We start from the raw sequence: 54,462 nt of genomic DNA, 5'->3' as shown, positions 1-54,462 counted from the left end.
ACCGGCTGTCGGGCGGCCAGACGCAGCGCGTGCGGTTCGCCGTGGCGCTCGCCGGTAACCCCTCGGTGATCGTCCTGGACGAGCCGAGCGCCGCCCTGGACGTGGAGGCACGGCTCGCCTTCTGGGCGTCGATGCGGTCCTACGCCCGCCTCGGCCACACCGTGCTGTTCTCCACCCACCATCTGGAGGAGGCGGACGCGCATGCCGACCGCATCCTCGTCATCGACCGGGGCCGGATCGTCGCGGACGGCACCGGCGAGCAGCTCAAACGGGCGGTGGGCGGCAGCCTGGTCGCCTTCGACCTCGCGGGGCGGGGCACGGAGGGTCTGGAACTGCTTCCGGGGGTGCGGTCGGTGGAGGTGCGCGGAGAGCGGGCACGGTTGCGCACCGACGACCCGGACGCGACGGTGGTCGCACTGGCGGAACTGGGCGCGATACGCCGCCTGGAGGTGGCGCCCGCCTCGCTCGACGACGCGTTCCTGGCTCTGACCGCACGGGTGACGGAGGCGGCGTGATGCTGGACTATCTGCGGCTCGAAGTGCGCCGGACCCTGCGGGACGCGGGTTTTGTCATCGGTGGGATCGCGATGCCGGTGCTGATGTATCTGCTGTTCACCAACCTCGGTACGGCCGACGGGAGTTGGAAGACCGGCGCGATGGTCGGCATGGCGGGCTACGGCGCCGTCGGCTGCGCCCTCAACACCGGCGGCGGGGTCGCCGAGGACCGGGCGATCGGCTGGCTGCGGCAGTTGCGGGTGACCCCGATGACTCCGCGCCAGGTCGTCGTCGGCCGGACGCTGACCGGCTCGGTGACGGTGCTGCCCGCCATCCTCGCGGTGCTCGCCGCGGGCGGCCTGCTCAACGGCGTACGGATGGCGGCCTGGCAGTGGGCGGCGGTCGCGGCGCTGCTGTGGCTGGGCTCGCTGCCCTTCACCCTGCTGGGCCTCGGCAACGGCTACCGGCTGACCGGGCAGACCACCGGCGTGACCAACATGGCCTGCAACCTGGGTCTCGCGGTCCTCGGCGGCCTGTGGTTCCCGGTCACCCTCTTCCCGGACTGGCTGCGCACGCTGTCGGCGTACACCCCCACCTACCGCTTCGCCCAGCTCGGCACCTCTGCGGCGGAGGGCCGCGCCCCGGCCCTCGGCGCGGTCGCGGTGCTGACCCTCTGGCTGCTGGCCTTCGGTTCGTACGCTGTGCTGTCGTACCGGCGGTCCGGACGGACCGCCTGAACGGGGGAGCGAAGACATGTCCTGGACACGAGGGGTCGCCTGTCAGCTGCGTGAGTGGCGGGCCGTGCGGGCGCGATGGCAGGCGGACATGCAGGCCTTCAACGTCGCTCAGAGACAGGCGCGCCGCACCGGCGCCGAGGCCCCCGAGGACCCCGGGCCACCGCCGACCGCCTTCTCTCTGCTGCCCTGGCTGCTGATGGGAATGGGAGCGTTCTCCAACCTCTTCCAGGGCAAGACCCCCAACCCGTGGATCGGCGGCCTGGGACTGCTCGCCTTCAACTCCCTGTACATCTACGTGGCGACCCGCTCGTTCGTGAAGGAGAAGCGGAAGGCGACCTCCACACGGGTGGCTCTGGCCCTGTTGGCCGCGATCACCTGCGGCCTCGCCGGCGGCTACGGCGGCAGCTGGCTGCTGTTCTTCCCCCTGCTGGGCCTGGCGACGGGCGCGGCGCTGCGGGGCGAGCACCTGCGCTGGGCCGGTTTGGGCGTCACGGCGCTCGCCGCCGCGGTCTCCGCCGTCCACGAGGGCTGGAACGGCCTGAACATCGCGTACGCCGCCTGGATCTCGACGATGGTGACGGCGGCCATCCTGTCCCTGTCCGAGGCGGTACGGGAACTGCGCGCCGCCCGCGAGAAGCTGGCCCACCAGGCGGTCGAGAAGGAGCGCCTGCGCTTCTCCCGTGACCTGCACGACCTGCTCGGGCACACCCTCTCGGTGATCGTGGTGAAGTCGGAGGCCGCCCGGCGGCTGGCCCCGCACAACCTGGACGCCGCGCTCACCCAGATCGGCGACATCGAGTCCGTCGGCCGCCAGGCGCTCACCGAGATCCGCGAGGCCGTGACCGGCTACCGCGAGGGCAGCCTCGCCACCGAACTGGACCGGGCCCGCTCGGCCCTGTCCGCGGCGGCCGTCGAGCCGGTGGTCCTGCGCTCGGGCGCGCCCCTCGCCCCGCAGACCGAGGCGCTGCTGGGCTGGGTGGTGCGGGAGGCGGTCACGAACGTCGTGCGGCACGCAGGCGCCACACGCTGCGAGATCACAGTGAAGAGCAACCCCGAGCGTGTGAGCCTCACGGTCGCGGACAACGGGGAGGGTGTGCCGTCCACGCCCTCCTCCCCGCCCTTGCCGGGCATCGGCGGCACCGGCCTGAAAGGGCTGACGGAGCGCCTCGCGGCGGCCGGCGGCTCCTTGCGGGCCGGCCCTTCGCCGCGAGGCGGTTTCACCGTCACCGCCGAACTCCCGGTGGAGGCCGACGACGTGTCCGTGCCGGTGGCGGCTACGGGGCCCAGGGCGAGCTGACGACCCAGCTCACGTCGTCCGCCCAGGAGGTGGAGCTGTCCTGACGAGCCTTTCATCGGGCCGCGGTCCCGTCCGCTCCCTACTCTTGGACCGTGAACGAGATGCCCCGGGATCACCGGCCGTCGAAGAACGTGCGGGTCCTGCTCGCCGAGGACCAGGGAATGATGCGGGGCGCGCTCGCCCTGCTGCTCGGTCTGGAGGCCGACCTGGAGGTCGTCGCCCAGGTCGCCGCGGGCGACGCGATCGTGGACGCCGCACTCACCCACCGGCCCGATGTGGCCCTGCTGGACATCGAACTGCCGGGCATGAGCGGCCTGGACGCGGCGGCCGAGCTGCGCGAGCAGGTCCCGGACTGCCGGGTGCTGATCCTCACCACCTTCGGGCGGCCCGGCTATCTGCGCCGCGCGATGGAGGCCGGGGCGGCCGGCTTCCTCGTGAAGGACGGTCCCGTCGAGGAGTTGGCCGCCTCGATCCGCCGGGTGCTGACCGGCGAGACCGTCATCGACCCGGCGCTCGCCGCCGCCGCGCTCAGCGCCGGGCCCAGCCCCCTCACCGCCCGTGAGTGCGACGTCCTCAAGGCGTCCGTGGACGGTGCGACCGTCGCCGACATCGCGGCGAAGCTGCATCTGTCGGAGTCGACGGTCCGCAACTACCTCTCGTCCGCCATCGGCAAGACGGGCACCCGCAACCGCATGGAGGCGATGCGGGAGGCCCGGCAGCAGGGGTGGCTGTGACCTCCCGGCGGGTCGGCCGACGCGGTCACTTCGTCACCTTCACCTCCTTGAAGGTCTTGCCCTCCGGGGACACGCACACGAACCAGTTGGCCCACGGGTAGCCGGCGGCGGGCCGGATCGCCGACACGGGGCTGCCCGGCGTGTGACCGGTCGCGGGCCGGGCGACGGTCGAGGTGCCGTCCTTCCACTGGCAGGTGACCTCCCGCGCGGTCGTGGCCACCTCCCCGACCACCAGTTGACCGGAGCTCGCCGAGTCGGGCGCGAAGCGGGTCGCCATGGACTGGAGGTCCGTGCCGCTCATCCGGTCCGGTACGGCGACCGAGTCGTACATCAGCTGCTGCGGGCGGCCACCGCCGTTGGCCCGGGTCGCGAAGTGGGAGGTTCTTCCCACTAGTTCCGCAGGCTTGTCGACGGCGGGCTTCATGCCGAGCGCGGCCATGGCGTGCCACTGCCGGACCGCCTCCGCATCGGTCCGCGGCGCTCCCCAGACCTGCACCGAGACATGCCACTCGGTGCCCTTGTAGACACCTCGCGACAATTCGGTGATCTGCGGCTCGTACACATGCCGCGCCTCGGGAGACGTCGGCTTTGCCACCTCCTGCGCCCTGTGCTCCCCGGGCAGCCCCGCGAACGCCAGCGTCGCTCCCGCCGACCCGCCCAGCACCACCACTGCCGCGGCAGCCGCCACCGCCCAGCGCCGGGCCCTGCGCCGCCGTCCACCGCGGATCACCGCCTGGGTGGGGGCTATACCGATCTCGACCCGGTCCGCGGCCTCGGCCAGCAGGAGGGCGATGTCGGAGTTCGTCATGTCGTGGTTCGTCTCCCGGTCCGCACTCATCACTTGCGCCCTCCCCCACTGATCACCATGTCCGCCAGTCCCGGTATGGCGCGGAGTTTCGCGATCCCCTTGGCCGCGTTGCTCTTCACAGAGCCGACGGAACACCCCATCGCCTCCGCCGCCTGTGTCTCGGTGAGGTCCTCCCAGTACCGCAGGACCACCGCCTCCCGCTGCCGCACGGGCAGTTGGCCGAGCGCCTTCAGCAGGACGCCCCGGTCGTCGGCCTGCGCGATGCGGTCACCCGTGTCGGCGATCTCGCGCACCAGCCCCGAGTCGTCCTTCGGCGCCAGGAACTCCCGCAGTTTTCTGCGGTGTTTGCGCGCATGCGCGTTGATCATCACGCGCCGTACATACGCCTCCGGGTCGTCCGCCGAGCCGACCCGGCGCCAGGCCACGTAGACCTGCTCGAGCGTCGACTGGACCAGGTCCTCCGCGGCGTGCTGTTCCCCCGTGAGGAGAAAAGCCGTGCGCAGCAGCCGCGGCCAGCGGCCGGTGACAAAGCTCTGGAACTCCTTGTCCCGAGCTTCCTTGCGATCCCCCATGGGCACCTCCTAGATGTGTAAAGGAGTCCATGGGCGGCCCGAACCGTTGCCTCGCTCCCCCGACTACTTCGCCGGCTTCGCGGAAATTCTGCGCGGCAGCCACACCAGCATCAGCACCGCCCCCGCGAGCAGCACCCCGGTGCCCGTCCGGAACACCAGCGCGTACCCCTCCGTGAGCGCGCGGGGAGTACCGCTGCCCGCCGTGCGCGTGGCCGCGATCGTCGACATCACCGCGAGCCCCAGCGAACCGCCCATCGTGCGCGAGGTGTTGACCAGCCCCGACACCAGCCCGGCCTCCCCCGGAGCCGCCCCGGACGTGGCGAGTGCGGCGAGTGGGGTCGCCGTGAGACCCGCACCCAGCATCATCAGGATCCCCGGGAACATGATCTCCGTCAGATAGTTGCCCTCGGGCGTCATCATCGACTGCCAGGCGAAGCCCGCCGCCGCGAGGAGCGTCCCGAGCACGGCCACGTTCCGCGCTCCGAACACCGGCAGGAACCGGGGCGCCGACTTGGAGCCGAGCAGCACCGCCAGGGAACTCGGCACCAGCGCCAGCCCGGCTTCGAGGGGCGTGTAGCCGAGCACGTTCTGCGCGTACAACGTCATGAAGAACCACATGCAGAACATCGCGGACCCGTTCACGAACATCGCCGCGTTCGCCGAGGACACGGCCCGCACCCGGAACAGCCCGAGCGGCATCAGCGGCGCCGTCGTACGGGCCTCGACGACCACGAACAGCGCGATCAGCGCGAGCCCGGCGGCCAGCGGCACGAGGGTGGCCGCCGCCGTCCACCCCTCGGCCTCGGTCTGCGAGATCCCGTACGCCAGTGTCCCCAGCCCCGCCGTCACCAGCAGCGCGCCCGGCAGATCGAGCCGCCGCCCCTCCCCGTTGCGGCTCTCCGCCAGCCACCGCATCGAGCCGGCCAGCACCAGCGCGCCGATCGGCACGTTGATCAGCAGCACCCACCGCCACGACAGCCCGTCCACCAGCGCCCCGCCGACCAGCCCGCCGGCGGCTCCACCGCCGGCGCCCACCGCGGTCCAGGTCGCTATCGCCCGGGCCCGCGCGGCCCCCTCCGGAACGGCCGAGGTGAGAATGGTCAGCGTCGAGGGCGCGAGCACCGCGGCCCCCAGCCCCTGCACGGCCCGCGCGACCAGCAGCTGACCGCCCTCCTGCGCGAGCCCGCCGCCCAGCGAGGCGGCGGTGAACAGGGCAAGCCCGACCAGGAACATCCGCTTGCGCCCGTACAGGTCCCCGGCGCGTCCGCCGAGCAGCATGAACCCGGCGAAGGCGATCGCGTAGGCGTTCACCACCCACTGCAGCCCCTGCGGGCTCAGCCCCAGGTCGGCCCGCATCGACGGCAGCGCCACATTGACGACCGACACATCGAGCACCACCAGGAACTGCCCGGCGCAGGCGAGCGCCACGACCAGCCAGGTGGGAGGGGCGGAACGGCGGGACGAACTCCGGGTGACGTCAGCGGCTTCCAGCATGCCTGTCATGCTCTCAACCGGGTTACGGTCCTTGCATCGGGATTTCGCCCCACGGGATCCTCCTCCGCAGGACCTACACCGCCCGTACGAGCGTCACCACCGCCGCCCCGCCCAGGCCGATGTTGTGCGCGAGCCCGACCTGCGCCCCCGGCACCTGCCGCTCCCCCGCCTCGCCCCGCAGCTGCCACACCAGCTCGGCCACCTGGGCGATCCCGGTCGCCCCCAGCGGATGCCCCTTGGAGATCAGCCCGCCGGACGGGTTCACCACCCACCGTCCGCCGTACGTCGTCGCCCCGGACTCGACCAGCTTCCCGGACTCCCCCTCCCCGCACATCCCGAGCGCCTCGTACGTCAGCAGCTCGTTGACGGAGAAGCAGTCGTGCAGCTCCACGACGTCCACGTCGCCGATCCCGAGCCCGGCCCGCTCGAACACCTGCCGGGCCGCCTCCCGGGACATCGGCCGGCCCACGACGTCGATGCACGACCCGGACGCGAAGGACTCCTCCGTGTCGGTCGTCATCGCCTGCGCGACGATCTCGACCGCCTTTCCGCCCAGCTCCCGCCGCTCCACGAACCGTTCGGAGACGACGAGTGCGGCCGCCGCGCCGTCCGAGGTCGGCGAGCACTGGAGCTTGGTCAGCGGCCGGTGGACCGTGCGCGCGGCCAGGATGTCGTCCACCTCGTACACGTCCCGGAACTGCGCATACGGATTGTGCGCCGAGTGCCGGTGGTTCTTGGCGGCCACGGCGGCGAGCTGCGCCTCGGTCGTGCCGTACCGCTCCATGTGCTCACGGGCCGCGTCGCCGAAGATCTGGGCGGTGGGCGGGGTCATCTCGAAGCCGTGACGGGCGGCCATGATGCCGTAGTGCCGCGCGACCGGAGATGTGGAGAAGTCCCCTCCGTCGGCGCCCCCACCCAGCGCCCCCTTCTTCATCTTCTCGAAGCCCAGCGCCAGTACGCAGTCGGCGGCCCCGCCCTCGACGAGCTGCCGGGCCAGCATCAGGGCGGTCGAGCCGGTCGCGCAGTTGTTGTTGACGTTGTAGACGGGCACGCCGGTGAGACCCAGCTCATACGCGGCACGCTGTCCGGCGGTCGAGGGCTGGAAGCAGTAGCCGACGGGAACCTGTTCCACATCGCCGTACGAGATCCCCGCGTCGGCCAGGGCGGCACCACCGGCCTCCCGCACCATGTCCCAGTACTGCCAGTCACGGGTCTCGGGCTTCTCGAACCGGGTCATCCCGACCCCGACGACGTAGGCCTTCATGGCGCGGTTCGCCTTGCGCGGTATGCCTTCATGGCGCGCGAGACTAGAACACGTTCCACCAAGCCGCCAGACCTGACGAATGATCAGATTCCCATGACCGGGTCAAGAATTCATTAGAGGCCCGAAGCAACGGAATAGTTGCCTGTGCATACGAGGTTTACCCAGCACTTATCTCGCACAGCTCTTCATCTCGTACGGCCTGGAGGCCTCAGCCCATGACGCACACGACGACCGAACAGCCCGCCCGGCGGGCGAGCGGGGCCGTGGTCCCGGTACTCGCCTTCGCGGGCATCGTTGTCGCGGTGATGCAGACCCTGCTCGTCCCGGTCATCAAGGACCTGCCGCAACTGCTGGACACCGCACCCAGCAACGCCACCTGGGTCCTGACCTCGACACTCCTGTCGGGAGCCGTCGCCACGCCGATCATGGGCCGCCTCGGCGACCTCTACGGCAAGCGGCGCATGCTGATCCTCAGCCTCGCCGTGATGGTGGTCGGCGCCCTGATCAGCGCCCTCACCAGCGAACTGCTCACGATGATCGCCGGCCGTACGCTCCAGGGCTTCGCGATGGGCGCCATCCCGCTCGGCATCGGCCTGATGCGCGACATGCTGCCCCGCGAGAAGCTCGGCTCGGCGATGGCCCTGATGAGCTCCTCCATCGGCGTCGGCGGCGGCCTCGCCCTGCCGCTCGCGGCCCTGATCGCCCAGCACGCCGACTGGCACGCCCTCTTCTACGGCGCCGCGGGCCTCGGCGCCCTCTCGATCCTGCTCACCCTCCTGGTCGTACCCGAGTCCCCGATGCGCGCCGAGGGCTCCTTCGACCTGCTCGGCGCACTCGGCCTCTCCACCGGCCTGGTCCTCTTCCTCCTGCCGATCACCAAGGGCAGCGACTGGGGCTGGACCTCCGGCACGACGCTCGGCCTGTTCGCCGCGTCGGCCGTCGTACTCGTCCTGTGGGGCGTTCTCGAACTCCGCATAAAGGCCCCGCTGGTGGACCTGCGGACGACGGCCCGCCCTGCCGTCCTCTTCACCAACCTCGCGTCGATCATGGTCGGTGTCTCCTTCTACGTCGTCTCCCTCGTCCTTCCCCAGCTGCTCCAGCTCCCGAAGGCGACCGGCTACGGCCTCGGTCAGTCGATGGTCGTCGCGGGCCTGCTGGTGGCCCCGCTGGGCCTGACGATGATGTTCACGGCGCCGGTCTACGCCCGCCTCTCCGCGAAGTACGGCCCCAAGGTCACCCTGATCATCGGGCTGCTGATCATCGCGATCGGCTACGGCGCCGGGCTCGGCTTGATGAGCGCGGCCTGGCAGAGCCTGGTCATCGCGGTGGTGCTCGGTGCGGGCATCGGCCTCGCGTACTCGTCCCTCCCCGCGCTGATCGTGGGCGCGGTCCCGGCCTCCGAGACGGGCGCGGCGAACGGTCTCAACACCCTGATGCGCTCCATCGGAACGTCCGTGTCCAGCGCCGTCATCGGCATGGTGCTGGCGAACACCGCGAACAACGTCGGCGGCGTCGAGATCCCGACCATGCACGGCTTCCGCGTCTCCTTCCTGATCGCGACCGGCGCGGTCGCCGTGGGCCTGCTGATGGCCCTGTTCCTGCCCAGGCCGAACCGGGCGCCTCAGCTGCTCGCGAGCAGCGAGGAGGACGACGCCGTCGTGGAGCTTGCGGAGGAAGTGCTGCGCGGGTTCCGTGGCCGGGTGCTCGGTGCGGACGGCTCTCCGGTGGCCCGGGCCAAGGTCACGCTGATCGACCGGCGGGGCCGGCAGGCGGGCGCGACGCTGTCCGAGGAGGACGGCAGCTACGCACTTGCCGTGCCGGCCGAGGGGGCGTATGTGCTGGCCGCACGGGCTGTGGGGCACGGGCCGCTGGCTTCGTCTGCGACGCACGGGGGTGAGGAGGGGACGGTCGAGTTGGATCTGCCGTTGCCGGGGGAGACTGTCAGCGCATAGCGCCTAGTGAGGTGCCTCGACAGGTCGTCTGGCGTGGTGCGGCTTCATCGTGGCTTGTCGCGCCCAAGCGGCGGAGCCGCAAATCGACACAGCCCCGCGCCCCTTTTGTCTGCACCCCCCGGTCACCTAAGTGGCCGGGGGTGCGGCAACATTGGCGGCCGAACCCACGTACGACCGAAAGGAACCCCATGACCGCGGCCCCCAAGCCCGAGATCCTGGCCGCGTTCGAGGCGGCGAAGGGGTTCATGCCCGTCGATGAGGGGCTGGCGCTCTACGCGGCCGCTGTCGAGGCGGGCGGCCTCGGGCTGCCCCTGCTGGAGGTCGGTACGTACTGCGGGCGCTCCGCGATCCTGCTCGCCGATGCCGCCCGCGAGACCGGAGTCACCGCGCTGACCCTCGACCACCACCGTGGCAGCGAGGAGCAGCAGCCGGGGTGGGACTACCACGACCCCGAGACGGTCGACCCGGAGATCGGGCTGATGGACACGCTGCCGACGTTCCGGCGGACGCTGTACCGGGCCGGTCTGGAGGAGCACGTGGTGGCGCTGGTCGGCCGCTCGCCGCAGATCGCGAAGTTCTGGCGGACCCCCCTCGGCCTGGTCTTCATCGACGGCGGCCACACCGACGAACACGCCACCGCCGACTACGAGGGCTGGGCCCCCCATGTGGCCGAAGGCGGCCTGCTCCTCATCCACGACGTCTTCCCGGACCCGAAGGACGAGTTCACCGGCCAGGCGCCGTACCGGGTCTACCTGCGGGCGCTGGAGTCCGGCGCGTTCACGGAGGTCTCGGTGACCGGCTCCCTGCGCGTGTTGCGGCGAACCGGTGCGCGTACGTGACAGGCCGCCGGCCTCAGCTGTAGTGATAGCGGGCTTTGAGGATCTTGACTTCTTTGTCGTCTGCTCGGTACACGAGACGGTGTTCGTCGTCGATCCGTCGAGACCAGTAGCCGGACAGCTCGCCTTTCAGCGGCTCCGGCTTGCCGATCCCCTCGAAGGGCGTGCGTTGGATCTCGCCGATCAACCGCGTGATCCTCCGGGCCGTCCTGCGGTCGGCGGCAAGCCAGTACAGGAAGTCCTCCCACCCGTCCGGGTCGAAGGAAACACCCCTCACGCCTCGCCCCCAGCCAGGTCGCGGAGCTCATCCATCGACTTCGCGATGCCCGCCTCACCTGCCTTGTCGCGCGCGACGGCCTCCATGAGGCGTCGAGCGTTGGCAGGGGAACGCAGGAGATAGACCGTCTCCTGCCAGGCGTCGTAGTCATCGGCAGACATCAGCACGACATCGCCGCTCTTCGAGCTGATCCTCACGGGGGTGTGATCGGTGTTGACGCGCTCGATGAGCGGAAACAGGGTCCTCCTGGCCTCGCTGGCGCTTATCGACATGAGCCACACTCCCCTCCCGTGGGTAAAGCCGTACCCAAAAATGGTACTGCACTGGTACAGGTTTCGAGTACCACGCAAGGTCGGCACACGAACTCAGGAAGCCTGCGGATCGGCCTGACGCCCCGTAGGGTGGCAGCCGTGTCGTACGTAGGCCCGGACTTCGATCCTCCCCAGCCCCGCCGCCCCCGGCGCAGCCCCCTGACCGTGGCGGTCGCCGCGCTCGTGCCGGGTGCGTTGCTCGGGTGGCTCGTGTACGAGACCGTGGGCGGGAGCGGGGGCGGCGCCGGGACGGCCCAGGCGACCGTACGGACGTCCACGACGGCGACGTCCGGCGCGCCCGTCCCCTCCCCCTCCGGCGACGACAAGAACCCGAACAGCCCGCCGCCCACCCTCGCGGCCCCCACCTCGTCGGCACCCGTCGCCTCCGGCCCCCTCAAGGGCAAGGTCGTCGTCATCGACCCCGGCCACAACCCCGGCAACTTCCGGCACGCCACCGAGATCGCCCGCAAGGTGGACATCGGCACGAACAAGAAGGAGTGCGACACGACGGGCACGTCCACCAACTCGGGCTATACGGAAGCCCAGTTCACCCTGGACGTGTCCCATCGCCTCAAGGCCTTGCTGCAGAAACTGGGCGCCACGGTGAAGCTGACCCACGACGCCAACTACCCCGCCTGGGGCCCCTGCGTGGACCAGCGGGCGCAGATCGGCAACCGGGCCCATGCCGACGCCGCGATCTCCCTCCACGCGGACGGCTCCGCGGCCGGCAACCGCGGCTTCCACGTCATCCTTCCCGGCTCCGTCCACGCGGGCGCCGCCGACACCCGCCCCATCGTCGCCTCCTCCGCCGACCTCGGCGAGCGCATCGCGGGCAACTTCCTCCGCGTCACGGGTGAACCGCCCTCCAACTACATCGGCGACGGCACCGGCCTCGTCACGCGTAAGGACCTGGGCGGTCTCAATCTGTCAACGGTTCCGAAGGTGTTCATCGAATGCGGGAACATGCGCGATAGCAAGGACGCGGCACGGCTCACCAGCGGTGCCTGGCGTCAGAAGGCCGCGCAAGGAATTTCTGATGGAATCGTGAGTTTCCTGCACGGTTCGTGATCAGCGGGCTGATCCCGGCGGACGCCTTGCTCGGACGGACGATAGTGTCTACCGACGACGAGACGACTTACGAAGGACCTGAAGTGAATATCCGCTCCCTCACACGAGGCGACGGCGTGGTGATCGGAGCAGCGGTGTTGCTCTTCATCGCGTCGTTCCTCAGCATCTACTCGATCGACGGCGCAAACAGCAGCGACATCCCGAGCCTCTGGGGGAGCGGGCCGGTCGTGCTCAGTGTCGTGCTGGCGGGAATCATCGGCGCCGCGCTCGTCGTCGTCAGCCGGGCCCTGCCGCAGCCGCGCAAGGTCGCGGGGCTGGACCTCGGTCAGTTCGGCATCGCCTTCACGGTCTTCGCCGCATGGAGCGCCCTCGGTAACGTCTTCGACCCGATCGGCGCCGTGGACAACATCCGCAATGCGGGCAGCGGTCCCGACGCCGGCACCGGCCTGATCCTCGCCCTGGTCGCCACCCTGGTCATGGCCGGCGGCGCCATCGCCACCCCCCTCGTCCCCGCCCTCCAGGCCGCCCTGATCCCCGCCCCCAAGCCCGCCGCCCCCCAGCCCTACGGCGCCCAGCCGTCCGGCGGTTACGGCTACCCGGGCGCCCAGCAGCAGCCCTACGGCGGACAGCCGCAGCCCGGGCAGCCCTACGGGGCCCAGCAGCCGCAGGCACAGCAGGGGCAGCCGCCGGCCGGGGACTTCTCGCCGTTCTGGTTCGCCGTTCCGGTGCCGCGGCCGCTGTTCGCGGAGGACGGTTCGCCCACGCCGATCGCCGAACTGGCGCCCGGCACCTGGTATCTGGCCGTCGAGCAGCGCGGTCCGGCCCTGGTCGCCCAGACCCAGGACGGCCGCCGCGGCGTGCTGCAGGACACCTCCGGGATCCAGCGCGGCTGACGCCCGCCGAAGGAGCAACCAGCGGCCCCTCGCCCTTCCGGGCGGGGGGCCGTTGTCGTACAGTCGCAGCTCCCAGCCCGTAACTGACTGACCGTCAGATATCTGATGGAGGCGTCATGCGACTCGGTCTCGCCCTCGGCTACTGGGGTCGCGGCCCCTCCCCCGACCATGTGCCGCTCGCGCGGGAGGCCGAGCGGCTCGGGTACGACTCCGTGTGGACCGCGGAGTCGTGGGGGTCCGACGCCTTCACCCCGCTGACCTGGATCGCCGCCCAGACGTCGACCATCAAGCTGGGGACGGCCGTTGCCCAGATGGCCGCCCGCTCCCCGACCACCACCGCCATGCACGCCCTCACCCTCGATCACCTCTCCGGCGGCCGCGTGCTGCTCGGCCTCGGGCTGTCGGGGCCGCAGGTGGTGGAGGGGTGGTACGGGCGGCCGTTCCCGAAGTCGCCGCTGACCGCGACCAGGGAGTACGTGGACGTCGTACGGCAGGTGCTCAGGCGTGAGGGGCCGGTGGTGCTCGACGGGCGGTTCCACTCCCATCCCTACAGCGGCGCGGACGGCACCGGTATCGGCAAGGCCCTCAAGTCCATCACGCACCCCTTGCGTCCCGGCCTTCCCGTCCTCCTCGGCGCGGAAGGGCCGAAGAACGTCGCGCAGACCACCCGTATCGCCGACGGCTGGCTCCCCCTCTACTGGTCGCCGACCCGCCCCGAGGTCTATGAGGCCTCGCTCGCCGATGCCCCCGAAGGCTTCCTCGTCGCCCCCATGGCACAGGTCCGGGTCTGCGACGACGTGAGCGAAGGCCTGCTGCCCGTGAAGACCATGCTCGGGTTCTACATCGGCGGGATGGGGCACGCGGCGCGCAACTTCCACGCCGATCTGATGGCGAGGATGGGATACGAGGAGGAGGCCCGCCGGATCCAGGAGCTGTTCCTGTCCGGGCGCCGCGAGGAGGCCGTCCTCGCCGTACCGGACGCCTTCGCCGACGAGATCTCCCTCGTGGGGCCGCGGGAACGGATCGCCGAACGGCTGGAGTTGTGGCGCAAGGGGCCGGTGACGGACCTGCTGGCCCTCTCCCCGGACCGGGAGTCCCTACGGGTGCTGGCCGAGCTGAACTCCTGAGAGAACCCGTTCGGGTTTCATAAAGCGTCCGGCGGCAATCCGCAGAGTATGTCTCGATACAGCAGCGGTAATCGAGCCGGCGCGGTCATAGCGATCGTCGCCGACATCATGGCCCTCATCCTGGGCCTGTGGATCCTGATGTACCTGTTGGACGCCAACCGTGCCAACGACCTGGTGCAGTTCGTCCACAACGTGGCCAACTGGCTGGCCGGGTGGTCGCGTGACCTGTTCACCTTCGACAAGGCCTGGGCCCGCGTGGTCGCGGGTTACGGCCTGGCAGCGGTGGTCTACCTGTTCGTCGGCCACGCGATCGCCGGACGGATGACACGGCACTGACCACCCACCCGGTCGCGCCCGGAGATCAGGCGCAGCAGTCCGGATCCAGCCCCCTCGGCAGCTGCTCGCCGCCGAACACCGTGCAGGTCGCCTCGTGGCCGCCGAGGGCGGCGACGGCGAGCAGCAGTGAGCCCGCCGTCCAGGTGGTCAGCTCGCGTGGCCAGATCGCCTGGTCCTCGAAGACGTAGCCCGTCCAGTACAGGCCGGTCTCCGGGTCCCGCAGGTGCTGGATCGACTGGAGGATGTCCAGCGCGCGGTCGGACTCGCCCATCGCCCAGAGGGTGAGGGCGAGTTCGGCCGATTCCCCGCCGGTGACCCACGGGTTGGGGACCACGCAGCGCACGCCGAGGCCGGGGACGACGAAGCGGTCCCAGTCCTCCTCGATACGGGACTTGGCCTCCGCACCCGTCAGCGCGCCGCCCAGCACCGGGTAGTACCAGTCCATGGAGTAACGGTCCTTGTTGAGGAACCGCTCCGGGTGGCGGCGGATCGCATGACGCAGGGCGCCGACGGCCAACTCCCAGTCCGGCTGCGGCTCCTCGCGCTGTTCGGCGACGGCGAGCGCGCAGCGCAGGGCGTGGTGGACGGAGGACGAGCCGGTCAGCAGGGCGTCGGGGGTGAAGCTGCCGTCCTCCTCGCCCTTCCAGCCGATCTGGCCGCCGGGCTGCTGGAGCCGCAGCACGTACTCGACGGCCGCGTAGACGGACGGCCACATGCGGTCCAGGAACGTGTCGTCGCCCGTCGACAGGTAGTGGTGCCACACGCCCACCGCGATGTACGCGACGAAGTTCGTCTCGCGTCCGCGGTCGGTGACGTCCTCGGCGTCCCCGTCGGCGTAGGCCGCGTACCAGGAGCCGTCTGTGTTCTGGTGGCGTGCGAGCCACTCGTACGCCCGCTCGGCGGCCTCGTGCTCGCCCGCCGCGTCCAGGGCCATCGCGGCCTCGGTGTGGTCCCAGGGGTCCAGGTGGTGCCCCCGGAACCACGGGATCGCGCCGTCCTCCCGCTGTACGGCGAGGATGCCGCGCACGGTCGCGGCAGCCTGCTCGGCGGTGAGGACCCCGGGCAGGACCAGGTGTTCTGTCCGGGGAGTGGTCACCGGGCGTCCACCGAGGGCAGGTGGGGCTTGGTCGCGTAGGCCACGAAGCTCTTGCCGATCAGGGGGTTGAGGGCCTGTTCGGCGACCCTGGTGGCCAGGGGCTTCTTCATGATGTCCCAGACCAGGAGCTTGTGGTACGCCTTCACCGGCAGCGCCTTGTCGTTGTCGACGCCGAACGCGCACTTCAGCCACCAGTACGGGGAGTGGAGCGCGTGCGCGTGGTGGGTGCCGTAGGGCTTCAGGCCCGCCTCGCGGATCTTGGCCAGCAGTTCGTCCGCCTTGTAGATGCGGATGTGGCCGCCCTCGACCTCGTGGTAGGCGTCGGACAGGGCCCAGCAGACCTTCTCGGGGCCGTAGCGCGGGACGGTGATGGCGATGCGGCCGCCGGGCTTGAGCACGCGGACCATCTCGGCGAGCACGCCCTTGTCGTCCGGGATGTGCTCCATCACCTCGGAGATGATGACGACGTCGAAGGACTCGTCGGGGAAGGGCAGCGCCAGGGCGTCGCCCTCCATCGCCGTGGCGGTGGCGCCGGCCGGGGCCTCACCCGCCTCCTTCATCGCGGCGAACCACTTCGCGACCTCGCGGATCTCCTCGCCGTTCTGGTCGAGCGCCACGACCTGGGCGCCGCGCCGGTAGCACTCGAACGCGTGCCGGCCGGCCCCGCAGCCGAGGTCCAGGACGCGGTCGCCCGGGGCGAGCGGGAACCGGGAGAAGTCGACGGTCAGCACGTGGCCCTGCTTTCGGGATGGGTGGCGGCTAGTTCTTCTACGGCTTCTACGGCTTCCACGAGGGCCTTCGGCGGTTCGGCCGCGGCGGGTTGCGGCGCCGGGGTGCCGGAGATGGCCTCGCGGTATCGGGCGACCGTTCCCTCGGCGGCGCGGGCCCAGGTGAAGTGCCGCAGCACCCGCTCCCGGCCGGCGCGGCCGAGCCGCACGCGCAGCTCCGGATCGCCCAGCAGGCGGCTGAGGCCCGCGGCCAGGGCGCCGGGGTCACCCGGCGGCACCGCCAGGCACGTCTCGCCGTCGCGTCCGGCGACCTCGGGGATCGCACCGCCGGTCGTCGCGACCAGGGGCGTGCCGGTGGCCATCGCCTCGGCCGCCGGGAGGGAGAAGCCCTCGTACAGGGACGGCACGCAGGCGACCTCGGCCGAGCGGACGAGGTCGACCAGTTCGGCGTCCGAGATGCCCTTGACGAACTCGACGGCGCCTTCGAGGCCGTAACGCTCCATGGCCTGGGCGACGGGTCCCTCGGTGGGCCGCTTGCCGACGACGACGAGGTGGGCGTCCGGGTGCTCGGTGCGGACCTTGGCGAGCGCCTCGACGAGGAAGACCAGGCCCTTGAGCGGGACGTCCGCGCTGGACGTCGTCACGATCCGGCCGGGTACCACGGGGACGGCCGGGTCCGGCGAGAAGAGGTCGGTGTCGGCGCCGATGTGCACCACGTGGATACGGTCGTCCCGCACCCCGAGGTGGTCGATGATCTCGGCGCGCGAGGTGCCGGAGACGGTGAGGACCGAGGGCAGGCGGCGGGCGACGCGCTTCTGCATGCGGGTGAAGGCGTACCAGCGCCGTTTGCCCCAGCGCTGCTGCCAGTTCTCGGCGGCGTCCAGCTCCAATTGGCGGTCGACGGTGATGGGGTGGTGGATGGTGGTCACCAGGGGGGCGCCCACATCGCCCAACAGGCCGTATCCGAGGGTCTGGTTGTCGTGCACGACGTCGAACTCGCCGCGGCGGGCGCGGAGGTGGCGGCGGGCGCGCAGGGAGAACGTCAGCGGCTCCGGGAAGCCGCCGGTCCACATGGTCGCGACCTCCAGCGCGTCGATCCAGTCGCGGTACTCGTCGCGCTTCGGGGTGCGGAAGGGGTCCGGCGAGCGGTAGAGGTCGAGGCTCGGCAGCTCCGTCAGGCTCAGCCGGCCGGCGTAGTCCTCGCCCTCGTCGAGGACGGGGTAGGGCTGGGAGCCGATGACCTCGACGCGGTGGCCGAGGCGGGCCAGCTCGCGGGAGAGGTGGCGGACGTAGACGCCCTGTCCGCCGCAGAACGGGTTCCCTTTATAGGTGAGGAGCGCGATGTGGAGCGGTCGCTCGCCGTCGGCGGCGAGGTCCTCCTGGGGACCCGCCTGACTGGCCTCAGCGGTCACTCTGGGCCCCCTTCTGCGTGCACTGTCCCGCGAGATTACGCCGGGACGCTAATCTAGAACAAGTTTCAGACTTGATCGTCCAGGAGGCTCTGAATCTACCGGCAGGTAGGGGCGCGGTGAGCAGTGGATCAGGTGATTCGCGCCACGGCTGAGGCCCTGCCAAACTCGGTGCGATCACCAGCCCTCACCGACTGTCACGGAACGGGATCCATGCCTGCGCAAGCGAAGGTGGCCAAGGTGGAAACACGTACCTCGCAGCCGGCCTCCCCGCCCCTCACGGAGCGGCAGGAGGCGCGTCGTCGGCGCATCCTGCACGCGAGCGCGCAGCTGGCCAGCCGGGGTGGTTTCGACGCGGTGCAGATGCGTGAGGTCGCCGAGTCCTCGCAGGTGGCGCTGGGCACCCTCTACCGCTACTTCCCGTCCAAGATCCATCTGCTGGTCGCCACGATGCAGGACCAGCTGGAGCACATGCACGGCACGCTGCGGAAGAAGCCGCCGCAGGGCGAGACGGCGGCCGAGCGGGTCGCCGAGACCCTGATGCGGGCCTTCCGCGCACTGCAACGCGAGCCGCATCTGGCCGACGCGATGGTGCGTGCGCTGACCTTCGCCGACCGGAGCGTCTCGCCCGAGGTGGACCAGGTCTCCCGCCAGACCACCGTGATCATCCTGGACGCGATGGGCCTGGAGAACCCGACCCCCGAGCAGCTCTCGGCCGTCCGTGTCATCGAGCACACCTGGCACTCGGCCCTGATCACCTGGCTCTCGGGCCGCGCCTCCATCGCCCAGGTCAAGATCGACATCGAGACGGTGTGCCGCCTGATCGACCTGACGGATCCGACGGCGCCCGGGAAACCGTCCTAGCCGCACCCCCCGGCTCTCTCAGCCGACCGCGGCCGGCCCGCTCCAGCTCCGTCCGATCGCCGCGCCGTCCGCCCACTGCGTCAGCAGCCTTCGGGCGTCCTCCTCGGGGGCCGCGAGGGACACCGTCCGGGTGCCCGCCGGCAGGCCGCGGTCCTGCTGATGGGTGCCCTCGCCGCAGCAGGCGCAGAGCAGGCGGACGCTGCTCGCCGGTTCGGCGCCGTAGTCGTGCTCGCCGAACAGGTCGAGCAGGGCCCGCAGGTCGTCCGCCTCGCCGGCGGCCACGGTCACCTCCAGGGTGGGCAGGTCGGAGGCCTCGAAGAGGAGCAGCTCGTCGAAGACGGGGAAGGTCACGCCGTCGACCGCCCCCCCCTTCGGCTCGCCGTCGTGCACGACGATCTCGCCGTACCGGCGGCCTCCGGTCACGGGTGCGTTGACCACCCGCCCGCGCGTCGGGCACAGCCGCTCGATCCACACGACCTCGCGCTTGCCGCCCGTGTCGAGCCGCACGCACGCGTTGCCGAAGCGGCCGGCGATCTCACCCTCGCCGTCCGGGAGGTCGATGCCGAAGCCGGCCCAGGCGTCGCGGGCCGTCGCCCAGTCGCGCTGGACGGTCGCCGCGATGCCCAGGTTCCAGAACGCCGGGTCGCCCTCACCTCGCGGGCTGCGCGCGGCGGCCTCGCGTCCGAGCTCGTACGCCTTGGCCCAGTTGCGCAGGAACTTGTGGGCGAGCGCGGCGTCGTACCACCACACCGGGCTCGCCTCCTCGTCCGGGAAATGGGCGAGCACGCTTGATCAGCTTTCCGGCCTCGGCCTTGCGCACGCTTTCCCGCCCTCATCGCTCCTACGGCAACCGCAGGAGCGTAGTGCCGGCACGCGAAGGACCTACGAGACGGGTTCCCTTCGCCGGCATTACCCGGGTCAGGTGGTGGAGGTCGCCTTCCAGCCGTAGACCTTGTGGTCCACGACCTTCCGGCCTCTCAGCCCGGACCGTCGACGTCGGTCCCGGCGGACTGACTGCTTCACGCCAGAATCGGCTACTCCGGTTCGGACTCCCTCACTCGTCCCGTAGGCCAATTCCCAGAATAGAACTTCCGAGCGGGAATGAAACCCCCTAAAAGGCACTTTTCGTGCACTACTCCTCGGGCGGAAACACCGGCTCCCCACTCCCCAGCAGCGTGATCACGATCGCCTCCACCGGGCAGTTCTCGGCCGCCTCCAGGATGCGTTCGCTGGCGTCGGGCTCCGGCTCGACGGGGTGTGACTGCATGGCGGAGTCGAGGCGGAAGGCCCCGGTCGCCCGGTGGACGCACTGGGCCGAGCCGATGCACACGGAGCGGTCGACCTCGACGTGCCAGCGGTCGCCCGCCCCCACGCTCGAATACGCTCGCGCGGGAGGTACCCCCATCCGCTCAGCCCTCCCAGCCGGCCGGGAGATGGATCATCTTGTGTTCGAGGTACTCGCCATACCCCTCGGGGCCGAACTCCCGCCCCAGCCCGGAGTTCTTGTAGCCGCCGAAGGGGCCGAGCATGTCGAGGCTGAAGGTGTTCACCGAGTACGTGCCGGTGCGGACCCGGCGGGCGACCTCGATGCCGTGCGCCACGTCCGCCGTCCACACGCTGCCGCTGAGCCCGTAGTCGGAGTCGTTCGCGATCTTCAGGGCTTCGGACTCGTCGCCGTACGGGAGCAGGCAGATCACCGGGCCGAAGATCTCCTCCCTCGCTATCCGCATCGAGTTGTCGACGTCACCGAAGAGGGTCGGCTCGACGTACCAGCCGCGGTCCAGGCCGGGCGGGCGGCCGCCGCCGGTGAGGATCTTGGCGCCCTCCTCCTGGCCGATGCGGATGTAGTCGAGGTTGCGCTGCTGCTGGCGCCTGGCCACGAGGGGGCCGACCTGGGTCGCCGCGTCCAGCGGGTCGCCGACGACCAGGGCGCTCGCCGCCGCCGCGAAGGCCTCGGCGAACTCGTCGTAGCGCGAGCGCGGCAGGAGGATGCGGGTCTGGGCCACGCACGCCTGGCCGTTGTTCATCCAGGCCGCCGGCACCACGCCCGCGACGGTGGTGGCCACGTCCGCGTCCGGCAGGACGACCGCCGCCGACTTGCCGCCCAACTCCAGTGTCACGCGGGTGAGGTTGCGGGACGCCACCTCCATCACGCGCCTGCCCGCCGCCACCGAACCGGTGAAGGCGACCTTGTCGATCCCGGGGTGGCCGACCAGGTACTCGCTGACCTCGCGGTCGGCCGGAAGGATCGACAGCACGCCCTCGGGCAGCCCGGCCTCGCGGGTGATGTCGGCCAGGATGTACGCGTCCAGCGGCGACTCCGGCGACGGCTTGAGCACCACCGTGCAGCCGGTGAGCAGCGCGGGCGCCAGCTTGGCGGCGGCCACGAACTGCGGGACGTTCCAGGGGACCACGGCCGCCACGACCCCGACCGGCTCCCGCCGCACCAGGATCTTCCCGAGCACGCCGTCGCGCCGCTCCTCGTACGTGAAGTCGCGGGCGACGGTGATCGCCGCGTCCCACACCATCATCGCGCCGAGCGCCTGCGCGAGGACGCTCCAGGAGTAAGGGGACCCGTTCTCGGAGGAGATGACGCGGGCGATCTCCTCGTGCCGTACGGCGATCGCGTCCTTGATGCGGGTGACGACCTCGATCCGTTCGTCGAGGGTCATCCGCGGCCAGGGCCCCTCGTCGAAGGCGCGGCGCGCGACGGCGACGGCCCGGTCGACGTCCTCCCGGGAGGCGTGCGGCACCCGCCCGATGACCTCCTCGGTGTGCGGCGAGATCACCTCGATGACGTCCTTGCCGAGGGGGTCGGTCAACTCCCCACCGATGAACAGCTGTCCGTGTTCCACGAGCTCGGTCATGGCCGACTGCCTCCCCGGAGCGCCTGTCTCTGACGGTTCATCAGATACGGCACTGATACCAGTTCCCCTCGGAGGAGTCCACGGGCCGCACACGACTTGACCGCGGGGACAGGTGACTTGGGCTCCCATCGAAACGCGTTCTAGTTATACTCGTGCTTGCCTCGCGATGTCCGCGTCGGCCGCCGTGGCTGACTCGCTTTTCTGCTGGGGGTCCGGGGGCCCGCGGCGAAGCCGCTGATGTCACGGCCCCCGGAATGGCGCAGCAGTGGGCCGAGCGTGGCCGGTCCGCGGCGATTGGGGAGCCCATGACGCAGGTGTACGACCACGGCGGAGGCGTCCGGTCGATCAAGGTCCCCATCCCGGACAATCCGCTCGGCCATACGCTGGTCTACGTCGTCGACACCGACCGCGGGCCGGTACTGGTCGACACCGGGTGGGACGACCCCGCCTCCTGGGACACGCTCGTCGAGGGGCTGTCCGCCTGCGGTACGGCGGTGGGCGAGGTGCACGGCGTGGTCATCACCCACCACCACCCCGACCACCACGGCCTCTCCGGCAAGGTGCGTGAGGCGTCCGGCGCCTGGATCGCCATGCATGCCGCGGACACGGCGATCGTGCGGCGCACCCGCGACACCCGGCCGGGGCGCTGGTTCGCGTACATGACCGCCAAGCTGGTCGCCGCGGGCGCCCCCGAGGAGCACGTGGCGCCGTTGCGCGACGCGGCCCCCCGCACCACCCTGCCGGGCTTCTCCCCCGCCCTGCCCGACCGGGAGATCGTCCCCGGCGAGCTGCTCGGCCTCCCGGGCCGCCGGCTGCGCGCCATCTGGACGCCGGGGCACACCCCCGGCCATGTCTGCCTGCACCTGGAGGAGCAGCATCCGGCCCGACTCCCGGGCCACGGACGGCTGTTCTCCGGCGATCACCTGCTCCCCGAGATCACCCCGCACATCGGCCTGTACGAGGACCCCGACGACACCACGGTCACCGACCCCCTCGGCGACTACCTCGACTCCCTGGAACGCGTCGGCCGTCTCGCCCCCGCCGAGGTGCTCCCCGCCCACCAGCACGTGTTCGCGGACGCGCCCGCCCGCGTCCGGGAGTTGCTGGACCATCACGAGGAGCGGCTCACCGGCCTCCAGTCCCTCCTGGTGGAGCCGCTCACCCCCTGGCAGCTGGCCGAGCGCATGGAGTGGAACCGGCCCTGGGCCCAGATCCCGTACGGGTCGAGGAACATCGCGGTCTCGGAGGCCGAGGCGCATCTGCGGCGGCTGGTGAAGCTGGGGCGGGCCGAGGCGGTGGCGGGGAGCGACCCGGTGACGTACGTGGCGGTGTAAAGCGGTCGCGCCCGGTGATCCGCCGCTGGTACCAACGGTCTCATGGACCCGTTGCAGCAACTCCTCGCCGAACGCGCCTGCGAGCGGCTGATCCTCGACTTCGTCCACCGCCTGGACCTCGGCGAACCCGCCTCCGTGGCCGAGCTGTTCACCGAGGACGGCTGGTGGGAGTGGCCGCCGCCGGGGGACGGCCGGCGGTCCGAGGGGCGGGAGGCGCTGCGGACGTACTTCGGCGCACGGCCCGCGGACAAGCTCTCGCGGCGGGTCATGTCCAACATCCGCGTCACGGTGACGTCGGCGGACACGGCCGAGGCCACGTCGTACTTCACGACGTACCGGATCGAAGGCTGGACGGGCGACATGGTCCCGGCAGGACCGCCCGTCCAAGTGGGCAACTACGAGGACACCTTCCGCCGCGTCGACGGCCGTTGGCTGCTCGCTTCCCGCACCCTGCACCTGCCCTTCGGCGGCCCGACCCCGCACCTCGGCCGCGGCCCCCGCGAACCCGTCCCTGTCCGGAGGTGAACAGCAGCGGACCACTCCGCACCCCTGGGGACGCGGCGGCGCGCTGCCGTCGGCGAAGGGGGCGAAGGGCGCGCGGTCGGTGCGGCGACCGCACCCACTTCGCCGAGTTCAACCGCGTCTGCCGGGAGTTCTTCACGGACTGCTCGCCCCTGCCCGCTCGTACGACGGTGGTGGCGCGGCCGGTCCGGGAGGGTGTGCTGGTCGAGGTGGACGCGGTGGCCGTCGTCGGCTGACCTCCCTACGTGAACGTACGGATCAACTCCTCGGCCTCCCCGAGGAGTTCGACCTCCCGTCGGCTCATCGTCGGGTTGGCCGCGCGCCGCCGTCGGGCCTCCTTCAGGCCCTCGTCGGTGAGCTGGGAGGCGTCGGCGAGGAGGGCGGCCAGCATGGCGCGGGCGGCGTCGGCGACCGGTTGGTCCCCGACGGCGACCTGCGCGAGGATCACGGCGGAGATGCCCCAGTCCAGGCCCGGGTGACCCTCCTCGGTGTTGCTCCAGTCGATGACGTACGGGCCCTCGGGCGTCAGCATCACATTGTCCGGGTGCAGGTCGAGGTGGAGCACCCGGCCGTCGGCGGAATCGCGGGCGGGTACGGCGTGGAGTCGGCGCAGGAGTTCGGCGAGCGTCGCGCCGGCCTCCTCGGCCCCGAGCGAACCGGTCAGGCACGCGTCGAGCATCGTCGGCCCGGACAGCCGCTCCATCACCAGCTCGGTGGGCGTGGAGTCGGACAGCCGTACCCGGGGCACGGGGTATCCGTGCGCGCGTACGTGCTCCATCACGGCGCCCTCGGCGAGGGCGTCACCCCATCCCTCGCGGTTGCGCCGCAGCACCCACGCCGCGTCGAGTTCGTACACGTCGTTGACCCGGCCCGTGCCGAGCAGCCTCCCCGTTGCCATGAGCCGAACATAGCGCCGCGCACCTCACAGGCGGCTCTCAGCGTGTTCCTACGGGCCGGTACAGTGGCCGGGTCGTCATCACGCCGTACGGGGGGAAGCCGGTGCAATTCCGGCGCTGACCCTCCCCCAGTGCCTCAAGGGCCTGGGAGGTGCCCCCACCCGTGACCCGCCCGCACCGGGCGGCCAGCCGCATCGCCCCGCGCGGTGGTGACCGGCTCACGCGCGTCGGCAACCCGTCGGCGCACGGCACCATCGAGGCATACGGAGCCGAGCCGCCGGGGTTGTCCCGTGCTGCCCGCTCCCGCAGGGAGAGGCACCCGCCGATCATGAACGTCGTCCGCCACAGCGTCGCGGTACTGGCCGCCGGCACCGTCGTACTGGGTGCCGCCGGCCCGGCCTTCGCCGCGTCCCCCTCCCCGTCCCTGCCCGACGGCCTCTACGGCACGTCAGATCCGAAGTACGACGGCGTGTGGCGCCAGTCGCTGGCGCTGCTCGCGCAGGACACCGTGGGGGTGAAGCCGGCGGCGAAGGCGGTGGACTGGCTGGCGGGACAGCAGTGTGCGAACGGGGCCTTCGCGCCGTTCCGCGCGGACACGGCGAAGGCCTGTGACGCGAAGCTCATGGTCGACACGAACAGTACGGGCGCCGCCGTCCAGGCCCTCGCCGCGCTCGGCGGACACGAGAGCACCACCGGCAGGGCGGTCTCCTGGCTGAAGTCCGTGCAGAACAAGGACGGCGGCTGGGGCTACGCCCCGGGTGGAGCGAGTGACGCGAACTCGACGTCCGTCGTCATCGGCGCGCTGACCGCCGTGGGTGAGAAGCCGGACCAGGTCCTCAAGGACGGCACGTCCCCTTACGACGCCCTGCTGAAGCTGGCCCTGCCCTGCGCCGGGGACGGCTCGGGTGCCTTCGCCTTCCAGCCGGACAAGAAGGGCGGACTGTCCGCCAACGCGGACGCGAGCGCGGCTGCGGTCGTGGGCGCACTCGGCAAGGGCCTGGCCGGGGACTCCCCGAAACCCGCCGGCACCGCTCCGGCGTGCAAGAAGGCCACCGGCCCAGAGGAGGCGGCACAGAACGGTGCCGCGTACCTCGTCAAGGCCCTGGCCAAGGACAAGCACCTGACGTCGACGCTGCCCGGCGCCAAGCCCCAGCCCGACTACGGCAACACGGCCGACGCGGTCCTCGCCCTCGCCACCGCCGGCCACGGTGACATGGCCGCCGACGCCATGCGCTGGCTGGAGGCCAACTCCGGGGCGTGGGCGAAGCAGGCCGGACCGGCCGCGTACGCACAGCTGATCCTCGCGGCGCACGCGGGGACCGCCGACTACCACGACTTCGGCGGCCAGGACCTGGTCAAGCTCCTCAACGCGACCGGCCCGAAGCCCGCCGCCCTCCCGGCGGCCGGCGCCTACCCCGGCAAGGCCTCGGAAAGCGCAGGGAGTCGCGCCGCGAAGAAGGACTCGGAGAAGGACTCCGGGCTCGGGGTCTGGTGGATCGTCGGTGTGGGGCTCGTCGCGGGCATCGGCCTGGGTTTCCTGCTCAGCGGCCGCAACAAGAGGCGACAGCCGTGATACGACGCTGTGTTCTCCTCCTCGCCGCGCTGTTGCTGACCCTGGTCGGCAGCGGCCAGGCACAGGCCGCCGGTTACCGCTACTGGTCCTTCTGGGACTACGACGCCGGCCACTGGACGTACGCCACCCAGGGCCCCGCCACCGCCCGCCCCTCGGACGGCGCAGTCCAGGGCTTCCGCTTCTCGGTGAGCGAGGACTCGGCCGACTCGGCGAAGCCGCGCGGGGCGGTGTCGTTCCCGGTGATCTGCGCGCGGACGCCCGCGCAGCAGGGCAAGAAGCGCGTGGCGCTGGTCCTCGACTTCGGCACGGCGGCCGACGCACCTCCCGGCGAGACGCCACCGGCCCGTCGCACGGTCTGCGCGCGGGTGTCTGCCGACGGCACGACGGCGGATGCGCTGGCCGCGGTGGCGAAGCCGCTGCGGTACGACACGAACGCGCTGTTGTGCGCGATCGGGGGGTATCCGCGGAAGGGGTGCGGGGAGCAGGTCGCGTCGGGCAAGCGGCCCGCGCCTGCCGCGAAGGACGGGAAGCAGGACAGCGGCCCGTCGGTGGGTCTGCTTGCGGGGGCGGGCGCGGTCGCGCTGCTGGCCGCGGCGGCGGTGTGGCAGGCGCGGCGACGCACCCATGCATAGCCGCGCCGCCAAGCCCGCGCAGTCTGCGGGCAGTCCTGCCGCCGGGGCGGCTCCCGACCCAAGGAGAGGCGGCACCCGGCCGGCGCCGGTGAGCGGCCGCACCCGCCCCCACCGCCCCGCACAACTCCACCCCGGCGCCTGGTGGCTCTGGTCCCTGGGCCTGGGCACCGCGGCCACCCGCACCACCAACCCCCTCCTCCTCTCCCTCCTCATCACGGTGTCCGCCTACGTCGTAGCCACCTGCCGCCCCCGAACCCCCTGGTCCCGCTCCTACTCCGCCTTCCTCAAACTCGCCCTCGCCGTCCTCCTCATCCGGCTCGTCTTCGCGGTGGCACTGGGCTCCCCCATCCCCGGCACACACGTGATCGTCACGCTCCCCGAACTCCCGCTCCCCCACTGGGCGCAGGGCATCCGCCTGGGCGGCAGGGTCACGGCCGAGTCACTCCTGTTCGCCTTCTACGACGGCCTGAAGCTGGCCGCGCTCCTCATCTGCGTGGGCGCCGCGAACGCACTCGCCCACCCGTCCCGTCTCCTCAAGTCCCTGCCGGGCGCCCTGTACGAGACCGGCGTCGCGGTGGTGGTCGCCCTCACCTTCGCGCCGAACCTCATCGCCGACGTCCAGCGGCTGCGCGCCGCCCGCCGTCTGCGCGGCCGCCCCGACAGCGGCATCCGCGGCCTGCTGCAGGTCGGGCTCCCGGTCCTGGAGGGTGCGTTGGAGCGTTCGGTCGCCCTCGCCGCCGCGATGGACGCCCGTGGCTACGGCCGCACCGCCGAGGTCCCGCCCGCCGTGCGGCGCACCACCGCCGCCCTCACCCTCGGCGGTCTGCTCGGCGTCTGCGCGGGAACGTACGGGCTGCTCACCGCCGAAGGCGGCACGTACGGCCTGCCCCTGCTGCTCGCCGGACTCGCCGCGGCCCTGGCCGGTCTGCGGCTGGGCGGCCGGCGCAGCCTGCGCACCCGTTACCGCCCGGACCGCTGGGGCATCCGCGCCGGGCTGGTCACCGTCTCCGGCGCCGCGGTCGCCGCGCTGCTCACCCTCGCCGCCGACACCGACCCGGCGGCCCTGCACCCCGGTGTCGTCCCGCTCGTCGCCCCCACGCTCCCCCTGTGGCCGGCGGCGGCGGTACTCCTGGCTCTCCTGCCCGCTTTCATCGCCCCGAAGGAGCCGTCGTGATCCGCTTCGAGGATGTCTCCGTGACCTACGAGGGGGCGGCCGAACCCACCGTGCGGGGTGTGGACTTCGAGGTCCCGGAAGGCGAACTGGTCCTCCTGGTCGGCCCTTCAGGAGTGGGCAAGTCAACGATCCTCGGCGCGGTCAGCGGTCTCGTCCCGCACTTCACGGGCGGCACCCTGCGCGGCCGCGTCACGGTGGCGGGCCGTGACACCCGTACGCACAAGCCGCGCGAACTCGCGGACGTGGTGGGCACGGTGGGCCAGGACCCGCTCTCCCACTTCGTCACGGACACCGTCGAGGACGAACTCGCCTACGGAATGGAGTCGTTGGGCCTCGCACCCGATGTGATGCGCCGCCGCGTCGAGGAGACCCTCGACCTCCTCGGCCTCGCCGACCTCCGCAACCGCCCCATCGCCACCCTCTCCGGCGGCCAGCAGCAACGCGTCGCCATCGGCTCGGTCCTCACCCCGCACCCCCAGGTCCTGGTCCTGGACGAACCGACCTCCGCCCTCGACCCGGCGGCGGCGGAGGAAGTCCTGGCGGTCCTCCAACGCCTCGTCCACGACCTCGGCACCACGGTCCTGATGGCGGAACACCGCCTGGAACGGGTCATCCAGTACACGGACCAGGTCGCCCTGCTACCTGCCCCAGGAGCCCCACTGCAACTCGGCCTCCCGGCCGACATGATGGCCGTGTCACCGGTGTACCCCCCGGTGGTGGCCCTGGGCCGCCTGGCCGACTGGTCCCCGCTCCCACTGACGGTACGAGACGCCCGCCGCCGGGCAGGCGCACTGCGCGAGCAACTGGCACTGACGCCGCCCGCGGACCCGCCGCAGCCTGCGGACAGTCCTGCCGCTCGGCCCCGTAGCCTGCGGGCATGCGTGCCGCCTAGGGCGGCACGGGTGGGCGCAGGCGGCACCCCGCAAGCGCGGGCCAGCGACACCGCCCCTGCCTCAGCCCCCACCCGCCGATGGCGAGCCCTCCTCCGCAAGCACAAGCCCACACCCCCAGCCACGGTCCAACCCACCGCGGAGATCCACGCCCTGTCCGTCCGCCGCGCAACCATCCAAGCCCTCCGCCACATAGACCTCACCATCACCCCCGGAGAAACCCTCGCCCTGATGGGCCGCAACGGCGCCGGCAAATCCACCCTCCTCAACACCCTCGTAGGCCTGACACCCCCCACCACGGGCTCGGTGAGCGTCGCCGGCCTCACCCCCCACCGCACACCACCCCCCACCCTCATCCGCCACGTAGGCCTGGTCCCCCAGGAACCCCAGGACCTCCTCTACGCCGACACGGTCGCAGCCGAGTGCGCCGCAGCCGACCGCGACGCCGACGCCACCCCCGGCACCTGCCGCACCCTCCTCTCGGCCCTCCTCCCGGAGATCACCGGCGTCACCGACGTCTCCCACCCCCGCGACCTCTCCGAGGGCCAACGCCTCACCCTCGCCCTGGCGGTCGTCCTCACCGCCCGCCCACCCCTGCTCCTGCTCGACGAACCGACCCGCGGTCTGGACTACGCGGCAAAGGCCCGCCTCGTCACCCTGCTGCGAAACCTCGCAGCCGAGGGACACGCGATCGTCCTGGCCACGCACGACGTGGAACTGGCCGCCGAACTCGCCCACCGCGTGGTCCTGCTCGCCGACGGCGAGGTGATCGCCGACGGACCGACGGCCGAGGTGGTCGTCTCGTCCCCGTCCTTCGCCCCGCAGGTCACCAAGATCCTCGCCCCGCAGCAGTGGCTCACGGTCGCGCAGGTACGGGAGGCCCTGGGATGACACCGCAGGCCCGCCCCATCCGCCTGGGCCCCCGCTCCCTCACGGCCCTCGGCCTGGTCAGCGCCGTGGGTGCGGCCGCCTTCGGCTGGCCCTTCCTCGCCCCGCCCGGCTCACAGCTCGGCGCCCACGCCCAGGACGCCCCCTGGCTCTTCGCGGGTCTGCTGGTGCTGCTGGTCGCCGTAGTGGCCGCGACCATCGCGGAGTCCGGGCTCGGCCCGAAGGCGGTCGCCATGCTCGGGGTGCTCGCGGCGACCGGCGCGGCCCTGCGCCCGCTCGGCGCCGGGACCGCGGGCATCGAGCCGATGTTCTTCCTGATGGTGCTGAGCGGGCGGGTGCTCGGCCCGGGCTTCGGCTTCACCCTCGGCTCGCTCACCATGTTCGCGTCCGCGCTGCTCACGGGCGGGGTGGGCCCGTGGATGCCGTTCCAGATGCTGGCGATGGGCTGGTTCACGATGGGGGCCGGGCTGCTGCCGGGACCCGACCGTCTGCGCGGCCGGGGCGAGCTCGCCCTGCTCGCCGGCTACGGCTTCCTCGCCGCCTTCGCCTACGGCACGGTCATGAACCTGGCGGGCTGGCCCTTCATGGGCGCGCTCGCCTCGGGCATCGCCTTCGACCCGCGGGCAGCGGTCCCCGCCAACCTGGCCCGTTTCCTCGCGTACTGCGCGGCCACCTCGCTGGGCTGGGACCTGGGCCGGGCCGTCGTCACCGTCGTACTGACCCTCTCGGTCGGCCCGGCGGTGCTCAGGGCGCTACGCAGAGCCACCCGCAGGGCGGCTTTCGAGACCGCGGTCACTTTCGACCCCCGTTGACCGGTGAACCACCCCACATGACCCACATCACCCACTATCTGCTCTAGTAGTGCAAACCGGACGCCATGTCCACGCCATAACCGCCTCTGACCTGCACTTTGAGAGCCAGGTCACACGAACCCCGCCCCGCCCACATACGACCACAACTAGCAAATACGGTCATTGCGGACCCCTTCCGAGCCTGCTTCTCTGGATGACGTCGCACGGCGCCGATGTGCCCACAGGGCCACGGCGCCGACGTATGCCCCCCGGGTTCTCGCACGACTCCCGCGGACTGCGTGCGACCCCCTGTCCCCGAAGGAAAAGGTTCCCCGTGTTCGTCTCCCGCATCGCCCGCCGCATCGCGTCCCCGAAGAAGGCCCTCGCCTCCGCCGCCGTGGCCGCCGCCACCGCCGGCATGGTGCTGACCGCGGCTCCCGCTCACGCCGCGACCGCCTCCTCGGCCGCCAGTGCTCAGGCGATCGCGCACAAGATGATCCCGAGCGCGGCGCAGTACAACGCCTTCAGCAAGATCGTCGAGCGCGAGAGCGGCTGGAACGTCACCGCCACCAACTCCTCCTCCGGCGCCTACGGCCTGGTCCAGGCCCTCCCGGGCTCGAAGATGGCCAGCGCCGGCTCGGACTGGAAGACCAACCCCAGGACCCAGATCAAGTGGGGCCTGGACTACATGAACTCCCGCTACGGCAGCCCGACCGCCGCCTGGGCGTTCTGGCAGGCCAACGGCTGGTACTGAGCCGCCGCCCCTCGGGCTCACCCCCGGGCCCGTACGCCGTCGAAGAACCGCACCACCTGCGGAGCCGACACGGCGAAGGAGCCGAAGTGGTCCACGGCTCCCTGATCGACCACCCGCACCCTCGTTCCCTGACCGGCGAGGGTGCGGGCGCATGTGCGGGCGTTGCCGATGGGCACGTCGGTGTCGTTGGCGCCGGCGTACAGCCGCACCGGTACGTCCGGTTTCCAGTCGCAGGTGTGGTCGGCGGCGCGCGTCGCGTCCAGCAGCGCGCCCGACGGGTGCCGCAGCCGCTTCTGGAAGGCGGGCGTGAGCAGGTCCTTCACCGTGGGGGCGAGCCCCTTGACGACGTCGTCCTCCTCGTGGTTTCCGTCGTAGAGGCCCTCGACCCGGCTCGCGTACGGGGCGCGGAAGACCTCCGCCGGGTCCTTGTAGATCGGGTGGAGACGGTTCTGCGCGACCAGCCAGTACGAGATGTAGAGCACCCCGCTGGTGTCATTCACCCGGCCGTCGAACAGCGCGGGGAGCTCCTGGCCCTCCAGGTCGTACGGGCCGCTGATCGGTGCGAGGGCCTTCAGGCGGAAGTGCCCGTCGGCGCCGTGCTCCAGCGCCTTGCCCAGCGCCATGGCGACCTGGCCGCCCTGTGAGAAGCCGGTCGCGTAGACATCGCCGGTGAGCGGGCGGCCCAGGCGCTGAGCCGCCGTGCGGGCGGCGCGCAGCATGTCGACGGAGGCCGTGACGGAGGAGCGGGTGTCCATGTACGGATGCGGGCCCGGCCCCTCGCCCAGGCCCAGGTAGTCGGGGGCCGCCACCGCGCGCCCGGCGCTCGCGTTCAGATACGACGGGATCCGGCCGAAGTCCTCGCTCGCGGAGGGCGCGTAGCTGCGCTTGACCATCGTGCCGTGCGTGTCGGACACCAGGTCGAGCCGGTGGGCGCCGCCCTTGGGGAGGGTGAGGAGCCCGGTGGCGGTGGTCGGTTTCCCGTACGGGTCGACGGTCCGGTACGTCAGCCGGTACGCCCGTACGCCGTACCGCACGGGGTCCGCGGCGACGCCCCGGTCGGCCACGAACTTCCTGAGCTGCCCGGCGTCGCGGTCGGCGACCGGCGTGACGGAGATCAGGTCTCCGCGGCGCGTCCCGTGGTGCGTCTGCTCGGCGGCGGTGGCCACGGGTGCCGCGGCGAGGCCCGCGAGCAACAGGGCGGCCGCTGCCGCGAGAGCCCGCCGCGTCCGCCAACTGATGGGTTTTTCATATGATTTGCACGTCTCATCACTCATGTCCTCGACGCTACGGACGTGCACCTCATGTCGGCATCCGAGTGACCCCCGCGTCCATGGTGGACTTGAGTGCACCCTGCCCGTCCGGCCACCCGGAGAGTCGATGAGCGTGAGCGTGAGCGAGAGCGAACCGGAGGCGCACGGACTGCGCCTGGTGTTCGTGCTGTTGGGGCTGGCGGTGGTCAGCGGGCTGATCGACGCGGTGAGTTATCTGGGGCTCGGGCATGTCTTCACGGCCAACATGACCGGCAACGTGGTCGTGCTGGGCTTCGCCGCGGCCGGGGCGCCGGGCTTCTCCGTACCCCACACCGCGACCTCGCTGGGCTGCTTCCTCCTCGGCGCAGTGGCCGGAGGGCGGGTCACGCGGGGGCTGGGCGACGGCTCGCGGCGCACTTGGGCGCGGCTCACGCTCGCCGCCGAGGCGGTGCTGGTGGGCGGGGCCGCCGCGGCCGCCTTCGCCGCGCCGCACGCCACCGCCACCCGCTACGCCGTGATCGGGCTCACGGCCGTCGCGATGGGCCTGCGCAACGCGACGGTCCGCAAGCTGGACGTCCCCGGCCTCACGACGACGACCGTCCTGACGATGACGCTGACGGGCCTGGCCGCCGACTCCCGGGCCGGCGGCGGCTCGGGCCGCCGTTCGCCGCGCCGTTCGGCGGCGGTCGTCGCGATGGCCTCCGGTGCCTGCCTCGGCGCCTGGCTGGTGCTCCACCACGGCCTGGGCATTCCGCTGCTGGTGGCGGCGGGGGCGGCGGGCGTGCTCGCGGTGGTGGCGTCGGGGCGGGAGTGACCCCGACGCCCCCGTGCCGCTTACTCGCCGATCACTTGCCGCTCACTTGCTGAGGAAGCTCAGCAGCGCGGCGTTGACCTCCTCCGCGTGGGTCCACAGCAGGCCGTGCGGGGCGCCCTCGATCTCCACGTACTCGGCGGAGGGCAGCAGGGCGCGGAAGGGCCGCCCGGTCGAGTCGATCGGCAGGATGCGGTCGCCGGTGCCGTGCAGGATCAGCGTCGGCACGTCGACCTTCGCCACGTCCGCGCGGAAGTCGGTGATCCAGGTCGGCACGCAGGCCACCGAGGCGTGCGCCGAGGAACCGGCCGCCACGTTCCAGCTGTTGCGCACGGCCTCCTCGCTGATACGGCTGCCGAGCGTCTCGTCCAGGTTGTAGAAGTCCTGGTAGAACGCGGTGAAGTAGGCGTACCGGTCCTTGCTGACGGCTTCCAGGATGCTGTCGAAGACGTGCTGGTCGACGCCCGCCGGGTTGTCGTCGGTCTTCAGCAGGAAGGGCTCGAGCGAGGCCAGGAAGGCGGCCTTCGCCACCCGGCCCGAACCGTAGGTGCCCAGGTAGCGGCCCACCTCGCCGGTGCCCATCGAGAAGCCGACCAGGACGGCGTCCGTCAGGTCCAGCGTGGTCAGCACCTTGTCCAGGTCGGCGGCGAAGGTGTCGTAGTCGTAGCCCTTGGTCGGCTGCGAGGAACGGCCGAAGCCCCGGCGGTCGTAGGTGATGACCCGGTGGCCGGCCTCCAGCAGGGCGGGCACCTGCCGCTCCCAGGAGTGGCCGTCGAGCGGGTAGCCGTGGATGAGCACGACCGGCTGCCCGGTGCCGTGGTCCTCGTAGTAGAGCTCGATGGGCGCGCTGTTCTCTTCGCCGACGGTGATGTAAGGCATGTCGGTTTCCCCCTCCATGGGCGGGATTCGGGTACGGGTTTCAGCTCACCACGCGTGACGGGATGTCACCAGGCAGAAACACAGGCAGAAGTGGACAGCGCTTGCTGTAATTGTCGTGATGACAAGTCATGCTTCCGACACACTCCGAGGCGGCACGCCCTTCGGGGTGATGCTGCGATCCCTGCGCCGGGCCGCCCGGATGACCCTGGAAGAGCTGTCCGGGGCCTCCGGGGTCAGCGTCCGCGCGCTCGGCGACATGGAGCGCGGACGCAGCCGCGGACCGCAGCGCCGCACCGTCGACGCGCTCGCCGCCGCGCTCGCGCTGGAGGGCGAGCAGCGTGAGCGCCTCCAGCGGCTGGCCGACGCGGGCCGGGAACGCGGCGGCCCGAGCCCGTCGCCGTATCTGCTGCGGACCGTCGCGGACTTCACCGGCCGGGAGCAGGAGCTGGCGGACCTGGAGGCGCTCGTCACCGGTACCGGCACCCGGGCCGCGGTGCTGTTCGGGCCGGGCGGGCAGGGCAAGACGACGCTCGCCGCGGAGGCCGCGCGGCGGCTGGCCGGGCACTTCCCGGACGGCTGTGTCAGTGTGCGGCTGCACGGCATGAGCGAGGCGCCGCTGCCCGCCGCCGAGGCCCTGGTCCTGCTGCTGACGGCCCTCGGTCATCCCCCCGAGCGGATCCCGGTGGACCCGGTCGCCCGGGAAGCCGTCTACCGGGCCACCCTGGCCGCCCGGCGGGCGCTGATCGTCCTCGACGACGCGGCCGACGAGGAGCGCACCAGGCCGCTGCTGCCGGACGCCGAGGGCAGTTTCGTGCTGGTCACCAGCAGACGGCCGCTGGCCGGTCTCGAAGGCGTACGGCGGATCAGGCTCGGCGGGCTCAGCGGCCATGAGTCGGCGGTGCTGCTGGAGCGGATCCTCGGGTCCGCGCGCACCGGGGGCCAGTCCGAGGCGATCGCGCGGCTGACCGGGCTGTGCGGGCATCTGCCGCTGGCCCTGCGGATCGTCGGCAACCGCCTCTCCAGCCGCCCGGGCTGGCCCCCGTCCCGCCTTGCCGACCAACTCGGCGACGAGGAACGGCGGTTGAACGGCCTGATCGCCGGCGACCTGGCGGTGCGCAGCGCCCTCGCCCTCTCCTACGGCCAGCTCACCGGCCCCCACCGGCTGCTGCTACGCCGGCTCGCGCTGCTGCCCGGCCGCGACACCGGCCCCGAGCTGGCCGCCCTCCTGACCGGCGACGACGGTTCGCTCGCGGTCGAGGACTCCCTCGATGTGCTGGTCGACCGCGGCCTGCTGGAGGAACCGACGCCCGGCCGTTACGACCTGCACGACCTGGTGCGGCTCTTCGCCCGCGAGCAACTGCACGCCGAGGAGAAGGAGTCGACGGTCGGGGAGGTCCGGCTCCGCATGGCCGACTGGCTGCTGCGCTCGGCCTCCGCGGCGGGCCGCTGGTTCGAGGCGCCCGGCGCGCCGGAGCCGTGGCCGGGCGGGCCCGACCCCTTCACGCCCGCCTCCGCCGAGGAGGCGGAGAGGTGGCTGAGAGCCGAACGTGCCCACTGGGTGGGGGCGTTGCCCCTGATGTTCGCGGCGGACCGGCACGCGGAGATCCTGCACACGGCCCGCACCCTGTACTGGTTCTCCGACCGCTGGGAGAAGTCGCCCGAGTGGCGGACCCTGTTCACGTACGGCGTCCGGTCCGCGGCCGCCCTCGGCGACCGCGCGGCCGAGGCGCACCAGCTGAACTGCCTGGCCTGGGCGCACTGGGTGGGCGCCCACGAGTACGCGCGCTCCGAGGAACTCGCCCGGCAGGCACTGCGTCTGGCGGAGGAGACCGGCGAGAGGGCGCTCCAGGCCTGGGCGTGGGTGTACATCAACAGTGCCTGCATGAACCTGGGCCGCCCCGCGGAGGCGGCCGAGTCGGCGGGAAAGGCAGTGGAGCTCTTCGAGGCCATCAGCGACACCACCGGCGCGGCGATCTCGCGGCGGATGCTCGGCAGCGCACTGCGCGAGGCCGGCCGCCCCGAGGAGGCACTGGCCATCCACCGCGCACTGCTCGGCGGCTCCGCCGGCGACGTACCGGGCCTCAACGCCCTCTCCCAGGCCCTCATCCAGACCGAGACGGCCTACGACCTGTCGGCCCTGCACCGCTGGCCCGAAGCGGTGCAGGCCTTCCGGGCCATCACTCCTCCGCCCACTTACAAGGACAGCGACCGCTTCCGTGCCAGGGTCCACTCCGGTCTCGCCACGGCCCTGGAACAGGTCGGCGAACTCCCCGAGGCCCACCAGCACTACCTCCGCGCGCACCGCCTGTTCACCGAGATAGGCGACAGAAACTCGGCCGCCGGAACGACCGTCTCGATCGACCGGACCCGCCCGCTCGGGGAAGCCGGACAGACCGGGCGGTAGGCCGCTCCGCACGAACTCACCGGGCTCACCGGGCTCACCGGGCTCACCGGGCTCACCGGGCTCACCGGGCTCACCGGCGGATCCTCCGGTACGACAGGGGGAAGTCCTGCTGCCAGCCGTCCGAGTCGTCCCGCAGGATCTCCCAGACACCGCGGATGGTGTTCCCGTCCTCGCCGACCCGCGCGGTGTACCGCTGCCGGAAGTCCAGGGGCGAGAAATCGGGGGTGTCCCGCAGCAGCTGCCAGATCCCCTCGGCGAAGGTCATCGCGTACAGCCGTACGACGCCCCGTGAGTCGTAGTAGTGCTGCGTGTAGCCGCCCGTCTCGGGGTCGACGGCGATGATCGCCATGCTGTCGGGGGCGGGGTTCGGCGCCTCCATCCGCTGGACCAGGAACTGTCCGTCCAGGGTCCACTCGAACACACTGCGCCCCGGAGGCACCTGGAGGCCGGGGAACTCGGCCTCCACCACCCACTCCCCGACCAGGACGTCCAGCCGTTCCAAGGCTTCCTGCTGTGCCGCTGCGCGCATCGCGAGCACCTCCCTCTCGTCAGTGCAGACGGCAGCGGCAGGCAAAACTCATCGCTCAGCGAGCCGGCCGCAACCGCGCCGTGCACAGCCCGGTCTCCTCGGGCCGTCGCAGCCGGTTGCCCACGGTCGTGCCGGGCACCTCCCGCGGTGGGCCGATCTCGAAGCCGAGGCTTCGCAGGAAGCCCAGCCCCGGCTCCCAGCCCGACGGACAGGTGGCGGTCACGTCCCGCATCCCGCGCCCGGCGGCCTCCGCGATGAGTCGACGAGCGGCACCCGTACCGATTCCCTCACCCCGGACCTCCGGGGCGAGGAGGAACATCCCCACCGAGCAGGTGTCGGCATCGGGATACCGGTCCACGACATCGACCATCCCGACGACCCCCTCTCCCCAGCACATCACCAGCAGCCGCTTCTGATCGGGATCCGCGCCCTCGGGAAGCGCGTAGTACAGGCTCTGCACGTCCGCGGGGAGCGCCGGGCCGCCGGTCGCGGCGGCGAAGTAGTCCTCGCAGGACGCGAACAGGGCGGCGACCCCCGGCTCGTCCTCCGGCGTCATCTCACGCACCGTCACGGGGCTGCCGCCCGCGACCTCGATCTCGTCCACGGTTCTCACCGCCTCACATCGCACACTCGAACCACACCGTCTTACCACCCCCGACCGCCGGACCCGCGCCCCATTTGTCGACCACCGCGTCGAGCAGCACAAGCCCGCGCCCGCCCTCCGCGTCCGGCGACAACTCGGCTGGAACGCACGGCAGTTGAGGACAGTCGTCCGCCACCTCCACCCTGACCCCGGCCGCCGACCGCAACACCAGCAGCACACAGCGCCGGTCCGGAACATGCCGTACGACATTGGCGACCAGCTCGGTCACGCCCAGCTCCACGGCGTCGGCCAGATCCGCCAGCCCCCACTCGTCGAGCAGCGAGCGGACGATACGGCGGATGTGGCGGGCCGAGTGGGCGCCGACGGTGAGGCTCATGCGGTAGGTGGGGGGAATGAATTGATTCACAGGACGAGCTTGACCTTGCGCGACTACTCTGGGCTACGGGACGAGCACAACAAGTCCCGTAGTGGGCGGAGTTGTTGCACAGGCAGGGGGCCGAACACGTGACCCAGATCAACACCCTCGACCCGGGCGCCTCGCCGCTCGATTACTACGGCTACGAGTTGCGTCGGTATCGCGATGCGGCGGGGCTGACGCAGCGGCAGCTCGGGGACATCGTCAACTACACCGGCTCGATGATCGGCCAGATCGAGACGGCCAGGAAACTGCCGACACAGGACTTCAGCGAGCGGGCGGACGCGGCGCTGGGGACGGGCGGGGCGTTGTCACGGCTCGTCGAGCTGGTGATGCGGAGTCAACTGCCGGGCTGGTTCAGGCAGGTGGTCGAGCTTGAGGCGCGCGCGACAGAGATCTGCACCTTCCAGATGGGCATGATCCACGGTCTCCTGCAGACCCATGCGTACGCACGGGCCACCCTCGGCACGCTCGACCGGACCAACCTCGACGACCGCACTGCCGTACGGCTGGCACGCCAGCGCATCTTCGAGAAGAACGAGCCGCCGGTCTTCTGGATGGTCATCAGCGAGGCGGCGCTCTACCAGGAGATCGGCGGCCCGGAGACCATGCGCGACCAACTGGACCAACTGTTGAGCTTCGAGGACAACCCTCGGATCAACGTCCAGGTGCTGCCGTTCTCTGCGGGCGCTCACGCGGGACTTACAGGCTCATTCAACCTCTACCGCTTCGCGAGCGATCCGACCATCGTCTACACCGAGGGGTACGGCAGCGGGCATCCGACCGCGAATCCGGACACCGTCAAGGACTGTTCACTCCGTTACGATCATCTCCGGGCCGCCGCTCTATCCCTCAAGGACTCGGCGGAATTGATCCGGCGCGTGATGGAGGACCGCTATGGAGAGCAACTGGCGTAAGTCCAGCTACAGCAGCGACCAGGGCGGCGATTGCGTCGAATGCGCACCGATCGGCGCCCTGGCCTGGCGCAAGTCCACGTACAGCGGCGACCAGGGCGGCCAGTGCCTCGAAGTCGCCGAAGCCCCCTGCGCCACCATCGCCGTCCGCGACTCCAAGAACCCCGCCGGACCGATCCTCACCCTCACCCCCACCACGTTCTCCGCCTTCGTCAACTGGACGGCATCCACCACTCCCCGCGTTTGACAGCACCCCCAACCCGATCAAAAGTGCATTCCATGCCATAACGGACATGGACGGGAGTCAGGAATGCACTTGCACATCGGTCGTCGAGGTCGCGCCGCCATCATTCCCGCGCTGGCAGCGGGTCTGACCCTGCCTCTGATGCTGGCGACGCCCGCCGCGGCGGCCTCCACCGGCACGGTCTCCCGCTCCGGTGGGACGGTCACGTTCGTGCCGCTCCCGGGTGCGGCCAACCGGGTGACCTTCTACGTCGCGGGCGACCTCACCCATCTGCGGGTCTCCGACCCTTCCGGCATCACCGCGGGAACGGGCTGCACCCAGACCAGTGCGACCACCGCGACCTGCGGAACGATCACCGCCGTCACCGGCATCCACGCCGACGGCGGCGACGGGAACGACCGGCTCTCGGCCGAGCATCTCAACATCCCAGCCGTCTTCGACGGAGGCCCCGGCCAGGACGTGCTGGTCGGCGGTACCGCCGACGACCGGCTGACGGACCCCGACGGCTGGCCCTCCCGCCCGCTCCAGGCCACCTTCCGCGGCGGCGCCGGCAACGACACGATCACGAGCCGCAACGGCGGCTACGACCGGGTCGAATGCGAGGGCGGCACCGCCGACACCGTCACCGCGGACAGCGTGATCCTGGACCGGGTCACGAACACCTGCGAGACGATCAACCGCGGCTGACGGCACCCCCCGCCTTCGCCGCCTTGTGGGCTCTCCACTCCTTGCGGAAGAAGTAGGCGCGCAGGACCGCGATCGCCAGGAACAGCAGCCCGAAACCGCCCCGGCCCCAGCCCCCTACCTGCACGAAGTAGTAGAGGGCCAGGCCGGCGAAGGACAGGCTGACGGCGATGACGATGGGTTCGCGGAGGTAGAAGGGCAGGACGCGGAGGATTACGTTGATCAGCATGGGGTAAGTTGACCAGTCCGCGTCAATGCGCGCTACCGACTTACCCCTACAGGCGCTGAATGATCGTGCCCGTGGCCAGCCCGCCCCCCGCACACATGGTGATCAGCGCGAACTCCTTGTCCGCCCGCTCCAGTTCATGGAGCGCGGTAGTGATCAACCGCGCACCCGTCGCCCCCACGGGATGTCCGAGAGCGATGGCGCCGCCGTTGACGTTGACCTTCTCCAGGTCCTGCTCGAAGACCTGCGCCCAGCTCAACACCACCGACGCGAAAGCCTCGTTGATCTCGACGACGTCGATGTCCTTCAGGGACATGCCCGCCTTGCCCAGCACGGCCCGCGTCGCGTCGATCGGTCCGTCGAGGTGGAAGTGCGGGTCGGCGCCCACCAGCGCCTGGGCCACGATCCGCGCCCGCGGCTTCAGCTTCAGCGCGCGGGCCATCCGCTTCGACGCCCACATGATCGCCGCCGCGCCGTCGCTGATCTGCGAGGAGTTGCCCGCCGTGTGGATGGCCGTCGGCATGACCGGCTTCAGGCCCGCGAGCGCCTCCATGGTCGTGTCGCGCAGCCCCTCGTCGCGGTCGACGAGCCGCCACATGCCCTGGCCGGCGCGCTGCTCCTGCTCGGTGGTCGGGACCTGGACCGCGAACGTCTCCCGCTTGAAGCGCTCCTCTGCCCAGGCCGCGGCGGCCCGCTCCTGCGAGATCAGGCCCAGTGAGTCGACGTTCTCGCGCGTCAGACCGCGATGGCGCGCGATCCGTTCCGCCGCCTCGAACTGGTTCGGCAGGTCGACGTTCCACTCGTCGGGGAACGGCTTTCCGGGGCCGTGCTTCGACCCCGACCCCAGCGGCACCCGCGACATCGCCTCGACACCGCACGAGATACCGACGTCGATCACGCCCGCCGCGACCATGTTGGCCACCATGTGCGAGGCCTGCTGCGAGGAGCCGCACTGGCAGTCGACCGTCGTCGCCGCCGTCTCGTAGGGCAGGCCCATGGTCAGCCAGGCGGTGCGCGCGGGGTTCATGGACTGCTCGCCGGCGTGCGTCACCGTGCCACCGACGATCTGTTCGACCGCGTCGGCCGGCATCCCGGTGCGGCCGAGGAGTTCGCGGTAGGTCTCGCCCAGGAGGTAGGCGGGGTGGAGGTTGGCGAGCGCGCCGCCGCGCTTGCCGATGGGAGTGCGTACGGCTTCTACGATCACGGGTTCCGCGGCCATGGTGGGGGATCCTCTCCTCCGGTACCCGCGCGGCGCGGGGGCGTCCCGGCCGGCCCCGCCACGCTGAACTAGTACGTGTTCTAGTTCTGCCAGCAGTCTGCTGACAGCGCGTCCACAACCGCAAGAGTCGTGCATGCAATACGGCTCCAATTCGGCTTGCCGCACCTCTTGCCTCTTGTAGAACCCGTTACTACCTTCACGGCAAACCTGAACCTGATGGTCCGTCAGAATCCGAGCCGGAGTCGCCCATGTCCTGTCCTGCTCTCCCCGACGGGTTCGACTTCACCGACCCCGACCTGCTGCACCACCGTGTGCCCCTGCCGGAGTTCGCCGAGCTGCGGCGGGCCGAACCGGTGCGCTGGATCCCGCAGTCGGGCAACATCGCCGGCTTCCAGGACGAGGGGTACTGGGCCGTCACCCGGCACGCGGACGTCAAGTACGTCTCCACCCACCCCGAGCTGTTCTCCTCGTACCTCAACACGGCGATCATCCGCTTCAACGAGCACATCGAGCGCGACGCCATCGACGCCCAGCGGCTGATCCTGCTCAACATGGACCCGCCGGAGCACACACGGGTCCGCCAGATCGTGCAGCGCGTCTTCACCCCGCGTGCCATCCGGGCGCTGGAGGACCGCCTGCGCGAGCGGGCCCACAGCATCGCGCAGAGCGCCCGCGCGCAGAGTGGCCCCTTCGACTTCGTCACCGAGGTCGCCTGCGAACTCCCCCTCCAGGCGATCGCCGAGCTCATCGGCATCCCGCAGGACGACCGGGCCAAGATCTTCGACTGGTCCAACAAGATGATCTCGTACGACGACCCGGAGTACGCGATCACCGAGGAGGTCGGCGCCGAGTCGGCCACCGAGCTGATCGCCTACGCCATGAACATGGCCGCGGACCGCAAGCAGTGCCCGGCGAAGGACATCGTGACGACGCTGGTGGCGGCCGAGGACGAGGGCAATCTCAACTCCGACGAGTTCGGCTTCTTCGTGCTGATGCTGGCCGTCGCGGGCAACGAGACGACCCGTAACGCCATCACCCACGGGATGCATGCGTTCCTGACCCACCCCGAGCAGTGGGAGCTGTACAAGCGGGAGCGGCCCCAGACCGCGGCCGAGGAGATCGTGCGGTGGGCGACCCCGGTCAACTCCTTCCAGCGGACGGCCACCCAGGACACCGAACTGGGCGGGAAGCTGATCAGGAAGGGCGATCGGGTCGGGATCTTCTACGCCTCCGCCAACCACGACCCGGAGGTCTTCACCGACCCCGACGCCTTCGACATCCTGCGCGACCCCAACCCCCATCTCGGGTTCGGCGGCGGGGGCCCGCACTACTGCCTGGGCAAGTCCCTGGCCGTCCTGGAGATCGACCTGATCTTCAACGCGATCGCCGACGCCCTGCCGGGGCTCACCCTGGCCGGCGACCCGTCCCGGCTGCGCTCGGCGTGGATCAACGGCGTGAAGCACCTCCAGGTCCAGGTCCACTGACGGTCTCCGGCCGGCCATGGTCTCGGGCCGGCGGCCTCCCGGCGCCGCCGGCCCGTCAATGCCCCGAGGGCGCCGGGCCGGCGTGCGCGGTCTCCGCGTCCGAGGTGGATTCGTCCTTGACGGCGGTGGCGGCCGCGGTGGCCGCCCGCGGGCCCGACGCCAGGTACTGCAGCCCGAAGCCCGCCCCGACCACGGTGGCCCCGCCGACCGCGTCCAGGAACCAGTGGTTGCCGGTCGCGATGATCGAGGACAGCGTGAACAGCGGGTGCAGCAGACCGAAGGGCTTCAGCCACCACCTGGGCGCGAGGGTCACGATCACGATGCCGCACCACAGCGCCCAGGCGAAGTGCAGGGACGGCATGGCCGCGTACTGGTTGGTGAACTCGGTCAGCGTGCCGTAGTTCGGCTTGGAGAAGTCCTGGACGCCGTGCACCGTGTCGATGAAGCCGAGCCCCGGCATCAGGCGCGGCGGCGCCAGCGGGTACAGCCAGAAGCCCATCAGGCCGAACCCGGTGGCGAGGCCCAGTGCCGAGCGCGCCCAGCGGTAGTCCACGGGGCGCCGCACATAGAGCACGGCGAGGATGGTCAGCGGAACGCCGAAGTGGAACGACAGGTAGTAGTAGTCGAGGAAACCGCGCAGCCAGTCGACCTTCACCACGGTGTGGTTGACCCAGTGCTCGAAGTCGACGGACAGGAACTGCTCGATCCGGTGGATCTGGTGGCCGTGGTGTTCCGCGGTGGCCCGGTCGGCGGTCACCCCGAGCCGGATCTGCTGGTAGGCGGCGTAGGTGACCCGCATCAGCAGGACTTCCAGCAGTAGGTTCGGGCGGGTCAGGACGCGGCGCAGGAACGGGACGACGGGCACGTGCCGGAAGCGGGACGGTACCGGGGCGGCGTACTCGGCCGGGACCGGGGACTGGTAGTACGGCGAGGTGCGGGACAGGAACGGCACGACGGTGGCCGCGGCGAGAGCGGCGACCAGCACCACGGTGTCCCGCAGCGTGTTCAGCCGCTCCATGTGCGGCAGCAGCATCTTCGCCGGCAGCGTCATCACCAGGATGACGGCGACCGGCCACACATAGCGGTCGCAGGCCCGCCTGCCGACCCGTCCGACCACCGCGAGCAGCACCCACAGCAACTGGTGCTGCCAGGCGGTCGGCGACACCGCGTTCGCCGCGCAGCCCGTGACGGCGACCGCGAGGAGCAGCTGCCCGTCGCGGGCGTAGCGCACGGCGCGGCGCACCCCGAGCACGGCGACCGCCGTGCCCAGCGCGAGGAAGAGGACGATCTCCGCGGGGCCCGAGCAGCCGAGCCGGAGCAGCGCACCGTGCAGGGACTGGTTGGCGAGGTCGTCCGCCCTGCCGCCGAGGCCGGCGCCCGCGATGTGGTGCACCCAGTAGGTGGCGGAGTCGTGCGGCATCGCGGCCCACGCGAGCAGCGTGCAGGCGGCGAACGTGATCCCGGTGGAGGCCGCGGCGCGGCGGCGGCCGGTGAACCACAGCAGCGGGGCGAAGAGCAGCACGGTCGGCTGGAGGGCGGCCGCGAGCCCGACCAGCAGGCCGCTGGTGCGCTCGCCGCGGACGACGAAGCAGCCGACCAGTACCAGCAGGACCGGCATGATGCTGGTCTGCCCGAGCCACAGCGTGCTGCGCACCGGCAGCGACAGCATCAGCAGGCTGATCGCGAGCGGTGCGGCGAACAGGGAGGTCCGGCGGCTCACCGGCTGCGGCAGCGCACGGGCCGCGATCAGGCCGAGCGCGACCACCAGCAGCAGCGTGCCGAAGGTCCAGCCCCAGCCGAGGGCCTGTTCGGCCGCCCGGGTGAGCGGCTTGAGGACCAGTCCGCCGAACGGTGTGCCGGTGAACCGCGTCGAGTCGTACAGCGAACCCTTCACATGCAGGACGCCGTGCGGACCCACCCAGGTCTCCAGATCCGTCAGCCGTTCACCCTGGGGCGTACTGAGGACGGCGGCCACCTGGCGCACGGCGAGCACGGCGGCGACCAGCCACAGGCCGAGGCGGATCACATGCAGGCGTCTGGGAGCTCCTCCGACGGCTGTCGCGCCGAGGGCTTCCGCCGGTCGCCCGCTGTGCTCCACGTTCGCCACGCCTGGTCGACCTCCCGCCCATTCGCCCCTTTTCGAGATCTATGACTTACATCGTCCCTATTTATCGCCTATTTATCGGGATGACCATAGTGCGCCCGACAAGCGATCGCCTCCGGAACCGCCGCGGCCCCCGTACCGTGTGAACCTCTGTCCACGGCAGCACGGAGGCTTCGGGGAATGGCCTGTTTCCTGCGGAAATGCACACGCGCGCGGTTATTCGCGGTCCTGGTGGCCCTGCTGGCGACACAGCTGGGGTCACTGATCGCACCGGCGTACGCGTGCGGCTGCGGCGCGATGATCCCCGACGGGCAGCGGCGGGTGAGCGTGGGCCGTGAGGAGTCCGTCGTGCGCTGGGACGGCAGCCGGGAACAGATCGTGATGTCCCTGACGGTCGGCGGGGACGCCGACCGGGCCGCCTGGATCATGCCGGTACCGCACCGGGCGACGGTCGGGCTCGGCGATCCGGCGCTGTTCACCCAGCTCGCCGCCACCACCGCGCCCGTCCACCGCGAACGCCACCACTTCTGGCCGCAGGACGGCGACTGGCCGCTGGCGACCGGCGACGGCAGCAGCGCGGCCGGGCCGCCCGGGGCCGGTGCCGCCGCGCCCGGCGTGGGCGTGGTCGGCCGCCAGAAGCTCGGCCCGTTCGACGTGGCCCGCCTGACCGCCACCGACCCGGCCGCCCTGGACGACTGGCTCGACGCCAACGGTTTCGCCATGCCGCCCCGGCTGCGGGACGCCCTGCGGCCGTATGTGAGCCACCGCTGGGAGTACGTCGCCGTGCGCCTCTCCCCCGACACCGCGAACACCCCGCTGAACGGCAGGCTCGACCCGCTGCACCTCGCCTTCGCGTCCGCGCAGCCCGTCTACCCGATGCGGCTGTCCCGCCTCGCCCGCACCCCGCAGTCCCTGGGCCTGTACGTCCTCGCCGCGCACCGCATGGAGCCCCGCTCCGCGATAGGCGGCGAGCGGCCCCGCGTCACCTACGCCGGACGGGTCACCGCGACATCGGGTCCGCTGGCCGAGCTGGCCGCGGGCACACCGTTCCTGACCGCGATCGGCCAGGAGTTCCCGTACCCGCCGTCGATCTCCGGCGACCACGTGCTGCGCCGGGCGTCCGCGGACACCCCGTTCCAGCAGGTGATCTACGAGGACCGGCTGCGCACGGTGGCCGGGATCCCGGCGTGGCTGCTGACGGTGGCCGGCTCCTTCGCCCTCGCCGTCACGGCCGTGACCGTGTTCGCCCTACGGCGTTCCCGGCGCCCGGTGCCGCCTCCGCCGCCGGTGCACGCGCCTCCACCGATCAGCTGAACCCGGCCGTCATGATCTCCCTGACGGGGCATCGGCCCGTCGCTATATTCATTAGGGCAGCTAGTTAGAAGCGCTAAGCAGTCACACGGAAGGCACAGCGAATGAGCGAGTCGCAGCTCTGGGGCGACGTGGACGAGTACTTCACCACCCACCTCTCACGGAACGACGACGCTCTTGAAGCGGCCCTCCGCGACAGTGACGCCGCCGAGCTCCCGCAGATCTCGGTCACCCCACTCCAGGGCAAGTTCCTGCAGCTCCTCGCCCAGATCCAGGGCGCCCGCAACATCCTGGAGATCGGCACCCTCGGCGGCTACAGCACCATCTGGCTGGCCCGCGCGCTGCCCGAGGACGGCCGGCTGATCTCGCTCGAGTACAACCCCAAGCACGCCGAGGTCGCCGCCCGCAACATCGCGCGGGCGGGCCTCGAGCGGATCGTCGAGGTGCGGATCGGCCCCGCCCTGGAGTCGCTGCCCAAGCTGGCCGACGAGAACCCGCCCCCCTTCGACCTGGTCTTCATCGACGCCGACAAGGTCAACAACCCGAACTACGTGGAGTGGGCCCTCAGGCTCACCAGCGCGGGCAGCCTGATCGTCGTGGACAACGTGGTGCGCGGCGGCCGGGTCACCGAGGCGGACAGCAAGGCGCCCGACGTACTGGGCAGCCGCGCCGCCGTCGAACTGATCGGCTCGCACCCGCGGTTGAGCGGCACGGCGATCCAGACGGTGGGCAGCAAGGGCCACGACGGCTTCGCGCTGGCGCGCGTGCTGGCGTAGCCCCGGCCGCTCAGCTCTTCGGGCTGACGTCGAAGGCGGGGTAGGACGGCGTGGACAGCCCGAAACCGGACGACGGGTCGGAGGGTGCAGGGGACGCCGTGGGGACGCCGTTGTCGTCGCAGAGCCGGGGCCCGGACGGCGCGAACACGTGGTAGTCGACCACGCGCTTGGTGGGGAAGGTGACGGTGTCGCCCAACAGCGTGTCACCCGTGTCGATCTTGGTCGGCAGTTCGCGGTTCTTGAGCGGCGCGCCGACGTAGATCGCCTCCAGGAAGCCGTCGCAGGGGCTCGCCTTGGCCGAGGCGAAGCCCTTCGGCGGCTTCACGTCGTGGACCTTGCGGCCGTCGATCCGCAGTTCGCTGCGCTTGAGGGGCTGCAGGACGTAGTCGTAGTTCACCTCCCTCGAAAGGGGGTCGGCGGCCGAAGTGGCGGAGGACGGGCGGTAGTTGACACGCCAGTACTGGACCTGCACGGTCACCCGGTCGCACAGGGGCCCGTCGAAGCCGGGCCTGGACTGGGGGAAACGGACCTCTCCCGGGCCCAGGGCGGGCGTGCCGATCTGTCCGAAGTCGACCCAGTCCACCGCCTTCGCCGTACTCCACTTCGCGTTCGGGTGGCAGCCGTGCGCGTTCGTGGGGTAGACGTCCGACGGCTTGACCACGGGGGTGGGCGAGGCGGTCGACGGGGTGGCGGCCGGGGCCGCCGCGGTCGTCGTCGCGGAGGGGCTGGAAGCGGCGTCGTCACCGCCCCCGCCGGAACAACCGGCGGCCGCCAGCACCGCCGCGACGATCACGGCCACCCGGACCCGTCTGTGCGCAGTGGTCATGCCGCTTTCCCCCGTCCGCCCGATGGATCACCATGCTCCCAGGTGAACTTGCCCGTCGGCCATGACGGAAAACTCACGTTCGACGGGTTCGGGGCGAGCGGCGGATCCTCAGAACTCGTGATAGAAGCCGACGTTGACGCTGCGCGGGGCGGTGCGGTCCTGGACGACGATCTCGCCGCTGCCGCCCCTGGGCAGCGCCACGGTCCCGCCGTAGGCGAGCGGCTGCGCGTACTCGCCGACGATCAGCCGGACCTCGGAGGACGGGTCGGCCTGTGAACCGCGCAGCCAGGTCAGCTGCCAGGTCCCCTCGGGGCCGCACAGGAACTCCAGGTGGACCCGGGAGATGAACAGCCAGTCGTCGGGCGTCGCCAGACGGCACACGGAGGTGTCCCGGCCCACCCGCAGCACGGCGCCGGGCTCACTGGGTGCGTCGGCCATGAGCATGCCGGCCGTGGCCCCCTCTTCCGCCCCGGAGACGGTGGCCATGGTCAGTTCGAGCACGCGCTGCTCCTCTTGAAGTGTCCTAACACGGCGGCCGCATGATAAATCGCCCGGGCATGCCGCGTCCGGCACAATGGACTCATGACCGAGCGAAAGCCACCGGGTGTGCCGTTCGAGTCCTGGGTCGACAAACAGATCCGCGATGCCGAAAGACGCGGCGATTTCGCCCAACTGCCCGGCGCGGGCAAGCCGTTGCCCGCCGGTACCGACACCTCGTACGACGAACTGTGGTGGATCAAGCAGAAAATGGCCCGCGAGGGCCTGTCCGTGCTGCCGCCCACGCTCGCCCTGCGCAAGGAGGCCGAGGACGCGCTGGTGGCGGCGTACGCGGCGCCCTCGGAGCGGATCGCGCGGAAGATCGTCACGGATGTCAACGTCAAGATCCGCGACATGATGTTCAAGCCGCCGCCCGGCCCCCCGCTCGGGATGAAGCCGTACGACGTCGAGGAGGTCGTACGGGAGTGGCGGGAGCGCCGGGCGACGGCCAGGGACGCCGAGAGGGGCACGGGTACCGCGGGTCCTTCGAACGGGTCACCCGTGTAGGAGTCGTTCCGCCAGGTTGCGGTAGTCCCGCAGGGCCAGCCGGAGCTGTTCGGTGTCCTCGCCGTCCTGCCAGGACATGCGCAGGGTGCGGCGGCGCCGGGTCAGGGCCTCGGTGAACCGCCCGGCGATCTCCTCGACCACGTGGTCGGCCTCCTCGACGGAGTCCCGGGGCCCGTCCACGAACCCGGAGACCGCCTGGCGAAGGCGGAGATCCAGCTTGTCGCACTCGTCCTGCGGGAGGAGGCGGCCGCTGGTGGGCGCTGCGGTGGCGGAGGTGCCGGTGGGCCGGACGGGAGTGGTGCCCTCGTGGGCCTCCCCCCGGCCTGCCTCCTCCGTCACCTCGTGCGGGGTGGGCGTCACCGTGGTGCGGTTGGTCCTGTCGTCGGCCTCGGTGCCTTTGGCTGCGGGGCCGGTCGTCGCGTCCGTCATGTCGCTCAACTCCCCTTGGCGTGACGTCGGTTGAGGGCCCAGGGCAGATGGCCGCGACTCTCGTGCCGGTGGGCCTTGGTGCGGGCGGCGGCGGACGCCGGAGCCTTCTCGGTGCGGCGGGGCGGGGCGGTCAGGTCCTCGAAGAGGGCCCGGGCCTCCACCATGGCCTCGCGCATCTCCTCCGTGTCGGCCCGGTCGCCGTCCTGTCCGCCCACGCCGGCGCGTGCGACACGGTGGACGTGCCGGTAGCCGTGGACGTGGTCGGCGTGGTGGACGGAGAGGGCGGCGAGCTGTTCCTCGTAGTGGCTGCCGTCGGGGAAGCCGCGCAGGGCGGCGAGTTCCGCGAGCAGCCGGTCCGCCTCGGCGACCGCTTCCCGCGGCGCGTCGACGAAGCGCTCCTGCGCGGCCGTCCAGCGGGCGGTGAACTCCTCCAGCCTGCCCGGCTCCAGCGGCTGCTCGCGCAGCGATCCGTGCCGCTGCACGCGCTCCGTGAGCTCACGCTCGGCGGCCTTGGCGTCCCCGTCGTGCCGGGCCAGCGTCCGGTCGTACTCGGGCCCGAAGCGCCGCTTCAGGTCCCGGCCGCCGTATCCGCCCCGGGCGCGCAGAGTGAGAGCGACCGCGACAACGACCACGGCCGCAACGATCACGATGAGAGCAATGATCATGCCTGTGGACATGGGTGCCTTCCGGTGTGTCGGCCCCTTGGGCCGGTTCCACGTCCGGGTTGCCCGGAAGCCACCCCTCAAACGGCGAACGGGCGCTCCCGGCCCCGCCTCGAAGACGACCACCGAAGCCGCTCACCGCCACCGCGGACTGCATGGCAGTGGCAAGGGCACCAGGACACGGGCTCTGCGCCGCCCCCGTCCACGTGGCCGGCCCAGCCGAAGCTGCGCGCTGCTGCGCGAGCCGGTCAGGACGCCGAGGGGCGCCCGGCCCGGGGGCGCCAAGCGGAACCCGGCCGCGACCTGCGAAGCCGCGAAGGTCGACCGGCTGCACCACTTGGCGGGACGCCACCCCCGGCCGCCCGGTGGCGACCCAACCGGCAGCCGCGCGGGGCCCAGGGCCCGTCGGGTGGAGCGACTCGGCGTCGCGGGCCGCGGCACGCAGAACCCGTAGGCCCCTTCAGGCGGCCGCAAAGCTGGGCGCCGACGACGGCGTTCCCGGGCGGCGGGCCCCGCCCCGTCGGCGCCGTGCGGACTGCCTCCCCCAGGGCGTACAGCCGGTCGCTGCGGTTCATGGCCCCGCAGCTCCGCATTCATGCGAGCGATGTGTCGATTCCGCGGGGCGCCGATCGACGCAGGGGTACAGAGGTCCGCACGCGCACTGAGGAGGTTGTCATGGGTGAGGTCATCGCACGGCTGGCCATGTCGTTGGACGGGTACATCGCGGGGCCAAAGTCGGGGCGTGAGCACCCGCTCGGGATCGGTGGGGAGCGGCTGCACTCGTGGGTGTACGGGCTGCGGACGTTCCGGCAGATGCAGGGGATGCCGGGCGGGGAGACCGGACCGGACGACGACCTGATCGCCGAGCACGTCGCCCGGCCCGGCGCGGTCGTGATGGGCCACGGCATGTACATCACCGGGGAGATCCCGTGGGGCGAGGAGCCCCCCTTCCACGCGCCCGTGTACGTCGTCACCCACCACGCCCGCGAGCCACTGGTGAAGAAGGGCGGCACCACCTTCCACTTCGTCACCGAGGGCCCGCAGCGGGCGCTGGAGCTGGCCAGGGAGGCGGCCGGTGCCAAGGACGTGTCGCTGGCGGGCGGCGCGGACCTGGTGCAGCAGTTCATCCGGGCGGGATGGCTGGACGAACTCCTCCTGCACATCGTGCCGGTCCTCGCCTGCGGCGGCCGCCGGCTCTTCGACGACCTCGGCGACCAGCACATCGAGTGGCAGAAGACCCAGGTCCTGGACTCGCGGGGGGTCACCCATATTCGGTTGCGTGTCCCGCCCACCGTCTCCGCACAATGAGCGGATGACCTGGACGATCACCCCGGAACCCGTCGACTCCCCCGCGGCCGCCGCCCTTTGGCGGGCGTACTACACGGAGGTCAGCGACCGCTACTACCTCCTGCACGAGAGGCGGCGGACCGATCCTGCCGAGCTGGAGCGGGAGATCGCGGCCACCACCGGTGCCGAACTCGCCCCGCCGACCGGACGGTTGCTGATCGCACGGTACGGCGGTGAGCCCGCCGGGTCGGCGGGTGTACGGCTGCTGGACGCCACGACCGCCGAGCTCACCCGGGTGTTCGTGTACGAGGGGATGCGCGGCAAGGGCGGGGCCGCGCTCCTCGTGGGCGCCGCCGAGGAGGCCGCCCGAGACCTCGGCGCCGGCCAGTTGATCCTCGACACCCGAAGCGACCTCGTGGAGGCCCGCTCCCTGTACGCACGGCTCGGCTACACGGAGACCGGACCGCACAACGACGACATGTACGCCGAGCACTGGTTCCGCAAGGCCCTCAACTGACCTTCGCCGCCGACTCCTTGTGCGGCTGCTCCCGGTCCGAGCCGCACATCTCGTCGGTCAGTTCCTTGACCAGCCGGTTCAGGTCGGTCGGCCGGTCCGGGCCCCACCAGTCGCCGAGCAGCTCCGCGAGGGACTCCTCACGGGCCTGCGCGAGCCGTTCGGCGACCTCGAAGCCCTGATCGGTGAGGATCAGGTCGAGGCCCTCCCGGACGGCAAGGCGCCGCTCCTCGACCTGGCGGGCCGCATCCATGACGACCTGGAGCGGCACCGTGCTCCGCTCGGCGAGCACGGCCGGTTCTTCCCAGCCCTGCCGCTTGATCCGCAGCAGCAGCCAGCTCGCCGCGGGCAGCAGGTCGTAGCCCGCCCGTTCGGTGATCCTCTGGTAGACCTCGCGCCGGCCCTCCCGCGTGCCCAGCAGGGACAGCGCGCGGCACACCTCGTCGTACGAGGACCGCTCGACGGGATTGCTGGCCAGGGTCTCCGTGACATCGGGCGCGGTGACGGAGCCGCGCAGCTTGTCCTCCTTGAGGAACCAGGCCAGGACGAAGCCGAGGAGGGCGACGGGGGCGGCGTACAGGAAGACGTCGGTGATGGCCGCCGCGTACGCGTGCAGGGCGGGCCCGCGCAGGGCGGGCGGCAGTGAACCGATGCCGCGCGGGTCGGACTTGAGGGCGTCCGCGGAGAGACCCGCGGGCAGCCGGGTGCCGCGGAAGGCGTCCGTCAGCTTGTCGCCGAGGCGGCTCGCGAAGACCGTGCCGAAGATCGCCACGCCGAAGGAGGCCCCGATCGAGCGGAAGAAGGTCGCGCCCGAGGTGGCGACGCCGAGATCCTCGTACGAGACGGCGTTCTGCACGATGAGGACCAGCACCTGCATGACCAGCCCGAGCCCGAGGCCGAAGACGAAGAAGTCGACGCTCATCACGGCCGTGGAGCTGTTCTCGTCGAGCTGGTGCAGGAGCAGCAGGCCGAGGGTGGTGACGCCCGTGCCCGCGATCGGGAACACCTTCCAGCGGCCGGTGCGGCTGACGATCTGGCCGGAGGCCGTGGACGACAGCAGCAGGCCGAACACCATCGGCAGCATGTGCACCCCGGACATGGTCGGCGTCACGCCCTGGACGACCTGGAGGAAGGTCGGCAGATAGGTCATCGCGCCGAACATGGCGAAGCCGACGACGAAGCTGATGACCGCGGCGAGGGCGAAGGTGCGGATGCGGAACAGCTTGAGCGGCAGGACGGGTTCGGCGGCCCTCCGCTCCACGGCGACGAACGCGACGGCCAGTCCGACGCCCAGCAGGATCAGCCCGACGATCTGTGTCGAGCCCCAGCCCCAGGTGGTGCCGCCGAGCGAGGCCACCAGGATCAGACAGGTGGCGACCGCGGCGATGAGGAAGGTGCCGAGGTAGTCGATGACGTGCTGCGCGGTCCGGCGCGGGATGCGCAGCGCGGTCGCGATCACGGCGAGCGCGACCACGCCGACGGGCAGGTTGACGTAGAAGACCCAGCGCCAGCTGAGGTGTTCGGTGAACAGCCCGCCGAGCAGCGGCCCCAGCACGCTCGTCGCGCCGAAGACGGCCCCGAACAGGCCCTGGTAGCGGCCGCGTTCACGCGGCGCGACGACATCCCCGACGATCGCCATCGACAGCACCATCAACCCGCCGCCGCCCAGGCCCTGCACCGCCCGGAACGCGATCAACTGGGGCATGTTCTGCGCCATTCCGCAGAGCGCGGAGCCGATGAGGAAAATCACGATCGCGGTCTGGAACAGCCGCTTGCGCCCGTACTGGTCACCCAGCTTGCCCCACAGCGGGGTCGCGGCGGTCGAGGCCAGCAGATACGCGGTGACCACCCAGGACAGATGGTCGAGGCCACCGAGGTCGCTGACGATGGTGGGCAGCGCGGTCGACACGATGGTCTGGTCGAGGGCGGCGAGCAGCATCCCGAGGAGCAGGGCGCCGATCGACACGAGTACGTTCCCGGACACGTGTTCCTCGGTGGCGCCGCCCCGCTGCGGGGGCTTCGCGGATGCCTGTGCGTCTCGCACATCCCCCGTCATACCGTGCGCATCCCCGGCCATGAAGACCTCCTGCCGCTCTCGTTACACGTCCATGGTGATCGGTGTGACCGGTTATGGCCTGTTGAGTCCTGTTGGAACCCGATATTCCGGGGGCTACGGCCGCAGCGTGAAGATGATCTGGATAACCTCTGAAGTTCGCGAGGGGAGCGTGAAGGGAGGGACGAACGCGTGACAGACCCGAAAGGTCACCAGTGCCCGGAGTGCGGAGCGCCCAGAGCGGCCGACAACACCCCGTCCTGCGGCTGCACTCAACGGGCGTCCGACGCCCTGCGCGACGCGCGTACGGCCGAGCAGGCCGCGGCGGAGGACTTCGACCCGCTGCGGATACGGCCGTATGTCGAGCTGGAGGGCCCGGGCAGCGAGCCCGGCGCGCCTCCTGCCGCGCCTGCGGTCGAGGCGACGATGCCGTTACGGCCGGTGGGCGCCGAGGTGGCGAGCGCCGAAGATCTGCACCTGTTCGAGGGCGCGGGCACCGAGGGCGTCGAGGACCCGTACGGCCAGGACGACGCGGCGCACAGGGGGCGCCGCAGACGCCGCACGGTGCTGCTCGGTGTCGGCGGGGCGGTCGTCGCGGTGATGACGGCGGCCGGAATGGCGAGCGGGCTGTTCTCCTACGAGCCGCCTACGCGGGACACGGCGCTGCCCGACGACGTACGGGCGAGCGTCCCGGACGTGTCGCCGAGCCCGGAGCCGGCGTCGCCGTCGCACAGCGCCACGCCCGTACGGCCCGCGCCGCCGGCGCCGGTGGTCAGCGCGAGCCCGTCGCTGTCACCGTCCCCGTCGGCGACGAGCGCCTCGCCGAGCCCGTCCCGCTCGCCCCGGCCGACCCCGACCGCGCCGACGGCCACCGCAAGCGGCAGCATCGGACCGACCGACAGCCGCCAGAAGGCACCCCCTGTGCTGCGCCTCGGCTCCGAGGGCCCCGAGGTCACCGAACTCGAACTGCGTCTGACTCAGCTCGGCCTCTACACGAGGGAGCCGACCGGCCACTACAACGAGGGCGTCGAGGACGCGGTCAGCCGATACCAGTGGGCACGGGGGATCACGGGGGACGAGGCTGGATGATCAGGGGCGTCTTGCGGTCGTAGGAGTTGTCGAAGACCTTCGCCGTGTTCCAGATCTGGCCGAGGTAGTGGGCCTGCACATAGTCG

General features: G+C 71.4%; 58 protein-coding genes (1 of these 58 only partly in view). 32 read left to right on the top strand and 26 right to left on the bottom strand.

The window, feature by feature from the left end; genetic code table 11:
- The 4 genes from ACWC1K_RS40370 to ACWC1K_RS40355 all read left to right on the top strand — a co-directional run.
- On the top strand, positions 1-515 hold the 3' portion of the coding sequence (locus ACWC1K_RS40370; protein WP_450838117.1) for an ATP-binding cassette domain-containing protein. It extends 415 nt beyond the left edge of the window; the window shows 515 of its 930 coding nt (coding positions 416-930); the start codon falls outside the window, past its left edge; the stop codon is at positions 513-515.
- Positions 515-1,231 (top strand): ABC transporter permease, encoded by a 717-nt coding sequence (locus tag ACWC1K_RS40365; RefSeq protein ID WP_450838076.1) that lies wholly within the window; start codon positions 515-517, stop codon positions 1,229-1,231. The genes ACWC1K_RS40370 and ACWC1K_RS40365 overlap by 1 nt, the downstream gene beginning before the upstream one ends.
- A gap of 16 nt (positions 1,232-1,247) precedes the next feature.
- The gene (locus ACWC1K_RS40360; protein WP_450838074.1) at positions 1,248-2,528 is read left to right on the top strand and encodes a sensor histidine kinase; all 1,281 of its coding nucleotides are present in this window, start codon (positions 1,248-1,250) and stop codon (positions 2,526-2,528) included.
- Positions 2,529-2,629: 101 nt separating this feature from the next.
- On the top strand, positions 2,630-3,262 hold the full coding sequence (locus ACWC1K_RS40355) for a response regulator transcription factor (protein ID WP_351480014.1): 633 nt from the start codon (positions 2,630-2,632) through the stop codon (positions 3,260-3,262).
- Positions 3,263-3,287: 25 nt separating this feature from the next.
- Here ACWC1K_RS40355 and ACWC1K_RS40350 read toward each other — a convergent pair whose 3' ends face one another.
- The 4 genes from ACWC1K_RS40350 to ACWC1K_RS40335 form a co-directional block, all read right to left on the bottom strand.
- Entirely contained in the window at positions 3,288-4,100 is an 813-nt protein-coding gene (locus ACWC1K_RS40350) for a hypothetical protein (protein WP_450838073.1), read from the bottom strand.
- Positions 4,100-4,642: a SigE family RNA polymerase sigma factor gene (locus tag ACWC1K_RS40345; protein ID WP_450838072.1), complete on the bottom strand. Its 543-nt coding sequence runs from the start codon at positions 4,640-4,642 to the stop codon at positions 4,100-4,102. Before ACWC1K_RS40345 ends, ACWC1K_RS40350 begins: the two co-directional genes overlap by 1 nt.
- Before the next feature lie 63 nt (positions 4,643-4,705).
- Positions 4,706-6,136, bottom strand: coding sequence for an MFS transporter (locus ACWC1K_RS40340; protein WP_450838071.1), 1,431 nt, complete (start codon positions 6,134-6,136; stop codon positions 4,706-4,708).
- 73 nt (positions 6,137-6,209) lie between these two features.
- On the bottom strand, positions 6,210-7,400 hold the full coding sequence (locus ACWC1K_RS40335) for a thiolase C-terminal domain-containing protein (RefSeq protein WP_450838070.1): 1,191 nt from the start codon (positions 7,398-7,400) through the stop codon (positions 6,210-6,212).
- A 215-nt stretch (positions 7,401-7,615) separates the two neighbouring features.
- On the opposite strand from ACWC1K_RS40335, the gene ACWC1K_RS40330 reads away from it, so the two are divergent.
- Complete coding sequence (locus tag ACWC1K_RS40330; RefSeq protein ID WP_450838068.1) at positions 7,616-9,352, top strand: MFS transporter; 1,737 nt, start codon at positions 7,616-7,618, stop codon at positions 9,350-9,352.
- A gap of 188 nt (positions 9,353-9,540) precedes the next feature.
- Entirely contained in the window at positions 9,541-10,191 is a 651-nt protein-coding gene (locus tag ACWC1K_RS40325) for a class I SAM-dependent methyltransferase (protein ID WP_450838066.1), read from the top strand.
- A 13-nt stretch (positions 10,192-10,204) separates the two neighbouring features.
- On the opposite strand, the gene ACWC1K_RS40320 is transcribed toward ACWC1K_RS40325, so the two are convergent.
- Together ACWC1K_RS40320 and ACWC1K_RS40315 are read right to left on the bottom strand one after the other, a co-directional pair.
- Positions 10,205-10,465: a Txe/YoeB family addiction module toxin gene (locus tag ACWC1K_RS40320; protein ID WP_450838064.1), complete on the bottom strand. Its 261-nt coding sequence runs from the start codon at positions 10,463-10,465 to the stop codon at positions 10,205-10,207.
- Positions 10,462-10,737: a type II toxin-antitoxin system Phd/YefM family antitoxin gene (locus ACWC1K_RS40315; RefSeq protein ID WP_450838063.1), complete on the bottom strand. Its 276-nt coding sequence runs from the start codon at positions 10,735-10,737 to the stop codon at positions 10,462-10,464. Before ACWC1K_RS40315 ends, ACWC1K_RS40320 begins: the two co-directional genes overlap by 4 nt.
- Before the next feature lie 138 nt (positions 10,738-10,875).
- Here ACWC1K_RS40315 and ACWC1K_RS40310 point away from each other — a divergent pair, with 138 nt between their 5' ends.
- The 4 genes from ACWC1K_RS40310 (at position 10,876) to ACWC1K_RS40295 (ending at position 14,200) form a co-directional block, all read left to right on the top strand.
- Entirely contained in the window at positions 10,876-11,844 is a 969-nt protein-coding gene (locus ACWC1K_RS40310) for an N-acetylmuramoyl-L-alanine amidase (RefSeq protein ID WP_450838061.1), read from the top strand.
- 83 nt (positions 11,845-11,927) lie between these two features.
- Positions 11,928-12,737 carry a hypothetical protein gene (locus ACWC1K_RS40305; protein ID WP_450838060.1) on the top strand — a complete coding sequence of 270 codons (810 nt, stop codon included), beginning with the start codon at positions 11,928-11,930 and terminating at the stop codon, positions 12,735-12,737.
- 116 nt (positions 12,738-12,853) lie between these two features.
- Positions 12,854-13,864 (top strand): LLM class F420-dependent oxidoreductase, encoded by a 1,011-nt coding sequence (locus tag ACWC1K_RS40300; RefSeq protein WP_450838058.1) that lies wholly within the window; start codon positions 12,854-12,856, stop codon positions 13,862-13,864.
- A 48-nt stretch (positions 13,865-13,912) separates the two neighbouring features.
- Complete coding sequence (locus tag ACWC1K_RS40295) at positions 13,913-14,200, top strand: hypothetical protein (RefSeq protein ID WP_450838057.1); 288 nt, start codon at positions 13,913-13,915, stop codon at positions 14,198-14,200.
- A gap of 25 nt (positions 14,201-14,225) precedes the next feature.
- On the opposite strand, the gene ACWC1K_RS40290 is transcribed toward ACWC1K_RS40295, so the two are convergent.
- From ACWC1K_RS40290 to ACWC1K_RS40280, 3 genes are read right to left on the bottom strand one after another with little or no spacing between them, the layout of a single operon-like run.
- The gene (locus ACWC1K_RS40290; RefSeq protein WP_450838055.1) at positions 14,226-15,296 is read right to left on the bottom strand and encodes a prenyltransferase; all 1,071 of its coding nucleotides are present in this window, start codon (positions 15,294-15,296) and stop codon (positions 14,226-14,228) included.
- Positions 15,293-16,027, bottom strand: a complete 735-nt coding sequence (locus ACWC1K_RS40285; RefSeq protein ID WP_115908450.1) for a class I SAM-dependent methyltransferase — start codon at positions 16,025-16,027, stop codon at positions 15,293-15,295. Before ACWC1K_RS40285 ends, ACWC1K_RS40290 begins: the two co-directional genes overlap by 4 nt.
- The gene (locus ACWC1K_RS40280; protein ID WP_450838054.1) at positions 16,021-17,436 is read right to left on the bottom strand and encodes a glycosyltransferase family 4 protein; all 1,416 of its coding nucleotides are present in this window, start codon (positions 17,434-17,436) and stop codon (positions 16,021-16,023) included. Before ACWC1K_RS40280 ends, ACWC1K_RS40285 begins: the two co-directional genes overlap by 7 nt.
- A gap of 210 nt (positions 17,437-17,646) precedes the next feature.
- Between ACWC1K_RS40280 and ACWC1K_RS40275 the strand changes: the two genes are divergently transcribed.
- Positions 17,647-18,297 (top strand): TetR family transcriptional regulator, encoded by a 651-nt coding sequence (locus ACWC1K_RS40275; protein ID WP_450838053.1) that lies wholly within the window; start codon positions 17,647-17,649, stop codon positions 18,295-18,297.
- Between the two features lie 18 nt (positions 18,298-18,315).
- On the opposite strand, the gene ACWC1K_RS40270 is transcribed toward ACWC1K_RS40275, so the two are convergent.
- The 3 genes from ACWC1K_RS40270 to ACWC1K_RS40260 all read right to left on the bottom strand — a co-directional run bounded on the left by ACWC1K_RS40270 (position 18,316) and on the right by ACWC1K_RS40260 (position 21,164).
- Complete coding sequence (locus ACWC1K_RS40270; protein WP_450838052.1) at positions 18,316-19,083, bottom strand: tetratricopeptide repeat protein; 768 nt, start codon at positions 19,081-19,083, stop codon at positions 18,316-18,318.
- A gap of 346 nt (positions 19,084-19,429) precedes the next feature.
- On the bottom strand, positions 19,430-19,702 hold the full coding sequence (locus ACWC1K_RS40265) for a ferredoxin (RefSeq protein ID WP_450838051.1): 273 nt from the start codon (positions 19,700-19,702) through the stop codon (positions 19,430-19,432).
- Positions 19,703-19,706: 4 nt separating this feature from the next.
- Positions 19,707-21,164 carry an aldehyde dehydrogenase gene (locus tag ACWC1K_RS40260; protein WP_450838050.1) on the bottom strand — a complete coding sequence of 486 codons (1,458 nt, stop codon included), beginning with the start codon at positions 21,162-21,164 and terminating at the stop codon, positions 19,707-19,709.
- A 305-nt stretch (positions 21,165-21,469) separates the two neighbouring features.
- On the opposite strand from ACWC1K_RS40260, the gene ACWC1K_RS40255 reads away from it, so the two are divergent.
- Genes ACWC1K_RS40255 through ACWC1K_RS40245 form a run of 3 tightly spaced genes read left to right on the top strand, consistent with a single transcriptional unit; the run spans position 21,470 to position 23,256 of the window.
- Positions 21,470-22,498 carry an MBL fold metallo-hydrolase gene (locus tag ACWC1K_RS40255; protein ID WP_450838048.1) on the top strand — a complete coding sequence of 343 codons (1,029 nt, stop codon included), beginning with the start codon at positions 21,470-21,472 and terminating at the stop codon, positions 22,496-22,498.
- A gap of 42 nt (positions 22,499-22,540) precedes the next feature.
- The gene (locus ACWC1K_RS40250) at positions 22,541-23,023 is read left to right on the top strand and encodes a nuclear transport factor 2 family protein (RefSeq protein ID WP_450838047.1); all 483 of its coding nucleotides are present in this window, start codon (positions 22,541-22,543) and stop codon (positions 23,021-23,023) included.
- Positions 23,020-23,256, top strand: coding sequence for a RidA family protein (locus ACWC1K_RS40245; protein WP_450838046.1), 237 nt, complete (start codon positions 23,020-23,022; stop codon positions 23,254-23,256). The genes ACWC1K_RS40250 and ACWC1K_RS40245 overlap by 4 nt, the downstream gene beginning before the upstream one ends.
- Positions 23,257-23,261: 5 nt before the next feature.
- Here ACWC1K_RS40245 and ACWC1K_RS40240 read toward each other — a convergent pair whose 3' ends face one another.
- Entirely contained in the window at positions 23,262-23,918 is a 657-nt protein-coding gene (locus ACWC1K_RS40240; protein ID WP_450838045.1) for a phosphotransferase, read from the bottom strand.
- A 326-nt stretch (positions 23,919-24,244) separates the two neighbouring features.
- On the opposite strand from ACWC1K_RS40240, the gene ACWC1K_RS40235 reads away from it, so the two are divergent.
- From ACWC1K_RS40235 to ACWC1K_RS40210, 6 genes are all read left to right on the top strand, one after another.
- Positions 24,245-25,489 carry a prenyltransferase/squalene oxidase repeat-containing protein gene (locus ACWC1K_RS40235; RefSeq protein WP_450838115.1) on the top strand — a complete coding sequence of 415 codons (1,245 nt, stop codon included), beginning with the start codon at positions 24,245-24,247 and terminating at the stop codon, positions 25,487-25,489.
- The gene (locus ACWC1K_RS40230) at positions 25,486-26,121 is read left to right on the top strand and encodes an SCO2322 family protein (RefSeq protein WP_450838044.1); all 636 of its coding nucleotides are present in this window, start codon (positions 25,486-25,488) and stop codon (positions 26,119-26,121) included. Before ACWC1K_RS40235 ends, ACWC1K_RS40230 begins: the two co-directional genes overlap by 4 nt.
- Positions 26,114-27,295, top strand: a complete 1,182-nt coding sequence (locus tag ACWC1K_RS40225; RefSeq protein WP_450838042.1) for an energy-coupling factor transporter transmembrane component T — start codon at positions 26,114-26,116, stop codon at positions 27,293-27,295. Before ACWC1K_RS40230 ends, ACWC1K_RS40225 begins: the two co-directional genes overlap by 8 nt.
- Entirely contained in the window at positions 27,292-29,076 is a 1,785-nt protein-coding gene (locus ACWC1K_RS40220) for an ABC transporter ATP-binding protein (protein WP_450838041.1), read from the top strand. Before ACWC1K_RS40225 ends, ACWC1K_RS40220 begins: the two co-directional genes overlap by 4 nt.
- The gene (locus ACWC1K_RS40215) at positions 29,073-29,885 is read left to right on the top strand and encodes an ECF transporter S component (protein WP_450838039.1); all 813 of its coding nucleotides are present in this window, start codon (positions 29,073-29,075) and stop codon (positions 29,883-29,885) included. Before ACWC1K_RS40220 ends, ACWC1K_RS40215 begins: the two co-directional genes overlap by 4 nt.
- A gap of 313 nt (positions 29,886-30,198) precedes the next feature.
- Positions 30,199-30,618 carry an aggregation-promoting factor C-terminal-like domain-containing protein gene (locus tag ACWC1K_RS40210; protein WP_450838038.1) on the top strand — a complete coding sequence of 140 codons (420 nt, stop codon included), beginning with the start codon at positions 30,199-30,201 and terminating at the stop codon, positions 30,616-30,618.
- A 17-nt stretch (positions 30,619-30,635) separates the two neighbouring features.
- Here the strand turns inward: ACWC1K_RS40210 and ACWC1K_RS40205 are convergent, their stop codons facing one another.
- Entirely contained in the window at positions 30,636-31,892 is a 1,257-nt protein-coding gene (locus tag ACWC1K_RS40205; RefSeq protein WP_450838037.1) for an alpha/beta hydrolase, read from the bottom strand.
- Between the two features lie 103 nt (positions 31,893-31,995).
- Here ACWC1K_RS40205 and ACWC1K_RS40200 point away from each other — a divergent pair, with 103 nt between their 5' ends.
- A complete protein-coding gene (locus ACWC1K_RS40200) occupies positions 31,996-32,682 on the top strand; it encodes a YoaK family protein (protein ID WP_450838036.1) in 687 nt (228 codons plus the stop codon).
- Between the two features lie 42 nt (positions 32,683-32,724).
- On the opposite strand, the gene ACWC1K_RS40195 is transcribed toward ACWC1K_RS40200, so the two are convergent.
- Complete coding sequence (locus ACWC1K_RS40195; protein WP_450838035.1) at positions 32,725-33,558, bottom strand: alpha/beta fold hydrolase; 834 nt, start codon at positions 33,556-33,558, stop codon at positions 32,725-32,727.
- A 118-nt stretch (positions 33,559-33,676) separates the two neighbouring features.
- On the opposite strand from ACWC1K_RS40195, the gene ACWC1K_RS40190 reads away from it, so the two are divergent.
- Entirely contained in the window at positions 33,677-35,962 is a 2,286-nt protein-coding gene (locus tag ACWC1K_RS40190; protein WP_450838034.1) for a helix-turn-helix domain-containing protein, read from the top strand.
- A gap of 70 nt (positions 35,963-36,032) precedes the next feature.
- On the opposite strand, the gene ACWC1K_RS40185 is transcribed toward ACWC1K_RS40190, so the two are convergent.
- From ACWC1K_RS40185 to ACWC1K_RS40175, 3 genes are read right to left on the bottom strand one after another with little or no spacing between them, the layout of a single operon-like run.
- The gene (locus tag ACWC1K_RS40185; RefSeq protein WP_450838032.1) at positions 36,033-36,491 is read right to left on the bottom strand and encodes a hypothetical protein; all 459 of its coding nucleotides are present in this window, start codon (positions 36,489-36,491) and stop codon (positions 36,033-36,035) included.
- A 55-nt stretch (positions 36,492-36,546) separates the two neighbouring features.
- The gene (locus ACWC1K_RS40180; protein ID WP_450838031.1) at positions 36,547-37,095 is read right to left on the bottom strand and encodes an N-acetyltransferase family protein; all 549 of its coding nucleotides are present in this window, start codon (positions 37,093-37,095) and stop codon (positions 36,547-36,549) included.
- A 13-nt stretch (positions 37,096-37,108) separates the two neighbouring features.
- Positions 37,109-37,501: an ATP-binding protein gene (locus ACWC1K_RS40175; RefSeq protein WP_450838029.1), complete on the bottom strand. Its 393-nt coding sequence runs from the start codon at positions 37,499-37,501 to the stop codon at positions 37,109-37,111.
- Positions 37,502-37,599: 98 nt separating this feature from the next.
- On the opposite strand from ACWC1K_RS40175, the gene ACWC1K_RS40170 reads away from it, so the two are divergent.
- From ACWC1K_RS40170 to ACWC1K_RS40160, 3 genes are all read left to right on the top strand, one after another.
- A complete protein-coding gene (locus ACWC1K_RS40170) occupies positions 37,600-38,427 on the top strand; it encodes a helix-turn-helix domain-containing protein (RefSeq protein ID WP_450838027.1) in 828 nt (275 codons plus the stop codon).
- Positions 38,408-38,671, top strand: coding sequence for a DUF397 domain-containing protein (locus tag ACWC1K_RS40165; protein WP_450838026.1), 264 nt, complete (start codon positions 38,408-38,410; stop codon positions 38,669-38,671). Before ACWC1K_RS40170 ends, ACWC1K_RS40165 begins: the two co-directional genes overlap by 20 nt.
- Before the next feature lie 138 nt (positions 38,672-38,809).
- On the top strand, positions 38,810-39,355 hold the full coding sequence (locus ACWC1K_RS40160; protein ID WP_450838024.1) for a hypothetical protein: 546 nt from the start codon (positions 38,810-38,812) through the stop codon (positions 39,353-39,355).
- On the opposite strand, the gene ACWC1K_RS40155 is transcribed toward ACWC1K_RS40160, so the two are convergent.
- Entirely contained in the window at positions 39,342-39,581 is a 240-nt protein-coding gene (locus ACWC1K_RS40155; RefSeq protein WP_450838023.1) for a hypothetical protein, read from the bottom strand. The two genes, ACWC1K_RS40160 and ACWC1K_RS40155, sit on opposite strands and share 14 nt — an antisense overlap.
- Before the next feature lie 46 nt (positions 39,582-39,627).
- Positions 39,628-40,797, bottom strand: coding sequence for a steroid 3-ketoacyl-CoA thiolase (locus ACWC1K_RS40150; RefSeq protein ID WP_115908430.1), 1,170 nt, complete (start codon positions 40,795-40,797; stop codon positions 39,628-39,630).
- A gap of 248 nt (positions 40,798-41,045) precedes the next feature.
- On the opposite strand from ACWC1K_RS40150, the gene ACWC1K_RS40145 reads away from it, so the two are divergent.
- Entirely contained in the window at positions 41,046-42,281 is a 1,236-nt protein-coding gene (locus tag ACWC1K_RS40145; protein ID WP_450838021.1) for a cytochrome P450, read from the top strand.
- 55 nt (positions 42,282-42,336) lie between these two features.
- Here ACWC1K_RS40145 and ACWC1K_RS40140 read toward each other — a convergent pair whose 3' ends face one another.
- Positions 42,337-44,388, bottom strand: a complete 2,052-nt coding sequence (locus ACWC1K_RS40140; protein WP_450838020.1) for a bifunctional glycosyltransferase 87/phosphatase PAP2 family protein — start codon at positions 44,386-44,388, stop codon at positions 42,337-42,339.
- Positions 44,389-44,565: 177 nt separating this feature from the next.
- Here ACWC1K_RS40140 and ACWC1K_RS40135 point away from each other — a divergent pair, with 177 nt between their 5' ends.
- Both ACWC1K_RS40135 and ACWC1K_RS40130 read left to right on the top strand, forming a co-directional pair.
- On the top strand, positions 44,566-45,699 hold the full coding sequence (locus ACWC1K_RS40135; protein ID WP_450838019.1) for a DUF2330 domain-containing protein: 1,134 nt from the start codon (positions 44,566-44,568) through the stop codon (positions 45,697-45,699).
- A 101-nt stretch (positions 45,700-45,800) separates the two neighbouring features.
- On the top strand, positions 45,801-46,472 hold the full coding sequence (locus ACWC1K_RS40130) for an O-methyltransferase (RefSeq protein ID WP_450838018.1): 672 nt from the start codon (positions 45,801-45,803) through the stop codon (positions 46,470-46,472).
- Between the two features lie 10 nt (positions 46,473-46,482).
- On the opposite strand, the gene ACWC1K_RS40125 is transcribed toward ACWC1K_RS40130, so the two are convergent.
- On the bottom strand, positions 46,483-47,298 hold the full coding sequence (locus ACWC1K_RS40125; RefSeq protein WP_450838017.1) for a hypothetical protein: 816 nt from the start codon (positions 47,296-47,298) through the stop codon (positions 46,483-46,485).
- Between the two features lie 108 nt (positions 47,299-47,406).
- Positions 47,407-47,799: an FHA domain-containing protein gene (locus tag ACWC1K_RS40120; protein ID WP_099928490.1), complete on the bottom strand. Its 393-nt coding sequence runs from the start codon at positions 47,797-47,799 to the stop codon at positions 47,407-47,409.
- Between the two features lie 81 nt (positions 47,800-47,880).
- Here ACWC1K_RS40120 and ACWC1K_RS40115 point away from each other — a divergent pair, with 81 nt between their 5' ends.
- Complete coding sequence (locus ACWC1K_RS40115; RefSeq protein ID WP_450838015.1) at positions 47,881-48,342, top strand: DnaJ family domain-containing protein; 462 nt, start codon at positions 47,881-47,883, stop codon at positions 48,340-48,342.
- On the opposite strand, the gene ACWC1K_RS40110 is transcribed toward ACWC1K_RS40115, so the two are convergent.
- A complete protein-coding gene (locus ACWC1K_RS40110; RefSeq protein WP_450838014.1) occupies positions 48,331-48,771 on the bottom strand; it encodes a hypothetical protein in 441 nt (146 codons plus the stop codon). The two genes, ACWC1K_RS40115 and ACWC1K_RS40110, sit on opposite strands and share 12 nt — an antisense overlap.
- 5 nt (positions 48,772-48,776) lie before the next feature.
- On the bottom strand, positions 48,777-49,448 hold the full coding sequence (locus ACWC1K_RS40105) for a hypothetical protein (protein ID WP_450838012.1): 672 nt from the start codon (positions 49,446-49,448) through the stop codon (positions 48,777-48,779).
- 660 nt (positions 49,449-50,108) lie between these two features.
- Between ACWC1K_RS40105 and ACWC1K_RS40100 the strand changes: the two genes are divergently transcribed.
- Entirely contained in the window at positions 50,109-50,741 is a 633-nt protein-coding gene (locus ACWC1K_RS40100) for a dihydrofolate reductase family protein (RefSeq protein WP_450838011.1), read from the top strand.
- 4 nt (positions 50,742-50,745) lie between these two features.
- Positions 50,746-51,237 (top strand): GNAT family N-acetyltransferase, encoded by a 492-nt coding sequence (locus ACWC1K_RS40095; RefSeq protein ID WP_450838009.1) that lies wholly within the window; start codon positions 50,746-50,748, stop codon positions 51,235-51,237.
- On the opposite strand, the gene ACWC1K_RS40090 is transcribed toward ACWC1K_RS40095, so the two are convergent.
- Positions 51,230-53,311 (bottom strand): MDR family MFS transporter, encoded by a 2,082-nt coding sequence (locus ACWC1K_RS40090; RefSeq protein ID WP_450838008.1) that lies wholly within the window; start codon positions 53,309-53,311, stop codon positions 51,230-51,232. The two genes, ACWC1K_RS40095 and ACWC1K_RS40090, sit on opposite strands and share 8 nt — an antisense overlap.
- Positions 53,312-53,479: 168 nt before the next feature.
- Between ACWC1K_RS40090 and ACWC1K_RS40085 the strand changes: the two genes are divergently transcribed.
- Positions 53,480-54,376, top strand: coding sequence for a peptidoglycan-binding domain-containing protein (locus tag ACWC1K_RS40085; protein WP_450838007.1), 897 nt, complete (start codon positions 53,480-53,482; stop codon positions 54,374-54,376).
- Positions 54,377-54,462 lie beyond the last annotated feature (86 nt).

The sequence above is a fragment of the Streptomyces sp. NPDC001492 genome, assembly GCF_053597275.1.
The sequence above is the reverse complement of the archived record's forward strand: the minus strand, read 5'-3'. Positions and strand labels throughout refer to the sequence as shown.

Coding starts and splice junctions, on each gene's coding strand:
- ACWC1K_RS40110 (WP_450838014.1), bottom strand. CDS start 48,771: ATGACGGACGCGACGACCGGCCCCGCAGCCAAAGGCACCGAGGCCGAC.
- ACWC1K_RS40155 (WP_450838023.1), bottom strand. CDS start 39,581: ATGCTGATCAACGTAATCCTCCGCGTCCTGCCCTTCTACCTCCGCGAA.
- ACWC1K_RS40095 (WP_450838009.1), top strand. CDS start 50,746: ATGACCTGGACGATCACCCCGGAACCCGTCGACTCCCCCGCGGCCGCC.
- ACWC1K_RS40115 (WP_450838015.1), top strand. CDS start 47,881: ATGACCGAGCGAAAGCCACCGGGTGTGCCGTTCGAGTCCTGGGTCGAC.
- ACWC1K_RS40260 (WP_450838050.1), bottom strand. CDS start 21,164: ATGACCGAGCTCGTGGAACACGGACAGCTGTTCATCGGTGGGGAGTTG.
- ACWC1K_RS40145 (WP_450838021.1), top strand. CDS start 41,046: ATGTCCTGTCCTGCTCTCCCCGACGGGTTCGACTTCACCGACCCCGAC.
- ACWC1K_RS40360 (WP_450838074.1), top strand. CDS start 1,248: ATGTCCTGGACACGAGGGGTCGCCTGTCAGCTGCGTGAGTGGCGGGCC.
- ACWC1K_RS40265 (WP_450838051.1), bottom strand. CDS start 19,702: ATGGGGGTACCTCCCGCGCGAGCGTATTCGAGCGTGGGGGCGGGCGAC.
- ACWC1K_RS40195 (WP_450838035.1), bottom strand. CDS start 33,558: ATGCCTTACATCACCGTCGGCGAAGAGAACAGCGCGCCCATCGAGCTC.
- ACWC1K_RS40325 (WP_450838066.1), top strand. CDS start 9,541: ATGACCGCGGCCCCCAAGCCCGAGATCCTGGCCGCGTTCGAGGCGGCG.
- ACWC1K_RS40200 (WP_450838036.1), top strand. CDS start 31,996: ATGAGCGTGAGCGTGAGCGAGAGCGAACCGGAGGCGCACGGACTGCGC.
- ACWC1K_RS40135 (WP_450838019.1), top strand. CDS start 44,566: ATGGCCTGTTTCCTGCGGAAATGCACACGCGCGCGGTTATTCGCGGTC.
- ACWC1K_RS40240 (WP_450838045.1), bottom strand. CDS start 23,918: ATGGCAACGGGGAGGCTGCTCGGCACGGGCCGGGTCAACGACGTGTAC.
- ACWC1K_RS40335 (WP_450838070.1), bottom strand. CDS start 7,400: ATGAAGGCCTACGTCGTCGGGGTCGGGATGACCCGGTTCGAGAAGCCC.
- ACWC1K_RS40165 (WP_450838026.1), top strand. CDS start 38,408: ATGGAGAGCAACTGGCGTAAGTCCAGCTACAGCAGCGACCAGGGCGGC.
- ACWC1K_RS40130 (WP_450838018.1), top strand. CDS start 45,801: ATGAGCGAGTCGCAGCTCTGGGGCGACGTGGACGAGTACTTCACCACC.
- ACWC1K_RS40345 (WP_450838072.1), bottom strand. CDS start 4,642: ATGGGGGATCGCAAGGAAGCTCGGGACAAGGAGTTCCAGAGCTTTGTC.
- ACWC1K_RS40125 (WP_450838017.1), bottom strand. CDS start 47,298: ATGACCACTGCGCACAGACGGGTCCGGGTGGCCGTGATCGTCGCGGCG.
- ACWC1K_RS40315 (WP_450838063.1), bottom strand. CDS start 10,737: ATGTCGATAAGCGCCAGCGAGGCCAGGAGGACCCTGTTTCCGCTCATC.
- ACWC1K_RS40205 (WP_450838037.1), bottom strand. CDS start 31,892: ATGAGTGATGAGACGTGCAAATCATATGAAAAACCCATCAGTTGGCGG.
- ACWC1K_RS40330 (WP_450838068.1), top strand. CDS start 7,616: ATGACGCACACGACGACCGAACAGCCCGCCCGGCGGGCGAGCGGGGCC.
- ACWC1K_RS40225 (WP_450838042.1), top strand. CDS start 26,114: ATGCATAGCCGCGCCGCCAAGCCCGCGCAGTCTGCGGGCAGTCCTGCC.
- ACWC1K_RS40150 (WP_115908430.1), bottom strand. CDS start 40,797: ATGGCCGCGGAACCCGTGATCGTAGAAGCCGTACGCACTCCCATCGGC.
- ACWC1K_RS40255 (WP_450838048.1), top strand. CDS start 21,470: ATGACGCAGGTGTACGACCACGGCGGAGGCGTCCGGTCGATCAAGGTC.
- ACWC1K_RS40350 (WP_450838073.1), bottom strand. CDS start 4,100: ATGAGTGCGGACCGGGAGACGAACCACGACATGACGAACTCCGACATC.
- ACWC1K_RS40340 (WP_450838071.1), bottom strand. CDS start 6,136: ATGCTGGAAGCCGCTGACGTCACCCGGAGTTCGTCCCGCCGTTCCGCC.
- ACWC1K_RS40295 (WP_450838057.1), top strand. CDS start 13,913: ATGTCTCGATACAGCAGCGGTAATCGAGCCGGCGCGGTCATAGCGATC.
- ACWC1K_RS40355 (WP_351480014.1), top strand. CDS start 2,630: ATGCCCCGGGATCACCGGCCGTCGAAGAACGTGCGGGTCCTGCTCGCC.
- ACWC1K_RS40235 (WP_450838115.1), top strand. CDS start 24,245: ATGAACGTCGTCCGCCACAGCGTCGCGGTACTGGCCGCCGGCACCGTC.
- ACWC1K_RS40160 (WP_450838024.1), top strand. CDS start 38,810: ATGCTGGCGACGCCCGCCGCGGCGGCCTCCACCGGCACGGTCTCCCGC.
- ACWC1K_RS40190 (WP_450838034.1), top strand. CDS start 33,677: ATGACAAGTCATGCTTCCGACACACTCCGAGGCGGCACGCCCTTCGGG.
- ACWC1K_RS40105 (WP_450838012.1), bottom strand. CDS start 49,448: ATGTCCACAGGCATGATCATTGCTCTCATCGTGATCGTTGCGGCCGTG.
- ACWC1K_RS40090 (WP_450838008.1), bottom strand. CDS start 53,311: ATGGCCGGGGATGCGCACGGTATGACGGGGGATGTGCGAGACGCACAG.
- ACWC1K_RS40300 (WP_450838058.1), top strand. CDS start 12,854: ATGCGACTCGGTCTCGCCCTCGGCTACTGGGGTCGCGGCCCCTCCCCC.
- ACWC1K_RS40275 (WP_450838053.1), top strand. CDS start 17,647: ATGCCTGCGCAAGCGAAGGTGGCCAAGGTGGAAACACGTACCTCGCAG.
- ACWC1K_RS40215 (WP_450838039.1), top strand. CDS start 29,073: ATGACACCGCAGGCCCGCCCCATCCGCCTGGGCCCCCGCTCCCTCACG.
- ACWC1K_RS40185 (WP_450838032.1), bottom strand. CDS start 36,491: ATGCGCGCAGCGGCACAGCAGGAAGCCTTGGAACGGCTGGACGTCCTG.
- ACWC1K_RS40100 (WP_450838011.1), top strand. CDS start 50,109: ATGGGTGAGGTCATCGCACGGCTGGCCATGTCGTTGGACGGGTACATC.
- ACWC1K_RS40365 (WP_450838076.1), top strand. CDS start 515: ATGCTGGACTATCTGCGGCTCGAAGTGCGCCGGACCCTGCGGGACGCG.
- ACWC1K_RS40250 (WP_450838047.1), top strand. CDS start 22,541: ATGGACCCGTTGCAGCAACTCCTCGCCGAACGCGCCTGCGAGCGGCTG.